At 37.4% G+C, this 49,921-nt stretch carries 45 protein-coding genes and 4 pseudogenes; 16 read left to right on the top strand and 33 right to left on the bottom strand.

The annotated features are described in order from the left end of the window. Positions 1-265 precede the first annotated feature (265 nt). The 7 genes and pseudogenes from IEV52_RS21445 to IEV52_RS21470 all read right to left on the bottom strand — a co-directional run bounded on the left by IEV52_RS21445 (position 266) and on the right by IEV52_RS21470 (position 3,346). The gene (locus tag IEV52_RS21445; RefSeq protein WP_188404600.1) at positions 266-718 is read right to left on the bottom strand and encodes a hypothetical protein; all 453 of its coding nucleotides are present in this window, start codon (positions 716-718) and stop codon (positions 266-268) included. Positions 719-784: 66 nt separating this feature from the next. Beyond that, a pseudogene (locus IEV52_RS21450) lies at positions 785-1,146 on the bottom strand (YunG family protein). A 202-nt stretch (positions 1,147-1,348) separates the two neighbouring features. Continuing rightward, the gene (locus IEV52_RS22450; protein ID WP_229754407.1) at positions 1,349-1,684 is read right to left on the bottom strand and encodes a GNAT family N-acetyltransferase; all 336 of its coding nucleotides are present in this window, start codon (positions 1,682-1,684) and stop codon (positions 1,349-1,351) included. Between the two features lie 188 nt (positions 1,685-1,872). Next, the gene (locus IEV52_RS21460; protein WP_188404601.1) at positions 1,873-2,388 is read right to left on the bottom strand and encodes a hypothetical protein; all 516 of its coding nucleotides are present in this window, start codon (positions 2,386-2,388) and stop codon (positions 1,873-1,875) included. 160 nt (positions 2,389-2,548) lie between these two features. Next, positions 2,549-2,854, bottom strand: coding sequence for a GNAT family N-acetyltransferase (locus tag IEV52_RS22695; protein WP_308464592.1), 306 nt, complete (start codon positions 2,852-2,854; stop codon positions 2,549-2,551). Further along, positions 2,806-3,057, bottom strand: a complete 252-nt coding sequence (locus IEV52_RS22700; RefSeq protein WP_308464590.1) for a GNAT family N-acetyltransferase — start codon at positions 3,055-3,057, stop codon at positions 2,806-2,808. The genes IEV52_RS22695 and IEV52_RS22700 overlap by 49 nt, the downstream gene beginning before the upstream one ends. Before the next feature lie 112 nt (positions 3,058-3,169). Further along, positions 3,170-3,346: a hypothetical protein gene (locus IEV52_RS21470; protein WP_188404602.1), complete on the bottom strand. Its 177-nt coding sequence runs from the start codon at positions 3,344-3,346 to the stop codon at positions 3,170-3,172. Positions 3,347-3,462: 116 nt separating this feature from the next. Between IEV52_RS21470 and IEV52_RS21475 the strand changes: the two genes are divergently transcribed. The 5 genes from IEV52_RS21475 (at position 3,463) to IEV52_RS21495 (ending at position 7,993) form a co-directional block, all read left to right on the top strand. Next, entirely contained in the window at positions 3,463-4,779 is a 1,317-nt protein-coding gene (locus IEV52_RS21475) for a spore germination protein (RefSeq protein WP_188404603.1), read from the top strand. After that, a complete protein-coding gene (locus tag IEV52_RS21480; RefSeq protein ID WP_188404604.1) occupies positions 4,776-5,855 on the top strand; it encodes a GerAB/ArcD/ProY family transporter in 1,080 nt (359 codons plus the stop codon). Before IEV52_RS21475 ends, IEV52_RS21480 begins: the two co-directional genes overlap by 4 nt. Further along, the gene (locus IEV52_RS21485; protein WP_188404605.1) at positions 5,845-6,897 is read left to right on the top strand and encodes a Ger(x)C family spore germination protein; all 1,053 of its coding nucleotides are present in this window, start codon (positions 5,845-5,847) and stop codon (positions 6,895-6,897) included. The genes IEV52_RS21480 and IEV52_RS21485 overlap by 11 nt, the downstream gene beginning before the upstream one ends. A 395-nt stretch (positions 6,898-7,292) precedes the next feature. Further along, positions 7,293-7,517, top strand: a complete 225-nt coding sequence (locus tag IEV52_RS21490; protein WP_188404606.1) for a hypothetical protein — start codon at positions 7,293-7,295, stop codon at positions 7,515-7,517. A gap of 254 nt (positions 7,518-7,771) precedes the next feature. Beyond that, positions 7,772-7,993: a hypothetical protein gene (locus IEV52_RS21495; protein WP_188404607.1), complete on the top strand. Its 222-nt coding sequence runs from the start codon at positions 7,772-7,774 to the stop codon at positions 7,991-7,993. Between the two features lie 459 nt (positions 7,994-8,452). On the opposite strand, the gene IEV52_RS21500 is transcribed toward IEV52_RS21495, so the two are convergent. From IEV52_RS21500 to IEV52_RS21505, 3 genes are all read right to left on the bottom strand, one after another. Beyond that, a complete protein-coding gene (locus tag IEV52_RS21500; RefSeq protein WP_188404608.1) occupies positions 8,453-9,691 on the bottom strand; it encodes a copper amine oxidase in 1,239 nt (412 codons plus the stop codon). Between the two features lie 638 nt (positions 9,692-10,329). Beyond that, positions 10,330-10,443 (bottom strand): monooxygenase family protein, encoded by a 114-nt coding sequence (locus tag IEV52_RS22845; RefSeq protein WP_373869447.1) that lies wholly within the window; start codon positions 10,441-10,443, stop codon positions 10,330-10,332. Then, entirely contained in the window at positions 10,406-10,540 is a 135-nt protein-coding gene (locus IEV52_RS21505) for a monooxygenase family protein (protein ID WP_308464591.1), read from the bottom strand. The genes IEV52_RS22845 and IEV52_RS21505 overlap by 38 nt, the downstream gene beginning before the upstream one ends. 183 nt (positions 10,541-10,723) lie before the next feature. Between IEV52_RS21505 and IEV52_RS21510 the strand changes: the two genes are divergently transcribed. From IEV52_RS21510 to IEV52_RS21530, 5 genes and pseudogenes are all read left to right on the top strand, one after another. Then, entirely contained in the window at positions 10,724-11,224 is a 501-nt protein-coding gene (locus IEV52_RS21510) for a MerR family transcriptional regulator (protein ID WP_188404609.1), read from the top strand. A gap of 15 nt (positions 11,225-11,239) precedes the next feature. After that, positions 11,240-11,701 (top strand): SRPBCC family protein, encoded by a 462-nt coding sequence (locus IEV52_RS21515; RefSeq protein ID WP_188404610.1) that lies wholly within the window; start codon positions 11,240-11,242, stop codon positions 11,699-11,701. Next, positions 11,698-13,293, top strand: a complete 1,596-nt coding sequence (locus tag IEV52_RS21520; protein ID WP_188404611.1) for an MFS transporter — start codon at positions 11,698-11,700, stop codon at positions 13,291-13,293. The genes IEV52_RS21515 and IEV52_RS21520 overlap by 4 nt, the downstream gene beginning before the upstream one ends. Before the next feature lie 61 nt (positions 13,294-13,354). Continuing rightward, positions 13,355-13,537 (top strand): annotated as a pseudogene (locus IEV52_RS22865) (Tn3 family transposase); the annotation flags it as partial. 366 nt (positions 13,538-13,903) lie between these two features. Then, positions 13,904-14,743: a nucleotidyltransferase domain-containing protein gene (locus IEV52_RS21530; protein ID WP_188404612.1), complete on the top strand. Its 840-nt coding sequence runs from the start codon at positions 13,904-13,906 to the stop codon at positions 14,741-14,743. Positions 14,744-14,909: 166 nt separating this feature from the next. On the opposite strand, the gene IEV52_RS21535 is transcribed toward IEV52_RS21530, so the two are convergent. From IEV52_RS21535 to IEV52_RS21570, 8 genes and pseudogenes are all read right to left on the bottom strand, one after another. Beyond that, positions 14,910-16,310 carry a hypothetical protein gene (locus IEV52_RS21535; protein ID WP_229754410.1) on the bottom strand — a complete coding sequence of 467 codons (1,401 nt, stop codon included), beginning with the start codon at positions 16,308-16,310 and terminating at the stop codon, positions 14,910-14,912. Between the two features lie 435 nt (positions 16,311-16,745). Next, positions 16,746-17,012, bottom strand: coding sequence for a hypothetical protein (locus IEV52_RS21540; RefSeq protein ID WP_188404614.1), 267 nt, complete (start codon positions 17,010-17,012; stop codon positions 16,746-16,748). A gap of 221 nt (positions 17,013-17,233) precedes the next feature. After that, positions 17,234-17,968: a class I SAM-dependent methyltransferase gene (locus IEV52_RS21545; RefSeq protein WP_188404615.1), complete on the bottom strand. Its 735-nt coding sequence runs from the start codon at positions 17,966-17,968 to the stop codon at positions 17,234-17,236. A gap of 240 nt (positions 17,969-18,208) precedes the next feature. Next, positions 18,209-18,421 (bottom strand): hypothetical protein, encoded by a 213-nt coding sequence (locus IEV52_RS21550; RefSeq protein WP_188404616.1) that lies wholly within the window; start codon positions 18,419-18,421, stop codon positions 18,209-18,211. A gap of 252 nt (positions 18,422-18,673) precedes the next feature. Then, positions 18,674-19,158 (bottom strand): annotated as a pseudogene (locus IEV52_RS21555) (PaaI family thioesterase). A gap of 125 nt (positions 19,159-19,283) precedes the next feature. Next, positions 19,284-19,823 carry a hypothetical protein gene (locus tag IEV52_RS21560; RefSeq protein WP_188404617.1) on the bottom strand — a complete coding sequence of 180 codons (540 nt, stop codon included), beginning with the start codon at positions 19,821-19,823 and terminating at the stop codon, positions 19,284-19,286. 255 nt (positions 19,824-20,078) lie between these two features. Further along, positions 20,079-20,552, bottom strand: coding sequence for a DinB family protein (locus tag IEV52_RS21565; RefSeq protein WP_188404618.1), 474 nt, complete (start codon positions 20,550-20,552; stop codon positions 20,079-20,081). A 115-nt stretch (positions 20,553-20,667) separates the two neighbouring features. Next, positions 20,668-21,123: a hypothetical protein gene (locus tag IEV52_RS21570; RefSeq protein WP_188404619.1), complete on the bottom strand. Its 456-nt coding sequence runs from the start codon at positions 21,121-21,123 to the stop codon at positions 20,668-20,670. Positions 21,124-21,289: 166 nt separating this feature from the next. On the opposite strand from IEV52_RS21570, the gene IEV52_RS21575 reads away from it, so the two are divergent. Then, entirely contained in the window at positions 21,290-21,619 is a 330-nt protein-coding gene (locus IEV52_RS21575; RefSeq protein WP_188404620.1) for a hypothetical protein, read from the top strand. A 66-nt stretch (positions 21,620-21,685) separates the two neighbouring features. Beyond that, positions 21,686-22,270, top strand: a complete 585-nt coding sequence (locus IEV52_RS21580; RefSeq protein ID WP_188404621.1) for a DUF3888 domain-containing protein — start codon at positions 21,686-21,688, stop codon at positions 22,268-22,270. A 180-nt stretch (positions 22,271-22,450) separates the two neighbouring features. On the opposite strand, the gene IEV52_RS21585 is transcribed toward IEV52_RS21580, so the two are convergent. Further along, the gene (locus tag IEV52_RS21585; protein ID WP_188404622.1) at positions 22,451-22,996 is read right to left on the bottom strand and encodes a hypothetical protein; all 546 of its coding nucleotides are present in this window, start codon (positions 22,994-22,996) and stop codon (positions 22,451-22,453) included. 545 nt (positions 22,997-23,541) lie between these two features. Between IEV52_RS21585 and IEV52_RS21590 the strand changes: the two genes are divergently transcribed. After that, positions 23,542-25,014, top strand: a complete 1,473-nt coding sequence (locus IEV52_RS21590; protein ID WP_188404623.1) for a flavin monoamine oxidase family protein — start codon at positions 23,542-23,544, stop codon at positions 25,012-25,014. Between the two features lie 200 nt (positions 25,015-25,214). On the opposite strand, the gene IEV52_RS21595 is transcribed toward IEV52_RS21590, so the two are convergent. The 6 genes and pseudogenes from IEV52_RS21595 to IEV52_RS21620 all read right to left on the bottom strand — a co-directional run bounded on the left by IEV52_RS21595 (position 25,215) and on the right by IEV52_RS21620 (position 33,421). Next, entirely contained in the window at positions 25,215-25,625 is a 411-nt protein-coding gene (locus IEV52_RS21595; protein ID WP_229754411.1) for a hypothetical protein, read from the bottom strand. Positions 25,626-25,935: 310 nt separating this feature from the next. Beyond that, a pseudogene (cntE, locus tag IEV52_RS21600) lies at positions 25,936-26,769 on the bottom strand (staphylopine family metallophore export MFS transporter CntE); the annotation flags it as partial. Between the two features lie 17 nt (positions 26,770-26,786). Then, entirely contained in the window at positions 26,787-27,671 is an 885-nt protein-coding gene (locus IEV52_RS21605) for an alpha/beta fold hydrolase (protein WP_188404625.1), read from the bottom strand. A 380-nt stretch (positions 27,672-28,051) separates the two neighbouring features. Further along, the gene (locus IEV52_RS21610; RefSeq protein WP_188404626.1) at positions 28,052-31,483 is read right to left on the bottom strand and encodes a glycoside hydrolase domain-containing protein; all 3,432 of its coding nucleotides are present in this window, start codon (positions 31,481-31,483) and stop codon (positions 28,052-28,054) included. A 221-nt stretch (positions 31,484-31,704) separates the two neighbouring features. Next, positions 31,705-31,866 (bottom strand): hypothetical protein, encoded by a 162-nt coding sequence (locus IEV52_RS21615; RefSeq protein WP_188404627.1) that lies wholly within the window; start codon positions 31,864-31,866, stop codon positions 31,705-31,707. Positions 31,867-31,984: 118 nt separating this feature from the next. After that, positions 31,985-33,421, bottom strand: coding sequence for an alkaline phosphatase PhoX (locus tag IEV52_RS21620; protein WP_188404628.1), 1,437 nt, complete (start codon positions 33,419-33,421; stop codon positions 31,985-31,987). 940 nt (positions 33,422-34,361) lie between these two features. Between IEV52_RS21620 and IEV52_RS21625 the strand changes: the two genes are divergently transcribed. From IEV52_RS21625 to IEV52_RS21635, 3 genes are all read left to right on the top strand, one after another. Then, on the top strand, positions 34,362-37,139 hold the full coding sequence (locus IEV52_RS21625; protein WP_205723973.1) for a botulinum neurotoxin N-terminal receptor binding domain-containing protein: 2,778 nt from the start codon (positions 34,362-34,364) through the stop codon (positions 37,137-37,139). An 88-nt stretch (positions 37,140-37,227) separates the two neighbouring features. Then, the gene (locus tag IEV52_RS21630; protein WP_188404629.1) at positions 37,228-37,398 is read left to right on the top strand and encodes a hypothetical protein; all 171 of its coding nucleotides are present in this window, start codon (positions 37,228-37,230) and stop codon (positions 37,396-37,398) included. A gap of 372 nt (positions 37,399-37,770) precedes the next feature. Beyond that, positions 37,771-38,877 (top strand): HupE/UreJ family protein, encoded by a 1,107-nt coding sequence (locus tag IEV52_RS21635; RefSeq protein WP_188404630.1) that lies wholly within the window; start codon positions 37,771-37,773, stop codon positions 38,875-38,877. Between the two features lie 903 nt (positions 38,878-39,780). On the opposite strand, the gene IEV52_RS21640 is transcribed toward IEV52_RS21635, so the two are convergent. From IEV52_RS21640 to IEV52_RS21675, 8 genes are all read right to left on the bottom strand, one after another. After that, positions 39,781-43,578 (bottom strand): S8 family serine peptidase, encoded by a 3,798-nt coding sequence (locus IEV52_RS21640; protein WP_188404631.1) that lies wholly within the window; start codon positions 43,576-43,578, stop codon positions 39,781-39,783. Between the two features lie 791 nt (positions 43,579-44,369). Beyond that, on the bottom strand, positions 44,370-44,837 hold the full coding sequence (locus IEV52_RS21645; protein WP_188404632.1) for an ATP-dependent DNA ligase: 468 nt from the start codon (positions 44,835-44,837) through the stop codon (positions 44,370-44,372). Between the two features lie 367 nt (positions 44,838-45,204). Then, positions 45,205-46,569, bottom strand: a complete 1,365-nt coding sequence (locus IEV52_RS21650; protein ID WP_188404633.1) for a DUF4179 domain-containing protein — start codon at positions 46,567-46,569, stop codon at positions 45,205-45,207. Further along, positions 46,538-47,080, bottom strand: a complete 543-nt coding sequence (locus IEV52_RS21655; RefSeq protein WP_188404634.1) for a sigma-70 family RNA polymerase sigma factor — start codon at positions 47,078-47,080, stop codon at positions 46,538-46,540. Before IEV52_RS21655 ends, IEV52_RS21650 begins: the two co-directional genes overlap by 32 nt. Before the next feature lie 629 nt (positions 47,081-47,709). Continuing rightward, entirely contained in the window at positions 47,710-48,114 is a 405-nt protein-coding gene (locus IEV52_RS21660; protein WP_229754412.1) for a YxiJ-like family protein, read from the bottom strand. 106 nt (positions 48,115-48,220) lie between these two features. Then, positions 48,221-48,676 carry a hypothetical protein gene (locus tag IEV52_RS21665; protein WP_188404635.1) on the bottom strand — a complete coding sequence of 152 codons (456 nt, stop codon included), beginning with the start codon at positions 48,674-48,676 and terminating at the stop codon, positions 48,221-48,223. 127 nt (positions 48,677-48,803) lie between these two features. Then, positions 48,804-49,196: a 3-deoxy-8-phosphooctulonate synthase gene (locus IEV52_RS21670; protein ID WP_229754413.1), complete on the bottom strand. Its 393-nt coding sequence runs from the start codon at positions 49,194-49,196 to the stop codon at positions 48,804-48,806. A 122-nt stretch (positions 49,197-49,318) separates the two neighbouring features. Further along, complete coding sequence (locus IEV52_RS21675; RefSeq protein WP_188404636.1) at positions 49,319-49,759, bottom strand: hypothetical protein; 441 nt, start codon at positions 49,757-49,759, stop codon at positions 49,319-49,321. Positions 49,760-49,921: the final 162 nt, after the last annotated feature.

A 49,921-nucleotide genomic window follows, 5' to 3' on the forward strand; every position in this document is an offset into this window, starting at 1 on the left:
ACAAGAGAATCTATTCAACAATATAATATACCTTATTTTACTGAAGTAATCCTTATTACTTTATTAGTTTACTGCTAACTTTGCATATATCAGTTAGAAACCTAAAAATTAATTAATCATTCTTTTTAGAAGAAAATATCTTAAATTATCCAAGGTTAATATTCCTCCTAATATAAGAGACTTGAACTTTTAATTCAAGAAAAAGTGTTCTTCTACTTCTTGAAGAAATGCACCCGATTGTTAAATAAGAGAAAAGATCACTAAGTCATTTAAGAAACACTTTCAAAGTTTCTTCAATATCTGTAGCTAAATCATTTTTTGATAAATTATATAATGTTCCCGAACCTTTAAAATACCCACCAATGTAATACCATAACTCAAGTGTATCTGCATATAAATCTTCATCACATTTTGGACCCTCAAAATCTATTGCTATCTGAGAGCGATATTCTTTTTCTAAACAACGTTTAGAAGATAAGTCTTCTTCTTCAGTTCCATCAATATCCCTGCACACCCAAATTTTTAGGTTCTGTTTTCCTTGACTTTCAAAAGCCTTTGCATATTTTCTTTGAAGAACTTTACTGAATTCATCTCCTACTTTTTCCAGCTCAATTATTCTTACTTTTAATTCGTCGTTAATCTCACTTTCTGGAACAGAAATGTATTTTTTATCATTTGTTTCTTGCTGCCTAAAGTACTTATGTATTTTGCTAAACAAATGTTTCACCCCTATCGAAAATAGAAGTTCTTCTTGAAGAAATGCACCCGATTGTTGAATAATGTATTAAAAAGATTTTTGTTTATATTTACTTAGCTCAACTAAAACACTATTTTTTAAGTAATTGTACTGATCCAGGTTCGTATCCAAAAGAGCTTCTTCCCTACTAGAAGGAATATCTTCGTAAAATCGACACTTTTACTGAATTGAGATTCTGTAAAGTCATAGCGTCTATTCTGAATGATATTGTAATAATGCCATCCTTCAAACGTAGATGTTTTATGTATTTCTCCACCTAAGATATCTTGTACAACTAATGATGTTACTCCACACTGTCCTTTTGCGGGATTATGTATGGTCCATTTTGAACTCAATTTTAACGACCAAGTTAGTTTAAAGGCATTTAATAATTGTGCTATCGCATTCATATTGGTATTCAGTGGTGTATCATTCAATTTTGTGATAGAGGTTTGCTCAGTATTATTCATCTCCATATAATCTTTTTGCAGGATACCACAGACGGCACAATCTTTGTATTGACGTTTTGCATTTCGAATCATATGTCTTATGATCCCTTCTCGTTCCATTCCAACTTTACTCATAATTCTTCCTGAAGCAGGATTATCAGTGTTATGTGCTGCCGATATTTTGTGTATATTCCATATACTTAAATCCAAATTCCACTACTGCTTTTAATGCCTCTGTTCCATAGCCTCTATTCCACCAATTGTATCCGAGAGAATAACTTACCTGACAATTATCAGTGGAGCTGTCAAAATCATATAAATCAATTTCTCCAATTAGTTCATCGCTATTCTTCAACTCAATACCCCAATAACAGAAATCCAGATCATTATATTTACTAAGGATCTTATCTATCCTATCGTAGGTTTCAGCAACGGACTTGTGTGCTGCATTGACTCGATTATCTGTTACGCGATCGTCTGAAAGCCAATGGTCAAACACATTTTGTGTATCTGTTATTTCAAGTTTTCTAAGGAGCAAGCGGTTTGTTTCTATTTTTAGGTGTTCCTAAATAATTGATCACATATTCACCTTCTTGAGTAAATTAGAACCATCTCTTAGCCAATAGTTCAATAAAAAAGAGCATTTCTCCTTCTTGAAGAAATGCACCCATTGGTTAAGAAAAAACTTTATTTCTCTACCTCGACTACAATATTTCCAAATAATTCATTACCGATATAAACATTTAATCGCCACAACCCAGCTTCTTTTGGAAAAATCATTCCCGAAGGCACATGCGCATCTGCCCCATTATTCCGACCACCAACACTCGGATAATGCCATACAAATTCATATGTTTTTTTACTATTTATAATTAAAACTTTTTGTCTTTCTCCTTTTTGATTCACAGCTTCAACTTTAAATTTTCCTTTTAATTCTTCTGGTTTCCCCCAAAGATGCCACATGAATTTACTGCCTTTTCCTGCGATAAAAGGTTGTTTATCAAGAAGTTCACCTTTTTTGCTCTGAAACGGACCAACAATAAAACCTAATCGCCCTTCTTCTCCAACCATAACATAATTATTCACTTTAAAAGTGGGACTAACTTGCCAATCCTTGCTTACAGAGGTCATATGAGTGGAACATCCTGTAAAAGTAAAAGAGAACACCAAGCAAACGATTAAAAATTGACTATATTTTTTCATTATTCACCTCCAATACTCGTTCTTCTTCTGTAATTTTATTGCTAATAGTCACACTTTCACTGAAACTTATTCAAGTATCCTGCCCGTTTGTTGAATAAGTTCAATAAAAAAGTGCATCTCTCCTTCTTCAAGAAATGCACCCGTTTGTTGAATAATAGAATTAGAATATTGTTCTTATGTCATCCCATCCATAAACAATTTCATTTAGCTGTTTCCCTAAGATTTCTATTTTTATTTTGTCAATTTCTTTTGCTCCAAGCGTCTTATAAAACTGTTTAGATCTATTCGCTTCTAAAACTAAAACAATCATTGAAAAAATATCCTGTTTAGTTAACTCTTTAATAATAGGTTCCAACAATAACTTGCCTATCCCATTCCTTTGGTATTCCTTTAATATATAGATCGCATATAATTCGCCTATATAAGTTGGATAGTTCCGGTCCGTTCTATTCCACCATTTGAGAATCCAACGATTTTACCCTCACCGTTTTCAGCAACGAAAAAACTTGATTTCAAGATTATCTCTCTCCATTTTTGCTCTCTGCTTTCATATGTCATCTGATTTAAATATGCATCCGGAACGATATCTTTATATGTCGTTTTCCAGCAATCAACCTGTACTATAGATATACCTTTAGCATCATTTGATACAGCTTTCCTTATTCTCATAGTTCACCCCATTTGCTAACCTGTACTTTAGTTCAATAAAAAAGAGCACATCTCCTTCTTAAAGAAAAGCACCCGATTATGGAATAACTCATTACTGGAACGCTGCACTATCCTACCCTTTTTCGACTGAATTACAAGAAGCAAATATCCCAGCTAACAAGGTAATCAAATCGATTATTAGAAAGCTAGATAATAACAGCATTATCATACCTGCGGCAGCAAATCCATCCCCCTCTGCTAAACCAACTGTAATGGAAATCAGGAAAGATAGAAACGGCTTTTGGACCATTACCCTAGCTTCCCATACCATCCTTCCTCTTTGGTTAGTTATTCATGATTTATCGTATAAAAACTCTCTTTATTGGAAATAATTTACTAGATTTCTGTTTGTTAAGGGGTAAATTAATGAAGAATATAGTAAAAGAAATTAAATCCAAGTTTTCTAATCACCACGATTTTTTCATCGAAGAAGAACTAGTAGATAAAACAGCAATCTATCTTATTGGATTTAATACGCTAATTGATTTACCTAAGTCGAAATTATATGTTCAACAAATAGCTGCTTCGTCTTCTTCAGTAAAAGCACTCTTCATAAACCTTAGTGACCAGATTGAAGTTGATACAGAACAATTACTAAAAGCCATATTAGAGGGCAAATTAGTCATCGTTTCAAAAGATAACGAAGAGAATGTCATAGTAGATCCTATCGCCCAAAATCTGAGTAGGAGCATTGAAGAGCCTAAAAATGAAAGTGCTATTCAAGCCTCAATGGATGCCTTTGGTGAGGATATTAATATTAATATTGGAATGATCAGAAAAAGATTGAACACTGAACGTCTTTGCCATTCTTCCTATCAAGTCGGAGACCTGGATAAAAGAAGGCTTTCCATGCTCTACATTAAAGGAAGAACCCCCAATATACTTATTGAAAAGGTCAACCAGCAGTTAATGCAAATTAATTCAGACATTGAAACCATTGATGATCTTAATAGACAATTTGGGAAACGTAGGTTGAGTCCTGTCAGCCATTTATCCACTACTGAACTACCGATTCAAGCCATTCATTCCTTAAAAAAGAACAGAATCGTTCTTTTTATGGATAACTACCCCTTCGCCCTAGTTTTTCCAAATCTAATTTGGGATATGTTTAGTATTGAAAATGATCGCAATTTCCCTTTTGTTCTGACATTTATGCTTCGAATTTTTAGAGTAATAGGCGCGATGGCCACAGTGGTACTTCCTGCCTTATATGTTGCCTTAGTGTCAGTTAACCCTGGGATATTTAGAGCTGATCTTGCTCTGTTTGTCGCAAAAAGTAGGGAGGGTATTCCTTTATCGGCATTTCTCGAAACCATTTTAATGGTCGTTATAGTTGATTTAATACTTGAAGCGATTGTGAGACTTCCTAAGAGCGTAGGCCCTTCTATTACAATGGTAGGAGGTATAATCCTGGGTCAGGCAATGGTAGAAGCCAAATTAGTCAGTAATTTGTTAGTAATAGTGATCACCGCGGTTGTAATTGCAAGTTCGGCAGTAGTCGGAATGCAGAATTCTTTGTACATTCGTCTTCTCAAATATCCTATTTTAGTTTTAGCATCACTTTTCGGTATTTTAGGTGTATGGACTGGTTTCATCTTTACGGTAATATATCTGGCAAGTTTAACATCCGATGATATTCCTTATCTAACGTTTAAGATTGAACAAGAAGGTGACACAAAGTGACGCAGCGGATACAAATCGTAATTGTTTTTATACTCATTCAATTAAGTATTGGCTATTTGGTCTATCCTAATCTCATTTATGCGTTAACGAAAACAGCTCATTGGGAAGTGGTTATGTTTCAAGGTTTTCTGCAATGGATTTTAATTTGGATTTACATAAAAGGTTTAAATTATTTTCCCGAAAATGACGTCATTGATATTTATTTAAAAATGGGGAGATGGGCTACGATTATTATTCTTACCCCATTTGTAATCAATCTGATTGCGTTAGTTGCGTTCAATATTCGGCTGCACACCGAAGTCATAATTTCGGTATTTTTGCCTAGGACCCCTTATTGGTCGATTTTGATATTGTTATATTTCATTTCGGTATATACAGCTATAAAAGGTTTAGGCACCATTTTCCGCTCCTCGATTTTTATTTTCTTGATCGTTATTCCTTTAGTGTTATTTAACATTTTCTCTTCTGTTATAAATTTTGATATACATAACGTTACTCCAGCTTGGAATTCACCTGCGAGGTTCTTATTCAACATTAAATTTTTCTATCTTTTGGGATTTTCATCGTTTTTATTTTTGGGATTTATGGCTTCCAAAACAAAATTGTCCTTCCGTCAACTTTTTATAGCATGCGCTAGTGTAACGCTATTTTTTCTATCTGTAGTGTATATCCCGCTATTTATATTTGGACAAGATACGGTAGTGACACTGACTAACCCTTTTTTGGAAGCAATGGATTCAGTAGAAATTAGCTGGTTTTCGTTCAACCGACAAACGATGTTCTTCGGTTTATCGTTGGTTGGTTTAGTAATAGTGGCTAATTCAGTTATGCTTTGGATGATCAGCCAAGTAATGCGAAAAATAGTTACAAGTCGGAGAGTGAAATCCTCATATTGGATTATTGCTTTTTCTGTTATCTCATTTGTTTTTGCGTTCTTTGTTCCAAACCAATCTTTGGTTGAAAAATTCTTTCTGTGGAGTACAGGTGCCCAAGCTTATTCTATGATTGTTATTCCATTTACCATTTTTATCTATGGTTTCTTATCGAAAAGAGGCGTGATACGGTATGAGAAATAATAACTTCTATAAATTTTTAATCGTATTCATGTCAACAATCTCGCTATGCGGGTGCTGGGATATTAAAGACATAAATAAGCGATCCATTCCTTTAGTCATGGGAATTTCCAAGGAAGATGATGAAGAGTATAGATTAACCTTGCAGATCCCCATACCGAAAAGTAACAACCAAATCTCGAGAATTGTAACTGAGAAAGGCGAATCCGTCGCAAGTGTACTCGGGAAAATTCGAACAAACTCTGAAAATGCCGTTGATTTCTCTCAAATACAATTAATAGTCATCCAAAAAAACTTGGCAAATAACCAACGAGAATTAAGGAGCCTTATAAAGTTCTTAATGGGTTCAGAAGAAATTCCGTCAAGAGCATTGGTAGCCATTACAGATGATAACGTCGATAAAGTGTTATCAAACATAAACGATAAATTAGGTGTCAATGCCTCAGCTATATATGATTATTTTAATAAAGGCGTTGGCTGGGCACCCGAACTCCTTAATACCCCTATTTGGGAAGTGTATCGAAGTCCGTTTTTATCTACAAAAGATATTGCCGTTCCGGCAGTCCGCGCTGGAAAAGATACAGTATTAGTTTTTGAGGGCTCCGAAATTTTACGGAAAGGAAAGTTAATTGATAGAATCAGCCCAGAGGAAAGTCAGTTTATTAATATGTTCCAAAACAAAAATGTAAAAGGAAAAATAGAGAACCTGGGTGTTGCCACTGTTATGATTACAAACAGTTCAGTACAAAATAAAACTTCCATGAAAAATAAAAAACCGCAGGTATTAAGTGACTTGAATTTAAAAATAAATATTTTGGAAAGAAAAGAAGGAACCACAAATAATAGGATTAGGAAAGAACTTGAAAGGGTTACTGAAAAGCGGTTTTACGATTTACTTAAGCAAACACAAAGTAGCCATACAGATATTTTTGGGTTTGGCCAACAATTTCATCATCTGATTTCCTACCATGAATTAAAAGACTGGAGGAATGATTATTATCCCAATCTGAGAGTGAATTTTGAGGTCCATGCTAATATGGAGTAATAATACAAAATTCGGATGCTCTCCAAAAAATTAGTTCCTATTTATAAAAATACTTCCTTGAACTTACCCCGTTATCTAGTAGCTTACTCTACTTTATTGGAAAAAAAAACTCACCTTTCAGTAAGATCAAAGAAACTAAAATTAATTCTAATTAATTATGAAATATATTCTAATACATTTTTGAAAAATTAAGTTCCTCTCCGAAGAGAAGGGCTTTTCATACTAATCAGTAAAGCGAAAGTCCCGATAATATTTAAAGTGTACTAGTCTCTTTGTATTAAGAGAATATAATAAAAGATAAAAAAATCCATAAATTTGTTTGATTTATTTATAATTGGGGTATTAATAATAGTTTTATATACTAATTAAACTGATGAAAGGGAGGAAAAAAGTCATTGAGCTCAAAACTTCACAGGAAAACTGAGTTAGGACTGTGGCTGGAGTTAAATGGATTAGAAAAAGATTGGTTACTTCAAAAAACGGGTTTGCCATTATCTATTATCATGAGGGTTTTGTACGATGAATCTTTCAAACCAAGTGGTTCAATAAAAAGAAAAGTATATAGCGTTGTTAAAAATAAGGATTCTACCGTTAAATTAAGTGACTTTTGGGTTGAATAAACTTGGAGCCCTTCTCCTCAGAGAAGGGCTCCAAGTTTATTCAGATCATTTTAGGTTTAGCGTAAACTATATTACTGATTCGAGCACAACAACCTTTAATCTCTCACTAAATGGAAACTTTTTTCCCCTTGGGGTTCTTTTTTAATATCATAATTTGTTATTTTTTACATTAATTTAAATAATCGACAAGAATCACCTTTGTAAAACGAAAACTATAAATAGATCTTCATTATGGTCTTATAGGAGGAAATTAGATGGTATCCGTACATAGAACAACAAAATTAGGGGATTGGCTTAAACAACATAGTCTTGATTTGGAATGGCTGTGTAATAAGACAAATTTACCTAAAGCTAGATTATTACCCCTACTGAACGATCCAGAATATAAACCCGATGGTACCATTATGAGGATAATACTTGGCAGACTAAAAGAAATAGATTCAAACACAAAGTTAAGTGATTTCTGGGATGTTTAATGAATAAAAAATAGAACTATGATCCTGGGATCTTGGTTCTTTTCGTTGCCCTTAAAATGGTGCTTCCCCTTCTTGAAGAAATGCACCCGTTTGTGAAATAACTCGAAACAATTGTCCTATTCACTAGTTTATAATTCTTTATTTTTTATGTACTTTAACAAATACTGAACCCAAATATTTTTCATTAACAATATGCATTTAACTTCCACATACCTGGTATTAGTAAAGCTATACGTGACTGCGTGACTGCATCTGCACCATAGTATGGGAGTTCCACTTAATATAGTCTCAATTCAATGTGTGGGTTCCGAGGTATTTTCATACACTGCTTTAACCTTTAAACTTTTATTAGTAACATCTGCACCCCAATGCGCCACATATATTTATTTTCTTTATTAGGCTAAAATCGATCAACTACAGAATTATCGTAAATAAAACCAATCTTATCTTTCTCCCTAATCATCGTGTAACTTCCAGACTCAAATGATGAACTTTCTTTCCAAATGTCTTTATTACAAGCAGTTGATCTACACCGAACATGTGTGCATACGCTTCAGAGATGTTCTTGTAAGCTGCTGCATAGTCTTTTCCAGTGTAGCTGTTGAACGCTGCAAGCAGTTGATCAACGTGTACTTTTAAACCTTCCTCTAAGTCAGCTGCTTTTAGACGTCCTTCTGTTGCTGTATCTAGGAATGCTGCTTGTTCTGCTCGGTACTCATCTAGTTCCTTAATGGCCTTCTGTTTGCCTTCTTCGTCCTTTTCAGCTGTTGCTGTTACATAATCTACGAAATAGCCAATGTGGCTGCTCCAGATTTCTTTAAATTGAGCTGCACCTTCTGCACCATATACAGATTTTACTGCTGCAGTGATATCATCTGTGTTTTCGTTCAGTTCAGCTGCTGCTGCTTCAAAGTCTTTCGCACCATCAATACCTTTTTGCATCGTTAAAGCTGCTAGTGCTGCATGCGTAGAGAATACGTTGTTCAAGTCAGCTCGAAGGTCAGCTGCAGGGGTATCTACTGATTTATTTTCAAACTTCTCTGGGAACTGATCTGTGATTGCCCAAGATAAACCTTTTCCTGTCATGAACATGTGGTGCATAGCTTCTGTAATGTTGTCGTACGCTTTGTCATAGTCACCAGTTCGGTAGCTTTCAAACGCCCAAATCAGTTGATCCACGTGAACTTTTAATCCTTCTTCAAGGTCTTTTGCTTTTAAACGGCCTTCAGTAGCTTTATCAAGGAAATCAGCTTGTGTCACACGGTATTCATCTAACTCAACAAGTGCTTGCTTTCTTCCTTCTTCGTTATTTTTAGCCGTCGCGGTTACGTAATCTACGAAATAGCCGATATGGCTGCTCCAGATTTCTTTAAATTGAGCACCAGCTTCTTCACCATAAACAGATGCTACAGCTTTAGATAGTGCTTCTGTGTTTTGGTTAAGTTGACCGGCAGCTGCCTCAAAATCTTCTTTTCCGTCAATTCCTTTTTGCATCACTACTACTGCTAGGAACGCATGCTCTGATAAAAGAGTGTCCAACGATGCACGAAGATCGATTGCAGGGTTCGTTACCTCAGCTGACATATAACCTTTTCTGTGACTTTCGTGGCCATGCGCATCTACTACATTAAAAGTAGGGATTAATAAAGATACACTTAACGGGACCGCAATTAATGCTTTTTTTATTTTCTTATTCATGTTTAACTCTCTCCTTATTTAATCTATTTTTTGATAGTTTCATAAAGCTAACGAAGAGAGTTTTGATTTGGATCACAATAATAAAAAAGTTTTTAAAATTTATTTTTTTGCCGACTACTTGCTAATAACTTTATTTCATAAACAAATGTTAGTTCTTTATTCTTTTCTTTATTTCTACTATCTTGCTCAATATAATGAAGGGTACATTCTTATTACAGAAATGCACCCGATTGTTGATAAGACTGCGGCTCCTAAATTATTTGCAAACCCATACATATATAAATTTTTTCTTTTCTCCTCGTTGATACATAACATTGTTTTCTGGGACATCAACGATTTCTAAAAGATTACCTCCTCCAACTTACATGTTTTTCTTGAAGCCATGTTCTCTAGATTACATGTAATAATCAGTTTTTCCATACTGTGAGCATGTGCTACTTTCTTTATTAGGTACCATCAGCATTTTAGAAAAATCGTACGCTAAGGACTCAATATGATTAAAAAAGCCGATTTCCCGTACAGTAAGGAAAAGGAAACCGACTTTTTTAGGAGCCTTTCAATTAAGTGGTCGAAGATTGTTAAAACTAGTTACTTGTTTCAAATTAAACTTGTATTCACCTAAAAAGTTTATCATGGCTTCAGTTTAGAAGTGAGATGTGAGTCAAGAAATACTCATGATAAATACCAACGGTTCCATCGTTTCCTATTTTATTATTAAATTCTTTCCAGGCAACCAAATGTGTTTTTACCATGTGCGTAGGCTTCGAGCTGTTCAAAACTTCTCCAATATTGAATCAGGGTTATCCTTTTCCAACTAAAATGAAACTCCGCAAAATTCCCAAATATCAAAGGAATTTGTTATATAAAGACTTTTTCTCACTATATCCTCAATATTCTATGTTTAATGAGTCGATTAGTAATTATCCAGACTTTCACTCTTTAAAATAAATTTTATATATTAACTTGACCCTTACGTCACGTAATGGTTTATATTAAAGCCACCGGTAATTAATATTCGCGCGAAATGAGGGGATGATCATTGCAGGTAAGAAATATTGGAAAGTTGGGGAACTTGCCAAATTAACAGGGTTAACCGTTCGAACATTGCGGTATTATGATCAAATTGGCTTGTATTCTCCATCTGGATATTCTAACTCAGGATACAGGTTGTATAACGAATCTGACCTTTCACGCCTTCAACAAATACTCGCATTAAAGGAACTAGGTTTATCACTCGATGAAGTTAAATCGATTCTAGCTGATGACAATTACAATCCATTCAAAATTGTATCGCTTCAAATCGATCGACTTAGAGAACATATCAGAATTCAACAGAAGCTTTTAAAAGAATTACAAAATGTAACGAGTCTGATGGAAATGGAAGAGCCGTTGGCGGTTGAGGATTTCACAAAATTATTAAGCATGATGAAAAAGAGCCATGAAAAGTTTTTTACTGAACGACGATCAAGTATGGAGCACCACTTCGACAAGCTAGGCGACTTTCTCGACAAGCATTCAAATGATCCAACCTAAAGGGAGGAATAAATGATGAACAAACGCTTTGCAACACACGACACTTTTGTTATTGAAAAGACCTATAATACTCCACCTGAACGAGTGTTCGCCGCCTGGGCAGATCCCGCAGCCAAGGCAAAGTGGTTTCCGAAGGCTGACGAATTCGACTTTCGAGTTGGCGGGCGTGAGTACAATCAAGGTGGTCCCAAAGGAGGACCAGTCTTTACCTTTGATGCTTGCTACCAGGAGATTGTTCCGGATCAGCGTATCGTCTATTCCTATACGATGGATCTTGATGAAATACGTATATCGGTATCCGTGACCACGGTGGAGTTCAAGCATACAGAAGCTGGCACTCAGCTCATCTACACCGAACAAGGAGTCTTCCTCGATGGCCATGATACGGCAGCTCAGCGTGAACACGGCACGAAGATTATGCTAGACAAACTGGGCGAGTATCTACAGAAAGAGTCAACAGTGGAGAAAAATCGATGACGAATGATATGACCGGGTCTAACCAGCAGGCGGGCATTCGGGAGTGGATCGGGCTAGCGGTATTGGTTCTGGCATCCTTGCTTGTTGCAATTGATCTCTTCGTTCTGGTTTTGGCCCTACCATATTTGAGTGCAGATCTGGGTGCCAGTAGTGTTGAACAGTTGTGGATTATGGACATATACGTGTTCATGGTAGCAGGGTTTTTGATTACGATGGGAACTCTGGGAGATCGTATCGGTCGTCGTAAACTACTTTTGATTGGTGCCGCTACATTCGGAATTAGTTCACTGGTTGCTGCATTCTCCACAAGTCCTGAAATGTTGATAGGAGCCCGTGCTTTGCTAGGGGTTGCGGGAGCTACTCTAGCCCCCTCCACCCTGGCATTGATCAGTAACATGTTTGTCAATCCCAGCCAACGTGGTGTAGCCATCAGTATTTGGATGGTCGGTGCCATGGTTGGAGCTGCCATCGGTCCATTAGTTGGTGGAGTAATGCTGGAAAATTTCTGGTGGGGATCAGTATTCTTACTGGGTGTACCGGCGATGGTGCTGTTACTTCTACTTGGACCATTACTATTACCAGAGTATCGTGACACTAATGCCGGCCGTATCGACCTGGCAAGTGTTTTCCTGTCTCTTGCTGCTATCCTTCCAATCATATATGGAATTAAAGAACTGTCAAAGGACGGCTGGCAAACGTTGAGTATCGTAGCGATTATATTCGGCTTAATTGTTAGTGTGATATTCCTACGTCGACAGCGAGCACTGAATGATCCATTGTTGGACCTGCGCCTGTTTTCCAGCCGTTCGATAAGTACTGCTTTAGGAGGCCAGTTGTTCGTTCCCATGCTGATGGGTGTGATTATGTTGCTGGTCACTCAATATCTCCAGCTGGTTGAGGGACTGACACCATTGAGAACAGCCATCTGGATGCTGCCCACAGTAGCAGCACAAATTATTAGTTTCATGATGTCCCCACTCCTAGCACGTCGAATACGACCTGCATACTTAATTGGGGCAGGATTAGCGTTCTCGGTGACAGGTCTCTTTTTACTTACCCAGGTTAATGAAGCCTCAGGGTTTGCAATATTAGTGACAGGTTATGCTCTTACCAACTTCGGGGGTGGACCAATAATGACACTGTCTACTAATATGATAATTGGAGCAGTTCCACCTGAGAAAGCGGGATTAGCAGGTGGGATGTCTCAGACAAGCGCCGAATTTGGCTTCGCACTGGGACTTGCTGTACTGGGAAGCGTCGGAACAGCTGTGTACCGTAACCAGATTGCTGACAACATTCCAGTTGATACTCCACCTAAGGCGGCCGAGGCTGCTCGTGACACCCTGGTAGGCGCTACGGAAGCAGCCCAAAAACTCTCTGATCCACTGGGTACGGAACTTCTCGCCGTCGCTAGGGAAGCTTTCACCAGTGGGATGAATACAGTCGCGACAGTAAGTGCAATCATGTTGATTGGTGTAGCAATTTTCACTGTGTCACTACTGCGGCATATTCCACCCAGTGAAGCAACTCAGTCGGAACAGGACGATAGCATTTCAGCAACCGTACCCAGAACCGAACATCAACCAAGCTAGTTTCGGCTTTCTATGCATAAAGATGTTTCGCCAACTTCCCCATTAGTGGGTCTGCCTTAGATCCCTTCAACTGCTTCAGAACTGTTTGGTGTATATCAACACGTTGAAAATCCAAAAGACGATGAAGGAACATGGATGGCTTGAGAAGATGACACAAGAGGATTTATGCGCACTTTCTCCTTTAATTTATAACCATATTACTCCTTATGGTAGATTTGACGTTGATCTTGATCAGCATTTGCCTTGTAAAAAGCCCATCAATGATGGGCTTAATTCCATTTATTGGACAGATGGCCCAAAATCAATGGATGCTACCTTTACCCATTTAAGTCCTTATTTCAATAAAAAATAGCATTTCTCCTTCTTAAAGAAATGCACCCGATTGTTGAATAACTAAAATTACTTTTTTCATTCCTTTTCTACAAAGCTATAAAGAATCTCGCTAACAATCTTTTAATAACAAATTTTCCCGAAGTCTACCCTTCTCTGGTTTATTCCCCAGTTATTAAATTTTTTATATTTGATGTCTTTTAAAAATATCTTACGTCCAGCTTGTAGGAATGATAAAATTAGCAATATTCAAAATTCGATAATAAAAGGAGTTCTATTAATGACCAAAGTCTGTGAAATTATCACAAAAATTTCTTCGTCTTTTTCGGAATTAGATGAAGTTGGAGGCGTATTACTTTCAGGCTCTTTATCTACTAATACTCAAGATGAAAATTCCGATATTGACCTTTACATCTACTCTGATAAAGAAATTTCTCCTGGTAAAAGAAAGTCGATATTGGATGCCTATTCTGACTACATGGAAATTAACAATCAATATTGGGAGACGGAAGACGATGGCGAACTTAGAAGTCCTCAAATCGGGATTGAAATCATTTACCGAAATTTCGCTTGGATTGAAAGAGAATTAAATAAAACGTTGGTGGATTATGAAGCAAAGGTTGGCTATTCAACTTGTTTTTGGAGCAACTATTTACATTCAGAAATATTATATGACCGAGATGAACGGTTAAAAAAGTTACAGAAAAAAGTTACTATGACGTTTCCATTCCAGCTCAAAAAGAATATCATCGCCAAAAACTATCCTCTCTTAAGGGATAGTATTACGTCCTACTATTACCAAATTGAGAAGGCTCTTAAGAGAAATGACTACATAAGTATCAATCATAGAGTGACGGAGTTCCTTGCGAGTTATTTTGACGTGTTATTCGCAATCAATGAGTTACCACATCCAGGCGAGAAAAAATTAATATCGATTGTTCAGAAACAATGTAATTTTATTCCGTACAATATGGAGGATAACATCAAACGCATATTAACCAATAACACTCATTCATTGTTAGAAGACATCCATACTTTAATTGATAATTTAGATACACTTTTAAAACAACAACAATTGTTACCTTTAGGGAATAAATTTTTTGTTACGAATAATAAGTAAGTTGAAAATAAAACCAAAACCCACCTCTTTGGAGATGGGTTTATTTATGATTTACATTCTACAATAATTACAGCAGAATCTTCAACTAACGCACCCGTTTGTTGAACAAGGACTTAATTTGTTTATGGAATACATTAATAGGGTGGTAACTCCGCTACTCTTTTATTTACGGCAAAAACTTGAGACTTGAAGTTATTTTCTTAATATGCCGCTCGTCTGCCCATAAGATAAAGTAATTGTAATCTGTTTCTTGGATTTGAATCGGCTTTGGATACCTTACGATCAAAGCGGCCTGTCTCAACATTTCTGCCGGTTGATCGGCAGAAGGAAAAATGAGGCATGCCTCTTGGTTTTGAATTTGTGTTTTAAAAATGCTGGGCCGTGAACCGTATGGCATTAATGGGTGGGAAGCTTCCCCGCGGCACACCTCATTAATGCTACCACCTGATGAAATAGCTGAAATTTGAAAAAAGCCGTCAACACCTTCGTATCTTTCATCATTTACTTTTTGCCAATGCGACGGATATAGAAATTTTACCTTGTAGACTGGGTTGGTATATGTCTTTCTGGATACATCAATAATAGGAGTAGGTGACCATTGCAGAGCCATAATTCTAACTCCTTCAATCAGCCGAATAGGGACAGGGTGTTTAAAATCAAAAACCCACATTTCATGGGCAAATTCCTGTTCAGTACAACCAGAAAGATAAGCAATTTTCCTTCCATCCGGTGACCATGTAATAGGTGTAGCAAAACAATTGGAGACTGCCCATATCCTGTCATTTTCTGCTTGACGCCCGACGGTTCTGACCTGCGAAAAATATCCCGTATCGTTAGAAGCAGTAGCACTGTATGCAATTTTCAAAGAATCAGGAGACCATTTCGGGAAGTAGTTTTTTGCGAGTGGTCCCCCTTTCACTTCAAACACATTACTTGTTGAAAGCTCCACGGTGTGAATGATCGAGATACTGACGCCAGGCGTTGTATAAAGCGCAAAAGTTCCGTCAGGAGATAGCTGGGCATTATGAAGAGGGCCCTCCGTGTTACTGGTAATTTTCTGTTTCTCGGATCCATCTGTTCGAATCCGGAAAAGCTGACTGATTCCGGATGCATCTGGTGCTTGAAACAGCAGTTCCACACCGTTTGGAAACCACTGTACATCAGATGAGCCAGGCAGTATAATGCTTCCTACCTCGTGTGACGTGACGTTATACAAGATAATGTGGTTCTGCTTCGTATATGCCAATCTTTCGCTATCGGGCGACCAATCCAATGCGAAATCCGCCTCTTCCTCCAGCTGGTCTATATTGCTAATTAAGCCGGTCGTAAGATGTATAATATAGAGGATTCTGTTCCTCCCTACAAAAGCGATTTTACTACTATCCGGCGACCATACTGGATTCGAAAACGAATCCCCCAATTCATTTGTCAGCTGTACATTCACGCCATTTCGAGTGTTAAATAACCAAATATCAAAATCCCCTCCACGGTCGGATGTATAAGCAATCAGCCCATAGCCGCCAGACAAGACCTTATCAACAGAGCGTACGGTATTAAAAAAATACAACGTTACCACTTCCTATACATAAATTAATTCCAGTTTTGTCAACCTAACATCTGTCTGCCATATCGTATTCTTATATGTAATATGAGGTTCAAAATAGGTTGAAGAAACTCATAAAGGATAATATGTAATTCCAACAGCTGAAACATATCGTTTTTATGATATAGCTAACAAAATTAAATAAAATAAAGCCTTATCGATTTTCGATAAGGTCTAACAGTAGTAAGTCTAAAAATCAACCTGATATATTGGCTAACTGATTAATTCAAACGTTTAAGTCCTTCAACCGTGGTTGAACTTAAAGCTTTTTTTGTATGGTGTTTTTCTTCGTAAAAAGGCTTGAACCTGACTTTCTTCTTTCGCTACATCCAGACCAATGACTGGATCCATTGACGTCCTTCTTGAAGAAACGCATCCGTTTGTTGAATAAACTCCTTTTCATTTATTTAATACATCAGATTCTTTCCTATTCGGAAACTCTGTTTTTTCTACGTAACTTCCTGTAGAATGGATTGTTCCATGAATACCATTAACTTTGCTTTTCTCAAGTTTATTACTGTAAAGATTAAACCAAAATTCAGCATCATTCTCTAAGTGTGGAAAGTCATCTATAAATGATACATTACGTCCGTTTGGAAAAGATATTTCAAAGACATCAAATGTACTATTAATGGCTCCGTCAATAACTTGAATATTTCTTTTCATTGTTAGTCCCCTTTATAGTAATGAAATATCCTTTATCTCTTCTTCAACAATTCTGCTACGCTTGTTAAATAAGTTCATTAAAAAGGAGCGTTAATCCTTCTTGGATAATCGGACCCGATTGTTGAATAATTATTTACCTTTTATTAGTCATATACTTTGTTGAAAGTTCCCATCTAATAAAAAACGTTCCTACTTTTGTAGGAACGAAAAATTAAATAATATTAAAGCTTCTCAGCAAGAATTATTAAAAACATAGGTCTTCGGGTTTCATGGAGCATTTCCGGAATTTCCTTTAACATTTGATCCGAAGGTACTGGTTCATTGACTGCTTTTATATTGAAACCAGCATCAAGTAGGTTATTTATATATGTTGAGATCGTACGATGATATTTAATTACATTTTCCGTTAAAAATGTTGTTTCTCGTATTCCTTCTGTTTGATAATTATCTACAGGCCAGTGTAATAGGTTACCTTGTTCATCGTAATACCAATCTTGTTCTTTTCTCGATGTAAAGATTGGGTGTTCAACTGAAAAAAGGAAAGTCCCCTCTGGCTTAAGGGAATCATAAACCTTTTTGCAAACTTCTTCAAAAGACTTTAAATAATGAAATGCCAAAGAACTAAAAACTACATCAAATGAAGAGTCTGGAAAATCTATATCTTCAATGGATGAGTTTATATATGAAATGTATGGACCGTCTGTTTGTTCACGTGCTTTGCTAAGCATTTTTTCTGAAATATCAACACCTGTTACTGCCCTTGCTTGTTGTTCACGTGCATATAAACAATGCCATCCAAATCCACAACCCAAATCCAATAGAGTCTTATCTTTTAACTGTGGCATAAGCTCTTTTAAAACATGCCATTCTCCTGCTCCTTCAAGCCCTTTTACCGATCTTGGCATTTTTTCATAAGCAGAAAAGAATTTTGCATCATCATATTTATTTTGTTTCATCAAAAGGTCATCTCCTATAATTAAAATAGCCTCCTAAAACAGGAACTTCTTCTTATTTCGATTTCAGGAGGCTATCTATATTCTTCTGACCATTACTTTCACCTCTAATTATTAATTTAACTACAATATCACTAAACATTATTAACCGCAATTTTTGATTTTATAGACAAGTTGTTCTTATCTATTAAAAAGCATTTTTCCTTCTTGGAGAAACGTACCCGTTTGTTTAAGATTAAATAATTAATCTCTGAGCTTTTTCTTTTCTATAATTGTCCATATAACAGAACATAGTATAGACACAATTATAATAATAGTTCCAGTGTATGAGATCGTAACCCAGTCCCATTCAGTTACAGTTTTATCTGTCCCATAGTAATTCTTAATTTCATAGCTCTGGTCTTGGTAATCGAGTAATAAATATGATATTAATCCACCAATAACAATACCAATCATTGAAAAATAAAGAAATTTTTTCAGAAAGCTCCCTCCCTTTACCCATTAACTTATTGAATAATGCTGCTTTATATTTCTTTTCTCTTTACTTAGTTGATAAAAAAGAGCACTCCTTCTTCTTGAAGAAATGCACCGTTTGTTGAATAACTTATATCTGTATATGAATATGTCTATGCTATATAATGATTCCTTCGCTTCCTGAAAAGAATTCCATAACATTTCTATACGATTATACCGAAGTTTAAAATAATTCTATTTTTGCTTAAACGTTGCGGGCATAATAACCGTAACGACTTCTCCCTTTGCGCAAAGAGTTTCTTCAGCAAATACTTCTGTATAGACTTTCCACTTCTTAGGATGACCTCTTCTACCACACCAATTGCTTTTAACGGAACACCATGTGGAGTCGGCTTTAAAAAATCTACCTTTAAAGATGCAGTCACAAATCGTGGTGGCTCTGAGTTTCCACCCTCCTGTTCTACATTTTTCTGTTGCAATGCCAATGACGCTAATCCTGTACCATGACAATCTATTAACGATGCAATCAGTCCGCCATAAACAAAGCCAGGTAGTGCTGTATGTTCGGGAAGTGGTTTATAAATCGTTATCGTGGTATCCCCTTGCCAACCTGTTCTAAAATGATGGCCATTCTCATTTAGTCTTCCACATCCATAACACCATGCAAAATCATCTGAGTATTCATGAGACCTTTTCTTCCAACGTCTTCCCTCCCCTATATAATACAAAATGCAATAATTACAACGATGAGGAAATCCTCTTTTCGCACTTCTCCTTCTTGAAGAAATGCACCCGATTGTTGAATAACTCATTAAAAATTCTACTTAGTTTTAAAGTGAGTAGTTTACTTCATTTTGATTGATAAACCACCATCTGAAAGGAGTTCAAATTTGCTTATTTTATCATCTTCTGAAAAATGAACATTCCCCTTAATAGTGGTCGATTTTTCACTGCTCCCTTTACTCTGATAGTTAACGTTTGCAGTAAAGTAATAATTTTTATCATTATCTTTATTTTGTTTAATCTCAATTTGGTTAATTTTAATTTCATACCCCTTCCATTCCGCAAGACCCTGATATGTTAAAGCATATTCCCCAATAAATTGACTGTACATTTCTTCTGTAAAAGACGGTTTATACATTTCTTCTAAATATAAGTCTAACTGGGTAGGATTACCATCAGAGGTTTCTTTATCTCCCCCAATAATTGTAGCATTTTCGGGGTCGTTCAATAACTTGACTAAATTTTTATCAGGTCCAGTAAATTGATGTTTTAATACTTTATTAATAATAGTTATATTTTCATCTGGAGGAATAGATTTTGAGGTACTATTTGAGGAACAACTGCTAATTATTAAAAGGATTCCAATGAGTAGAAAAGACAAAAAACTTTTTAAACCTTTGATCTGAAAAATAGCAATCCCTCCCCTTCATTTTCTATAATGATATTAATTATACGACATTTAATTAAATATAGTTTCAAATAATTGGAAAAAGCCAATTTTATAATTGTATCTCATCAAATAACCGTTGTTTACTCAATAAAAAAGTACACTTCCCTTTTTGAAGAAATGCACCCGTTTGTTGAATAACTAATACTTGGTTTTTCACCAGTATTTCCTGATGCTGTGTTTTACTAATCATGGTTCAATGAGATCCGTATCTGGTGGTATATATCCTAGTTGTCTACCGATTTTTACAATTTGCCCTTTATGATGAAATTCGTGGGTGGCTGTATGAGTGAAAAGCCATAATGTGGTAAACGTATTCCTACCTCCCCTTGCAAAGGTTACTTGAATAGTCTTATCCCATTTTCCTTCAAACTCATTTAGAAATTCATTAACCAATATATCCGTTTTTCTAAAAACCTCTCGCATTTCCTTTACGTTATTTATATACTCTGAATTTATTTCTGGAAGTGTTTTTCCCAAAGCCCTATTCCCTAACCATACTCTATAACAATTGGCTACATGAGCATGAAGATTGCGTATTGAATCACCTCCAAATGCTTCACGTTCTTTTATATAATCTAAAGTTGATAAAGTTTCACAATAATTAAATAGTGATTCTCTTGTGCGTTTGATCCAGTCATATTGTTTTGCGAACACATCCATCTTCCTCACTCTCCCTTTATACTTTAAGATCAATCTTAAGCGCCTTACGATACTTCAATAAAAAAGAGCACATCTCCTTCTTAAAGAAACGCACCCGTTAGTTTAATAAATTGTATTAGGTTTCAAACAATTCCTTTTTTTCTTCTTTTGATAGTCCCGTAAAGTACTTTTTATGTACCCTCAGTTCTTTCTCTTTTTTAGGGAATAATTTTTCTAACCAAGTTACTGCCATTGGAGTATGTTCAGGTTGGGCATTAACTTTTTCTAAAAACCATTCATATTCTTTAATAGTTTCATCGGTTAGAAGCTTTAAGTCTTTTTTTCTGCTTATATAGTCGAGTTCTGCTAGTTCTTTTGCATTTATTTGACCATTTATCTTCTTTACTACTCCGATCTCAGAAGGCATACGCTGCTCATTTATTGATACAAAGAAATGGATATAGTTAGGTAATCTAAAAAGTCCTTTTTTTGTATCTTTTTTATTCGCAATGTAAAGCCAATCTCCTTTGTTTGAATAACAATTAAAATCAATTTCATTAATTGCAATTAACATTTTTTCATACTTTTTCATAATACACCTCAATTATATATCAAAAATTTTTATCTTTCTTCTTGAAGAAATGCACCCGATTGTTGAATAAGTGACGTAAGACATAATTTAGGCTTTACTTAGAATCAAGAGGGTTCAATCAATTTTATTTAGGGAATTAAATACAAGGCAATCAACTGTTAGGGTGATGAACTCAAAAATAACCGACCCAGTAATGGGCCAGTTTTACAATGGTTTTTTTGTTTTGCAAATTAGGGTTCACACTCCAGATGCTATCATTGCAAAATACATAAATATTCCCCCAATTATAAGAAGAACGGTAAGAGTAATATTTATCATACCCCATAAAATTAACTTCTTTGTGAATATTAAATACATTGAAAACAGAAATCCAGCTAATAACAAGCATATGATTGTCTGTATTGTGTATTTACCTGCTATGCCCTTTAAAAAACAGATAACTGCTAAAATAGGAAAAATACATTGTGAAAGATTAGAAATTGTTTTTGTCATCTAATCACTTACTTAAGAAATTTGTTATCAAAATTAATTGTTCGACAATCAAAATTTTTACTCCTTCACAATGATTATAATTAGAACTTTCAACCTAACTACTCTTCTTACAGAAATGCATCTGTTTGTTGAACAATTAAGCCTTGGTATGTATTTATTCCCTTGTATGGATTGTTTGGTAATAGGAAAACTAATAATAAAAAACTCAAAAGATGGGATCCCTATGCTAAAAATGTTACTTCTTCCTTCTTTAATTCTTTCGTTATTTCTGGTGAATCAAATACCTTCAAAAGCAGCATTTGTTGATACTACACAAGAGTCAAGAGAGCTTATATATCAAGATACAATAATGCTTTTATTACCTATCGATGAATCAATCAAAAATTACTACTTAAAAATATTAACAATTCAACCAACAGTTTATCCATATGATGTTAAAATGGCAAAGGTTCAGAGATTAGGGGAATTTCGTTCATTCCGTTTTTTATATACATTGGAAGTAGAACCAGCAGTAGGTCCCCACGTTTATGTTGGCAAGGACCGTTTAGTATTTGAGATTGCTTCTACAATACCCAACTTAGTAAAACTTAATAAATTTGAGCACTTAAGAACCTATGATTTGCCTCCTAACTGGAAACACATTTTAAGGCAATAAAAAGTATATTATGATACTGCTTCTTATTCCACAATCCTGTTACTTTAGCTGAAAAAGGAAAAGAGCTTCCCAGAATTAGCGGCTATATCACCCGATTGTGGAATAAGCAAAACCAGAAACTATATTCATTAGACAAGCAGCTATCTGTACGGAAGTTATTCTGGTAGAACAACAAATTCACTAAAGCATTTGATTAGCGATTTTAATTATGTCTTTCTTGTGTTGTTCTGACGAAATATTCTTATTATCGTAGCTTATATCATAGTAAATGCCGTCTTTCACAAAAGTGACAGTATTACCGTTATAGTTGCCCACTACTCCGTCAGATAGTTTAATATCTTTCCAAGCACCACTATGTTCAACTTTAAAATTATGGATGGTGATCATCAATAAAATAATTTCAGATTTGTTCTTTCCAGTTGTAGTAAAGTTGACTCTTAGATTTTTTCCATCGTGTTTAAAATCCTCGATTGTTGAAATCTGAAGTGGCTTTGCATCAAACGGAATGTCTTTTGGAATTTTTATGTCAAATGGGAGAGCATCTAAGCCTTCATCTAGTGAAGATGCTTCATAGCTTACTGGAATGCTTTTTAACTGTTCTTCTGTAACATTCCCCACTGGTTCAACCTTTTCTAATTTAGAGGTATCTAGTGTACCGTTTTTACCCTCATTACAACCTATAAGTATAGAAATCAATAATACAGGAACTACCCACCGTTTTTTCATAGAACCTCCTCAACCATTTGGCCAATATATTTTACCAATAAATGTATTCTTTAAATATAGTTTTAAATCCTTTATTTAGTAAAAAGCCAAAAAATAAAAAAGATGCAAATCTCCTTCCTGAAGAAATGCACCCATTAGTTCAATTGATTGTTCATTAAAGCTTAAACTTTATTCTACGGAACGAATGTTGGAGAAAGTATTCAAAAAATTAAAGGATGATGATTCACCTCTTCTTCATTCTGATCAATATAAATTGTTTGATTTATAGATTTCTTGTTCTAGCCTCCTCTTATTTTTCAGTACTTCGCAGGGTTTTATATAAAAAACAAGGTTCACTTCTGTTTCACTTACAATCCGACACAAAAGTAACTTCTTGAAGAAATGCACTCTATTGTTTAAACAAGGCTTTGTAATTTTAAATATTTTATACAAAATTCACTCCATAAATCAAATTATTTTACATTATTTACCATAAACAGTAAACACATAAGCTCTTCTAAAAGTGAATACAATGTATTAAATTTTATTCACTAGGGGCGAAGCAGATGCCTAACAACCTACATTATCAATTAACGACTCAACAAATGATCGGCATCATTAGAAATGGGCTTAAAAAGTCGCAAGTACCCAAACATATTACTATTGTCGGCGCAGGGCTGGCAGGGCTGGTTTCTGCTTCTTTACTAAAAGAAGCAGGACACAAAGTCACAATTCTTGAAGCGAACAACAGAATGGGTGGACGTGCCTATACCATTCGATCTCCCTTTACCAATGGTCTTTATTTTAACGCTGGCCCCATGCGTATTCCGGATAATCATTATTTGACCTTAGAGTATATTAAAAAATTTGGGCTATCGGTAAATCCGTTCATTAACCGAACTCCCATGGATATTTTATACCTGAACGGAATCAAAACACGTCTTAACATTTTTGAACGTTACCCTGGTATTCTAAACTTCCCTGTTGCTCCGAATGAAAAAGGGAAAAGTGCAGAAGAGCTGCTGAATTTAGCCATAAATCCTATTCTTGATTTTATAGCCCAAAACCCAACTAATAATTGGTCTCTCGTGGAAAAAGAGTTTAAAAACTACTCGCTCGGTTCTTTCTTGAACTCTTACCATTATCAATATGGAACGACATTTTCAGATGGAGCAATTGATATGATTGGTGTACTCCTTGACTTAGAAGCATATATGGGGATGTCTTTTGTTGAAGTTTTACGAGAAGTGCCGTCTTTTAGAGCAAATCGTTTTTATGAGATAACCGGTGGTATGGATCTACTGCCAAAGGCCTTTCTTCCACAATTAAAAGAAGTTATTATGCTCAATCAAAAGGTGATGAAAATTGTCCAAAATAACAACAGTGTAACTATCCATTCTACCCATCAGCATTCTTCAAATCACTTCACTATAAATGGTGATCTCGCCATTATTACCATTCCATTTTCAGTGTTACGATTTGTGAATATTGAACCATACCATTCTTTTTCCTATTATAAACGAAGAGCGATACGCGAACTGAACTATATAGGCGCAACAAAAATTGGAATCGAGTTTAAAAGCAGATTTTGGGAAAAAAATAATCAGTTTGGGGGTAGAAGCATAACTGATTTGCCAATCCGATTCACACATTATCCAAGTCATGGGATTGGTACAGATGGACCTGCAGTGATTTTGGCCAGTTATACATGGGCAGATGAAGCTTTAACATGGAACGGTCTATCAAATGAGGAACGTATTCACTATGCTTTAATAAATTTAGCAGAAATATATGGAAACCAAGTTTATTCTGAGTTTGTAACAGGAACTTCCTTTAGTTGGGTCGATAATCCATTTTCTTCAGGAGGGTTTACGGCTTTTGAACCGAGTCAAGAAACCGAACTGTATCCTTATATCCCTATACCTGCAGGAAGAGTGCACTTTGCCGGTGAACATACTACACTTACCCATGGTTGGATGCAAGGGGCTATTGAATCTGGAATAAGGGTTGCATATGAAGTGAATGACTTGCCAAAATAAAACGGGAATAATAGTAAAATAGGAAACTTTAGCCTTAAATAAGCACTTATTTTTGTCCTGAGTACCATCAATAATTTACGGGTGCATTGCTTCATCTTGAAGAAACGCACCCGTTTTGTGGAAAAACTCATTACAGGAATGCTCTTTTCTTGGAGAAATGTACCCGATATTGTGTTGAAGATTAAGTTGGAAATGAAACACTATTTTTGATTTATTAATTTTCCGCCTTTTGACTGGTAAAGTTCCAATGATTTTCCTTGTTCAGTTCGTGGGTAATATTCCACTTCACAGTAGTAGTTACCTTCTTCTATACCCTGATAATCTTGAGGAAACATAACGCTATTCTTTCCAAAATTAACCTCCGTATGCCCTCCTCTTGTGATATCGAATATGATGATCTCACAATCCCCTTTGTATTGTTTCGTCTTATTAGCTAAAACGTTAGGCAAGTCTAACAAAGAATAGACAAACAAGAATCCTGAAAGGAGAAATAAAAAGGCGACTCCAAGAATATCCTTTATCGGTATCTTATACGTAACTCCATTCTTCTTTTTCAATTTATATAAATGCCAAATATAAGCGGACATCCCCACCAGCATTACAAATGACAATGACAGTAAATAGAAATACTGTGACAATTGCTTCAATTCCTTTTTTAGAGTTTCTTTTTAATACGTTTCCCAACCCAATGGTGTTTCACATCATTGTTGTAATTGGATCTATCAATAAGGATTATATCTTATAAGCTATCCTTAAAGTTTAAAAAGAAATGCACTTCTCCTTCTTGAAGAAATGCACCCGATTGTGGAATAACTTATTATAAGAACTGCAGCTTAATTTAATAGAAGTACACTTTAAAAGCTATGCTCTTTGTATATTTTAATTGGTAAAATACAGCTTTATTTTATCTCATACTACTTTTTATCCGACAACTACTTTTTGCCGATTAAAAGCAAAAATAATCGTTAACAATCCCAAAATAGCACAAATCTTAAACATAAATGAGTATGAGGTAAAATCAGCAATCGGTCCCATAATGACACCACCTAGCGAAACACCTAAATCGGCCATAGCAATAAATAAACCAAGTAAAACATTCCGATTTATCTTAGGCAATACAAAGGTTAAATACGTTGTTAACGTCGGATAAATGATTGCCTGTGCAATCCCCATTAAAATAGCACCAACATAGAAAAAGAGAGCTCCACCTGTTGTAGAAAAGCTTACACATTGTGCGGCTGTTGCTAAAAGAAACATAGTTAACATTATAAATGGTGAATGCCATTTGCCATTAGAAGGAATTTTTTTTCTTAAAGCGAAACGTGCAAAGACGACGGTACCTGCTTGAAGCATGAGATAAATTCCAGCATTTCCACTTTCTAATTGCATAGCATACAGTGGTATAAAGGTTGTAATCGCTCCAAAAACAATAGAAGCAACTAACATTATTACGCTGCATCTAAATAAATCTGGATTTGTTACTAGCTGACTAAAAGATTTACTCATACCTACTCTCTGTTCAGTATTATTTGTATCAGACTTAGACTTTTCTCTTTCCATTTTGGCGCTATAGCCAACCAATCCAGTAAAGAGAGCAATTGCTACCATCACTACTGTAAAGTAATCCATTCCTCCTTGCCAAATGCCTAATGCTAGTAAAGGGCCAATAATACCTGGTATATACGAAAATAAAGAATAAAGTGAAATGCCCTGAGAACGATCCTTCTCTGGCAATGCATCAATAATCCCGATCTGTCAATGTAGGATTCAAATTATGTGTCAAAAAATTGCAAGAGAGCTTTTGAAAGTTGATCCGGGGCTTCTTCGGCCATATGATGACCGCTTTCAATCCCATACCCTCGCACGTTTGGAGCCCAATTTTTCCATATGCTAAGAACATCTCCATACAGACTTTCTAAATCATCATAAATTGACCATAAACATAAAACCGGACATTGAATTTTCCTACCTTGTCGCCAGTCTTCATCATCATGGGCGCGATCAATTCCCAATCCTGCACGGTAGTCCTCTACCATACCATGAACTGTTTCCGGATTGTGGATAGCCGAATAATAATCTTTGTAATTCATGGCACCCATTTTCTCCCGAGTGCCTTCGTACCATGAATCTGGATCGGCAAGAATTGCTCTTTCTGGTTTATCAGCTTGACCAAAAAAGAACCAATGCCACCAAGCTTTAGCAAAATTTTCATCACATCGTTTCAGCGCCTCTAAAATTGGGACACCGTCTAAAACTGCCAAATGAGTAATAACATCAGGATGATCCATAGCAGTACGAAATGCTGTATAAGCTCCTCGGTCATGCCCAGCTATGGCAAATTTTGAAAAACCAAGACTTTTCATAAGTTGAATGCAATCCTTTGCTTTTTCTCGCTTTGACGAATTTTTATGGTCTGGTGTGTCTTTCGGAATAGATGATTGTCCAAATCCCCTCAGATCAGGACAAATGACTGTATACTTTTCTGCAAGTCGTGGGGCTACCTTATACCAAGTAGTATGAGTACGTGGATGACCATGAAGTAAAACTATCGGAGAGCCAGTCCCTCCATAGCGAAAACGTATTGTCGCCTCATCAAGCTTAACTTTTTCAAGCTTGAAGCCTTCAAATCCTTCATTTGTTGCAAATGACTCGTCCATTTTTTAGAATCCTTTCTTTAAAAAAGTTATTTTATAAATTTAATATCTTATACCCTTTTGATGTCATCGTAACCCTTCTCTTATTCAACAATCTGGCCCGTTTGTAGAATAAAAAGGAGAAGAATTTTCATCAAAATAAGGCTGGTTTTAAGTATATAAATTCAAATATTACACATAATGAAAAAAAACCTGGAATATATATTCCAAGGTAGTAAAGCACTTTATTATTCAGTAAAGAACTTTCTTATCAAAACACACTAGCATTCCTTTATACACAAAAAACCCTAACTAATATTAGTTAGGGGATTTTTTACTTCATTCAATAAACAAATCTCATTATTTGTTCCTTTATAAGCAATTTGTTATTCCTATGAGGCTCTTTACAGTTTCTGTTTCACAAGGACGCTAATCTCCGCAGCCGATGCCCAGCCGTTAACACCCGCCGTTGCTTCGAGCTTGACATATGATGCATCCGTCGGATCAAAAGTTGCTACTTTCTCCGCATTGTTGTCTGCCCAAGTTCCGCTTGCAACTTTAGTAAAGGTCACTCCATCTGTACTTACATAAACGTTATATCCTGTAATATTTCCGTTGCTGCCTGATGACCTTGGTAAATACGCAACCTTATCGATTGGGTAAGTTCCTCTAAGATTTAAGTTGATCGATTGGGGGAGAACATCAGATTTATCCCACTTTGTATGCCAAATCGTTTGTGAATTTCCGTCAATCGCCATGGATGCTGAATTATTTTCACCAATCGTTTCCTGACTTGTCGCCGTTGCCGTCATTTGAGACTGTGGGATCTTATTAACCGTTACTTTAATGCTTGTTGTCAAAGGGACGTTATTGAGATTTTCCACTCCATTTGGCAAAGTTACAGTTCCATTTACAGTAAAGGTCTGTACAGCCTTTACCGTAGGATCATAGTCTGAAGCATCTACATTCCATGTCACCTTGGCCACCCCATTTAAGCTGCCTGAATCGGTAACCAAGTCTACTGTCGTTGGCAATCCAAGGGCGTCCGCTGTCTTCGCCGTTCCGATTGCCACCCCTGTTTTGTCAGCAGGTGCAGTGATGCTGTTTAATTTTACAACGACCTCTTTTGTGAAATCCGTAGCAGGAGGAGTTTTACTTGGATCAGCTCCCCATTCTTTGTTCGGGGTTGAGCCCATTTGGAATTCTAGTTTTCCACCTTTCATAATATCCTCGTAGCTGATCCATGCCTGATCAAAGCTTTTTCCGTTCAGCTTCGCCTTTTGAATATAGCGATTTTTACTAGATACATCGTTTGCCTTAATCGTAAATGACTTCCCTTTTTCAAGATGCAATGTCATTTCAGAGAAGATAGGCGAACCGATCATATAGTAAGGGTCTCCTGGATTTCCAGGGAACAATCCCATTGCGCTATACACAAACCAGGAAGACATTGCCCCGGCATCATCATCCATGGAAGGCAAATACCCCTCCGGATCAGCACGGTATACACGTGATTTTATCGGCAAAGCATACAATCCGTGGTTATGGTACTTTTGTGTAACTACTTCCGTCGTGTATTCTCTAACATATTTCTGGGTCAAATAAGGCTTGCCCAAATAATTAAACATATACGGTGCTTGAATATCCGGTTCGTTGATTGCCATATATTCATCAATTTCAAAGAAATACTCTAGATCATCAGCTAACTTTTCAGAGCTCCCCCTTAGTTTGGCCAGACCTTGGACATCATGCGGAACGAACCATCGGTAATGCCACAGATTTCCTTGATAAGCAAATTCATTGATCCTTGAAACACTTGCAGCAGTTTCTGCATTCGGAGTAAAAAATCCTCGTTCATTTTGTTGGTCATCCCTCTGTATTGGGTTCCAAAGATCTTGATAGGACAACGCAATTTCCCGGTATTTTAAATATGTTGCCTTGTCTCCAAGAAGAGAAGCTAGCTTCATCGGATAATAAGCACTGTATGCTTTCTCTAGTGCTCCGGATACTTTATTAGGAGCATAATGATCTGTATCGACAGCCATCCCACGAAGAGCCGTATACACGTCAAAATCATCAAATCCTTTTGTATAAGCATCAAGGATTACCGCACCGTTAAATTCATTCCGTACAGTCGGACTTGGCCAGTACCCTTGCCCCCACTGGACATATGAACCCCTAGTCTTATATACATCCACCATAGATTTCACAATATTATCAAACTCCTGAGGAGCGAGTATTGAATACAAGGAGTATTTCCTAAAATCATCCCATGTCGTCCAGCCTGAGTAATATTCAAAGTCCTTGCCCATCTCAGAGGTGTTGCGAATCGTATTCTCATCCCTTGCCGCTCGGAACTCGCCTTTGGAGCTTGTTACATTATTTGGATGAAGGAAGGAGTGATACAACTGCGTATAGAAAATCGTTTTGTTTTCCTCATCGTTGTCGGTGATTTTCACCTTGTTTAGAAGCTTACTCCAAATTTTTCTTGTTTTGCTCCGTTGCTGGTCAAAATTCCAATTCGGAATATCATGATCTCTTTCATATTTTGCCTCTTCCACACTAATTGGAGAAAGACCAACTTTTGCTTTTATCTCCTGATTTTTGTTTGTATCAAATTTTGCAAATACCCCAATCTTTGTGCCGCTGCGACTCTCATCGTCTCCGACAGCATCGCCTGACCAAGACTTATAGGAGTCGAAATCTTGATCAAACTGAATGGAATAATACATTTTATAATAGCCATGACCACATACATTTTTTCCCTTAATATAGCCTGATATTTCATTGTTATTTTCAACCTTAAGACTAGCATCTAGCATTCCTGCATATGAGTTTGCTAGATCAATTAACACATACCCATCTTGTGATTTAGGAAACATATATTTATGGAATCCTACACGCTTTGAAGCAGTCAGTTCCACTTCAATGTCAGATTCAAGTTTCACTTTATAATAGCCAGGTGATGCTTCCTCACTGTTTTTGTCGTACTTCTCTTTATATTTTTTGCTGTCATTCGTAAACGAACCGATCCCAGGCTTCATCAAGATATTTCCACCTGCACCGCTGCAGCCGACACCGCTGAATCGAAGGTGTGAAAACCCTTTCAGATATTTATCTTGATAATAATATCCACTAAATGCCCCACCATCGGAATCCGGTCCCAATGATACTAGACCGAACGGCGTTGTTGGACCAGGATTCGTCTGGCCATTATCGCCCAATGTGTTGATAAATGGATCGACATAATCTACAGGTTTTTTGTTAATCTCCGGATAAGCAGGCGTTTGTTCTACATCTGTGCCATACAATTCTAACTCGTAAATCCTAGCGTTTGAGTCTTGAGTGGAAGGTTTATCTAAATAAAGCCTAATATAACGAGCTTTAAACGTAGGGACGTATCTGTCAACGATTGTCTGGTAGTTATCCTTTACAACATCGATATCTTCCCAGGTCTTTCCGTCTTCACTCATCTGCAAACGAAATGAATTGGTATTCCAGTAAGGACAATTTTTTGATTCACCAATACAAGCATTTTGTACAACCCATTGGTTAATGTTGTATTCTTTGCCCAAATCCAACTCTAGCCATTTCTGAGCAGTACCGGAATTGTCACACCACTTCGTATCGGTTCTGCCATCAACGGCAAAACTAGGCTTTTCATTTTCATTACATTGACCGCTGGCTGTCGCCTTCGCATTCAAAGCCACATTCGTGGTCTTTGATTCCAGCGGATGGGATTCGGATACCGCCATAACAGAGTCCGACGATAATGGTTCCATCATAGTCAATAGAATTAATACGATCATAAACATGGATAAAAGCTTTTTTCCCATTTTAATCTGTCCTCCCAATTTCATTAATTATGAATCTTTTATTCACCTATAGTTCAATCTTTTACTTAAGCAGCTATATGTATTAAATCCATCGTCAACCGTAGGATTGGTTGGTGCCATAGGTTTAATAGACTCTGTGTTTACGAAGCTAGGAGTTGAATTGTCGCGCTCATCAACCGCTTTGACTACAAAATCATTGGCTTGACCTGCTTTGACATCCTTCACAGTATATTGAAGTTGTTCTTCTCTGCTGAAGAAAGTGCAATATCTCCATTACCATTTTTGTTTGCCACTAATTCTTCAACCGCATTAGGTTTGCTATCATTTCTGGATAATAGTGTAAGTGTTAAACGCTGCATCTTCTCCGGATCTGTATGTATCAATCGTTAAGCTGTTTTCCGTCATCCGGATCCCCGATAAATCGGCTATACGTGGCTGCTCATACTTCGCTGCGACGTATAGCCGGCTTATACCTTTTATGGATGAATCCTGTAAAACAGTTTAAATCATCTTTACTCCGTGGCGCTCAAATGCTGCAGCTTCTAGAATGGACATCCCTTGACTCTCGGCAACTTGAGCCAGTTTGTCCGAAACTTGCGGTGCAAAATGCTTCGAAGGAACAGCATAGGACATTTCCCTTGCGCGCGCAGAGTTTCTGCGTTGGAACGGTCCCCAAATGGCAAAGGTTTGACCTGGGGTTTGAATATTGACAAAAAGCGTGTTTCCATCAGGCGAGAAGACAGGTCCTGCCAATTCAGATCCACTTTGACGATTGGCGGCAAAAGGATAGACTTTGCCTTCTGGGGTAATTCCCATAAGTCGATCTTGTCCTGAACCATCTTCTGCATACCAAAGGTCTCCCCAAGGAGTCATACAGATATTATCTGGATATTCCATGTCATGTGCATCCGTTCCCTCATAGAAAAGCTCCAAGGTATTGGTTGCAGGGAAATAGCGGTAAATACGCCCAAGATTTTTTTCGCCGGCAGAGGTATCATCGAACCAGAAGACACCCGCTTGGAAGAACGCTCCCTCTAGTCTACTGAACTTAATGCAGTTATGTTTAGCGGCATCCTCACGGCAGAGATGAGGATCTAGTTCCTTCCAAACAATCTGAAATTTTTGTCCTGTTTTAAATGTGCTTGCTGATGGATCAGTTACCGCTTCAATCGCCGCCGCATAAAGCTTACCGCCTTTTTGTAACGCGCCGGGTTTTTGGCTTAAGTCATTTGGGATAAAACGGTAAAGGTAACTTGGGCTTGAATCCTCTGTTAAGTATACATATCCTGTCGCTGGGTCAATTGCACAGGCTTCGTGTGAAAAACGTCCCATATCCTTAATTGGAGTTCTGGACATTTCGTTCTCCGGCTGTGTCGGATCCACTTCAAACACATATCCATGTGTCGCAGAACGTGTTTCTTCACAAGTCAGCCAAGTGCCCCAAGGAGTCGCTCCACCAGCACAATTTCTAATTGTACCTGAAGAGGTGACATATTCTTCGATAACTTCTCGATTTGGGCCTACAACTACAGCCGTTGTACCACCTTGAGCAGCGGCATCATAAGGATTGCTTCCAAATGCTGCGCCTCCCCCCAATTCATGATTACGAACAAGGATGGTCGTATTGTTAGGACCTTCAAAAGCTGCCATTCCATCAAAGGCTCCAGGGATTTTTCGCCCATCAGTCATTAGACCGCCTTCTTTAGAAATAATTTTGTAATGAAAGCCTTCTGGAAGATCAAGAATGCCATTTGGATCAGGCAATAATGGACCATATCCGCCAAAGCCGCTGGTTGGATTATTAGTTGTATCCGCTAATGCTTTGGAACCAAGTGCTAATACTCCAGTTGATCCTAGGGTAAGAGCAAGTGTGCTCATTCCTCCCGCTTTTAAGAAATCTCTCCTGTTCAAGCCCTTTTTAGATGTTTGATTTTCCATAATAAATAATTCCTCCCTATCAATATTTTTCTATCTATTGGTAGTTTAGTTAGGGAACTTTAAGAATTAATAGGCTTTTTGTAATGATTAGTTAAATAAATTTAAAGAAATGTAAAAATACTTCGGAAAGACCGACTAAACGGATTTCAAAATTATGTGTCCTAATGTTCAATCGTCTTATGTGAAGATCTAGATAGTAACATTACATGATCCCAAAGAGTACTTTCTCCCACACCCAAATTTATCTCCTTTTAATACATTTCCACCTTGTCTAAACCATAAATTGAAAACTCATTCTCCGTCCTTCAGACAAACATAAATAGAGTGGATTATAGGTATCTGCTTCTACAGCAACTCCTACAATCCACTCGTACTCATCGTTTATTGAATAAAAATGGTTTATAAACCTCATTTACTTATGGTATGGTTCCCTACGATTAATCCGAAACGGCTACTTTAGACAACTCATATGCTATTTGTACAGCCGAGTTCCCCTATCACTCCCTACATCAAAATTATTTGAAGCAATTTCATTTATCCTTTATTTACTAATTTACAACCAATAAATCAAAAAAATTGATATTTTTTTAAAAAGAAGAAAATGATCAATATTGCAAAAATTTACGTTAGATCTAAACTCTATTAATATTTGTCCCTTACCATTAAGCAGATTGGTAGATTTGATTCTGGAGGGGGCGGTTTTAGAATAATGTCCGGCCAATAGAATGTATCAGTGAGTTGATATGCTAAATTGGGTGGAAATCTTGTAGAAAGAGTTGTATAGGATCAATGCTTGCGAATTTAGCTCAAAAACTTTACGACGAGGGAGGTACAACAAGATTCGACGTTAACCATTTCCTAATCTATAAATGTATTGAACGGTGTAGAAGATACGGTCGCGGTAATCGTAGAAAATTAGAATTCCTGGAGGTTTTCTGTAGTGAAAAGAATTATATCCATTTCCCTCGTAATAATGATGTTATTCGGTATGGTATCGGTCACCACATACGCAGAAAAAGATAATGCCAGCAAAGATGCCAATCCCCTTATTTCATCGATTAAATTTGATAATAATTTGAAGGACGATGCAAATCAACAAGATTTGATAGCAAAAGGGAATTATAGTTTTGTAGACGGTGTATTACCCGGAACCAAAGCTCTGCACTTAGAAAGCGGAAATGGCAATTATGTCAGTACGCCGCAGAGCTTGAAATTTGGAGAAGAGAGTTTTACCGTATCCTTCTGGTATAAGGGCGACACTAAAAATAATAATGTCATATTATCGAACAAGGATTTTAGTAACGGCTCTAACGCAGGCTGGGCGATTTACACATCAGCCAATTCGATCAACATGAATTTTGGATTCCCGACTGCAAAAGTAAAGAACATTTCCTTTGGGCGCAACACGTTTGATGCTTCCGATTGGCGTTACGTGACATTTGTTGTAGACAGAGATAAAATGCTCGCATCGCTTTATATTGATGCTTACAAAATGGCTGAAACTTCGCTGAGGCACGGATCTTTAGATACGTCCAATCCTTTAAATATAGGTAGCGACGGATTGGGCAACCTCGGCGGCAATTCATTCGGTATCGCTGATCTGATGATTCAGAAAGGCGTATTAAGCACTGATGTAGTTCAAGCTAATTATAATAGTTACGCTGGACATGAAGTAGATATGAACGCACTTAACGACACCATATCAGAAGCAAGTGCAATCGTAGAAGGCGGTCGTGACAACGGCTTCAGCAAAACCGATTTTAAATATTTGAAAAAGGCCTTGAATTATTCAAAAACGGTTACAAGAACGCAAAAAGTAAAATTCTATACACAGGAAACCATCAATTATTACGAACGTGAACTAAACAATGCCATATTTATCTATCAAAAAAGCAATAAAACATTAACTCCCCCCGGTTTAAATGTAACTATAAACAGTGACACGGAAATCAGCAGTAATCCCGCTGCAATCGCGCGTGTGGAAGACGATATGAGAAAAGCCATGAGCGTGTTCCCGCATTCCGATGTCATGTTGATTCCCGGCGACGTTACCGGCGGTAACAAAGCCAGTGAATATGTTTGGATGGGTGAGCTTACAAAAGTATACAATAAACTTCAAAGTGAGGGTTTATTTGACAGTACGGAGTTGTTAATGGTTAGAGGCAACCATGATATGGGCGGCGCCGAAAACCTAATACCTATCGGTTCGGCGGGCGCATGGAACGAAGCAACGCAATCGTACGATAACAATTTCTTTAACAGTGCTTATCGGGTCAAGGTAAAAGGATACAATATTGTCGGTTTTGACGCAAATTACAATAACCAAAATACGGTGGGAAAAACCCAAAATTACCTCAAAACTATCACAGAAGAAGAGGATTATGATCCAACAAAGCCCATATTTGTAATGTCTCACTTCCCTGTAAGCGGAACCGTGTGGGGATCGAGATGGAGCAGCTCGGGAAGTAATGCTGTAGGTAAATATATTGCCGACAATAATTTGTCGCAGGTGTTTTATATGTCAGGCCATACGCAATACGACCCCACCGACGAACGCTCTCTCCATCAAGGTTCGGCTACGTTCCTCGATTCCGGTGCGTCGTCATATTCCAGTTATATTGATGACGGTCCGTACGGCGGATATATAGAAGGCGCGTATATCAAGTATAAAACCACACCTCGCATCGTGAATTTCTTAGAGGTTTACGGTCCGAAAATTATCATCAAACAGTATAATTTAAGTACGAATGAATTTGTAGGCATACCTCGTGTAGTAAACGTTGGCGAAGGCAAAAATGCCTTTACGTACAGCAGGAACGATATAAGAGAACTTATACCTCCGCAGTTTGATGAGGGTATTACAGTCGATTCCATCAAGAGCAACGAAGTTAATTTTACGATGAAGCAAGCAAATGATAATGTACGCGTTTTGGAATACAATGTTGAGCTTATCAACAAGCTCACCGGGGATGTGGACAAATCGTTCAACAGCCTTTCGCTGCCGCTAGACAAACCATTCGATGTATACAGGCAATATAAGATAACAGGGTTATTGCCGAAAACGCCATATCTGCTCAGGGTATTCGCCGCGGATTCCATGTATAACCGTTCCTCCCAGGCCATTGACATTATAACGAAGGGTGTTAACTTAAACAGCATCACTGCGCCTGCATCGGTATCTGCGAACAACGGAACGGCCAAGACAGCGGAAGCTCTGGGATTGCCCACAGAAGTAATTCTTGCAACCGATGGAGGAAATGTGGACGCAAGTGTGACTTGGGATTTAAGCGGCGTTAGCTACGATCCGGCTATCAAGACGGTGCAGACCTTCTCGGTGCCAGGGACCGTAACCCTGCCTTCCGGAGTTGAAAACCCGAACAGCGTTCCATTGACAACAAGCATTAACGTAACTGTTCAAGCAGTTGGAGTAGCTGCAGGCCAAATAACACTAGACAAATCCCAGTACATCCAAGGGGAAGCTATTAACCTATCCTATACTGGCGCAGCGTTAAACGGGAAAGATTGGGTCGGCATCTACAGAACCGGAGCTGTTCCTCCAGGTGCCGGTGCATCTTTGCGATGGAGTTATTTAAAGTCTGGATCTGGAAGAGTTAGTTTAAACAATGGACTGGCCCCTGGCACTTATGATGCACTCTTTTTGCTCAATGACGGTTATACGGTAGTGGATCGCAAGACATTCCAAGTCGTTCAACCTTGACGTTAAAGAGCATAACAGTGTCCGCATCCATCCAGGGATTGCCCAACGGAACAGCAAAGACGACAGCAGCCCTTGGCTTGCCTTCCACATGGAACTGGTTACCGATGCAGGAAGTAAGAATGCTAATGTGACATGGAATGTAGATGCTGCAAACTATGATCCAGCTCTAAAGATAGAACAGACCTTCACGGTAAATGGAACTGTAACCTTGCCTGCAGGTGTGGTAAATCCGAACAACGTAACATTACACAAGCATTAGCGTAAGTGTAAATAATGTTCCGGATCACGAACTACTAGTTACGACAGTTAACGCTCCTGCTGGATGGGTCAATCAGGATACAACGAAGCAGCAAACTATTTGTTGCGAGAAGCTCAATATGTATTGAAACAAAAGTAAAGCAATTCAAAGCTTGACCCAAGAGAATAAACACAGATGCCACACATTTACGAATTTTAGGATGGATCGGTAATGTAACGGGGGAGATTCATTTTCTCCCCCTATTATTATTGATGGATTCAGGATTTTCCACGTTAGGAACTATAATTACGCAAGCCTGTGACATTCCTGTTGAGACTTGCATAGCAATTCCTTCTCTACTTGGTCCATTTTATGAAAAGAGGTCCAGAAGCAATGAATCTAAGAACTTTCCTCTCCTTGTTCATCATCGTATTAATTTTGGGGACTGCCACAACTTCATTTGCGCATTCCTCAAGCATGGGTTACTCGAAGTTAAACGTTATAGGGAACCAGATTGACTATGAACTTTTTCTTGATCAACGAGACTTGCTTGTGCAATTTGATACCAACAAGAATGATAATCTGGAAAACGAGGAATTGCCCTCGCAAAAGGACGGAATCGAATCGTTTTTACAGAAAGATCTTCGAATAGATGTGGATTCGAAACCCTTAACGATGGAATTGCTTTCGATGGACGTGACAACAAAGGATTCCACAAGAGGCGTAGTGTTTCAAATAAGGTTAACCGCTGATGAAGCGATCGAACAATTAAATATTCATTACAATCTGGTGTTTGAAGATGCGCCTGCTCATACGAGTGTACTCTTGGTCCATTCAGGGGAATTTCTCTATGAGGATATTCTTGATATTAATAGAAAAGATATTCAGATCACCTTTCCCGCGGCGGAAACTACCGGAAGCTGCAACGATTGCGGCCATAGAGCTCAGTCCGAGAAGATTGGCTCCGTCCTGTGGAAATACTTTATACTTGGAATCGAACACATTTTGATCGGGTACGATCATTTGCTGTTTTTGTTATCCTTAGTATTAATCGCATCTAGATTCAAGGATGCGTTGAAAATTGTTACTGCTTTTACAATCGCCCACAGCATTACCCTTTTCTTGGTGGCGTCGGGTCGCATCCATGTCATCTCGTCTTGGGTTGAAGCGTTGATTGCAGTAACGATCTGTTACGTGGCCGTGGAAAATATGTTTGTTCAAAAGGCGAAATGGCGGTGGGTTATGACAGTCATATTTGGCCTAATTCACGGTATGGGCTTCGCCGGGGCTTTGGCTGAAACAGGACTTCCAAAGGACAATCTGATTGGCACACTCCTGATGTTCAATTTAGGTGTAGAAACGGGCCAACTAATGGTCTTATGCCTATTACTGCCCCTCTTGATTTGGCTCCGAAGGTTCCCTTGGTATCGTAAAATGATGATTTCAACGTCTTGCCTTATTTTTGTTCTGGCATTTTATTGGTTGATTCAAAGATTGTAATTAGGCCATGATTTGAATAATACGAGAGTTATCGGTATTTTGATAACTCTTTTTAATACCGCGTGGCTGTGTACGTAGTGACGGGTGACAAGAATAGCGATGAAACCGCGTAAGGAATGGGAGTTTCATCAATAGCACAAATCATTGCGTATCCTTTTAAGTACAGTATACTCACTTTCAAGTTTTGCTTTAGAATAAGGAATTTTTTTATATATACGGTACGATGATATTAGTTTGATTTTATTTACAGTTGAACTAAAAGACTGAGGAACGTTCTCGACTGCTAATACATTAAACTTAAATTTATTTTGAAGCTACAATGTTGGACGTATCTGATTGCCGGTTTGATTTAGGCGACTATGGAAAACAATGTAAAACCCACGCTAAGACATTTTATGGAAATAAAATAGTGCTTTTTCTTACTTTAAGGCTTTCCCTTAAGGTAAATACCCTTGTGAAAAGGTAATTTGATTTAGGGATGGATTGAGGGAACAGAAATAGAACAGAAATATTTCTATGTTAGATTGTCAGAGGGTTCTTATTACGAACTCCCTAAAACGACCATTTTAGGGAATCGCCTTATTTATCAAGTTTTTCAATATAAGCCTTAGAAATGTAATAAAAAGTTGGCACTACCCCTTTTATAAATGTATACGGTGCAATTTTCGTGCAATCCCCAAAAAAAAATGATAAATGAGATAGAATGTAGGGTTTATTTTATATTAATTATTTTAAAAAAATAACCCTTTATTCCAAATGGAATAAAGGGTTATTTACTTGGTAGCTTTAACATAAAGCTACTACAGGTTATGCAACTTTAAGTTTTTGATGTCTAAAGTTCCATTGTCTGCCACATTTAAGCTAAAGCCCCAGTTAGCCAACCCTTAGCATCTGCCACGAGTGTTAGCGCACAGCGTAAGTCTTAATTATAGTTTGTTCGATTTGACTGCCGTTTGCGTCCCATGCCTTGATGCGAAGCGAAACGTAGCCAGTGTCTGGGTTTTTCACCCACACTTTGTAGTGGCCATCTTGCCTGTTATCCACTTTTGTTTTGCTCCAGGTTTCTCCGTCGTCAGTGGATACTTCGACCTCGACCCCTTTAATGTCTGGGGTAGCACCTGATTGAAGTTCGAATGATAGATCAAAGTGGTCAGTAATGCCACCATTTGCCTTGTTCTCCTCATCAAGTTTAATGTCATACTTCGGCCACAGAAGCGCTAGGGTTTCCTGCCCACTTGCTGGTCGCTCAGACTTGAACGTCCACGCAGTGCTGGTCTTTGTAGACATTATGAACCCCGTCGGGTGCGCAGTGTCCATCGTGATTCGGTAGGTCGCTGGGTTAGGGCTGACCGTTTGCGGCGTACTCAACGAGAACCATTTCCTCTGTGTGAGGAGCTTATCGTCCTGGTACACCCGAACCATCGTCGTGTCTTCAGGGTATCCAAAATTGCCCCAGTGCCCCGGTTGGCTGTCACTATGTGCTTGCATGTTGAGGTTGAATTTGTCTCCCTCACGGAACGCCTGTGTGTTCTCTGATTCAGCAGGACCGTTCGCCGCGCCCAGCCATGTCTCTTCGTGCTTCTCACCCGGCAGGTAGTTGCGGAATATGTCCTTCATGCTACGGCTTATACGATTGTCGTCATAAACCGCGTGGGACCATTGCATATCCTTCATAGTCGGCGACATGCTACCGGTTGAGTACCACTCCTCACGGTCAAGTGGCCCGTCGACAAATTCCACAACCGAGAAGGTCCCAACCTCTCCTGGGCGGATCGCAGTAAGGGTCTCGCCGAGTACTCTTCCTTTTGTACTGCGGTAGTGTGCATTCACCACTGCAGAGTTTTCTGCAGTCACTTCGTCGACTGGGTTAGCCGGGATCACATCCGGAATCATCATCGCCATGTTGTACACGTACGGGCTGTTGGCGATACCCTTCAAGTTGATACTAGTAGCACCGCTTTCGATTCGATCGAAGAGCACCGCTCCGTCGTCTTGTTGAAGGGTCCAGGCCGGAATGGTAATACCAGCCGTTTTAAACACGCTAGTCCAGAAAATACCTGGCCCGTCGTAAACAATAAAGACACCTACTGCACCGGCAGCCGTGACAGCTTTGATCTGGTCCGTAATCGTCGATTTCGCATCTCGAGTGATGACTGCCAGTTTGCCAGAGACGTCCTTGCCGCTGAGGTCTTCAGGTCGTGCAAAGCCGAGGTTGACTGCTTCCAGTGTCTTTTCGCCGTCCAACTTAGGAGTAAACATGACATGCTCGAGCGGGATCGAACCACCATTTCCGTCATAAGATGCACGGATCAAAGGTGCGTACCTGCGCTGCTGGAAGTCGAACTCGAACTTGCCGGTAGTCAACGGCTCCTCCATTGGTACCACGTACGGGTGATCCCAGTACGGTGCCGTATAGCCCTTCATGAAGTCTATCGTAAACGGGATGCCATTATTTTGCTGTTGCTGGCGGTATCCTAATTTGTAGCCCATCCCTTCGGACTCCTTTGGAGTAGCAATCTTGACCTCTTTGCCCAACTGGGCATCTAACGTGATCGTCTTGTTCGCGTTAATCTCCACATCAGGATCACCTACGAGGGTATGGTTCTCCACTCGCCAATTAGCCTCATCGTATGTGTTCACGGTACCCATTACTGAGTAACGCCCCTGCGGCACTTCGATGATCTTGATCCCCGTGTCTCTATTTGGGACGATCGTTCTGTTGAATCCCGTATCAAGGTTAACCACAAAGACATCACCACTTGATGGGTTTCCGTTACGGTCGATCATTTGAACAGTTAAATCCACTGATGGTACCTTCTTCGTAGCACCAATGGTCGTGTTTAATGTTTTACCGTCACTTGAAGTAGCCGTAACCACCGCTTTGTAATCGCTTACATTTCCGAATGACGGATCAAACGTCACTTTCACCGCACTGCTGCTATGGGCAGGAACCATTACTTCTGTCTGGTTTAGTTTAAACATACCATCCGGAGCCAGGGCTCCAGTCTCATTTTTAGATACCATATTAAGCGTTAATTTCATCTCACTATCGGATGGGTTGACGTAATTAAATGTCTTCTCGATCGGCTTACTAGTTTCCTCAGCACTTCCAAGACTGACGACTGCAGGACTGCTATAGATGTTCGCATCCAGAGCTTTATCAATGCTTACACGTCCGCCTCCCTGCTGATATGCCGTATCGTTGGCAGTTGGCTTAGCCGTTCCAACCAACACCTGCTTAACTCGGTCAGCTGACCAGTCTGGATGCCTTTGTTTAAGAATGGCTGCAGCACCAGCAACATGTGGTGTAGCCATCGATGTACCACTAGCAGTAGTGTAATTAGCGTCAAAGACAGTACCCATAGAGGTTCCTGCAGCACGAGCAGCTACGATTCCTACTCCTGGTGCCGTAATTTCTGGTTTGACTCGGTAATTCTCAATAATGGGACCACGGCTTGAGAAGTTAGCCAAGACGTCGGTTTTGCTAACTGCCCCAACGGTCAATGCTTTTTCGGCTGCACCTGGTGATCCAATGGTTTTCTTATCTGGTCCTGCATTACCTGCAGCAATAACAAACAATGTGTTGCTGGTTTGACTCAAGTTGTTGACCGCTTGACTGATTGGATCTGCGCCGTCACTAGGACTAGCATTACCAAGACTCATGCTGACGACATCGGCCTTTTCCTTGACTGCCCATTCCATTCCAGCGATGACTTCAGAATCAGAACCTGAACCAGCATTGTTAAGCACCTTCCCAATTAGAAGTTCTGCACCTGGAGCTACGCCCTTTAATTTACCGCCGGAAGCGGCGCCAGATCCCGCGATAGTCGAAGCAACATGCGTACCGTGTCCGTGGTGATCGATAGAATCAGGATCTCCGGTGAAGTTATTCGTTTTTATAATCGATCCTTTAACATCAGGATGATTCGAATCGATTCCAGTGTCCAAGACAGCTACTTTCACGCCTTTTCCATTATATCCAGCCGCCCATGCAGTTGGCGCACCAATCTGAGGTACACTCTGTTCCAGGGTCACCTGTACCTTTTTGTCAAGCCACAGCTTCTTCATGCCTCCAGCAAGCTCCGGTTCGGTACCCTCGGAGATGCTGTCGTCGTCGACCGCTTCCCAGAACGTCTTCGCCTTCGATTTGCTCGCCTTTAGCGCAACACCGTTGACGATATCTAATACCTTGTCCTTTTTTGAACCTGTCGGAGCGGCCTGATCTAACGCTTTGTCCGTCATACTCTCTGTTCCTGTGTAAGTCGCGATCAACGGTATATCAGAGCCATGAGCGTCGTCGTATCCGTACTCAACCAACTTGGTGATGTTGAACAGTTCGCGGTCAAGTTCATCCGCATCGATGTACGGCTGCGCCTTAGCCGGGATGATGTAGACTTCTTTACCCACCTGTATCTTAGTTATTTCCGTTGGACTGCCATCAGACAACGGTGCGACAGTAGCCGCCTGCATACCGTCGGCGTATTTCTCAAGTGTTACAACCTCGCCCGTGACGAGAGTAACCGTGTGCGTCGAGACGATTGTGTTGTTCTGCTTTTGCTCGAACGCCTGAGTGACCGGCGTTTCTCCAGTGGTTTCATCATTAGCAAATGAATTACCAGTACTTGTTGCCAAAAGTACTACAGAAGCCAAGCCTGCGGCGGTCAATACATTAATAATTTTTTTGTTTCTCCTCTTCCTCATTTAAACTCTCCTTTTCCTAACTAAATAGTAGATTCATATATTTGTAAAAATGTGAAGGTTTGTGCTGATGACTTAACTTCGTATTTAATATACGGATCTGTCTTTAGTATCAATTGGAATTCAATATTTATTAAATATTCAGAAATATTTCTTAATTCAGATTATAGGACAGGCTTCAATTCAAGTAAATTGGGGGATTATTCTATGATTTTTATTAATTTTTTTTAAATGAATCAATAAGAAAATAAATGTTTATGTCGTTTTTTGTAAAATAAACTAGAAAAAATAAGTAATATGATTTAATTTATTGAAGAAACTCGAAAGATACTGGAGTTGAAAAATGGGGGATTTTTAGAATTTCACTAGAAAATAGTCTTTTAATTGTATGGATCTCTATTTTTTCCACTACTATTTATCATGATTCTCTTGAGTTAATCACACCTTTTTATAAAATTAAGACATTTAATATCTAAAGGGGTTTTATTAAAGTCACAATAACTGAGATGAAATCCTCAACAGGTTCAGAGACGTATCCTTTGTCAAAAGGGCACATAATACACCCCATTATTTATTTACCGTTAATATTGCTAATGACGGGCCAAAAGGATGGCATATGGTTAATTACAAGGTAAAAAAATTGGATTCCATTGAAGGAATCCAGTGTAAACACCCTGTATAATAGTTTTAGTAAGTGTTATAACTTCGTTTTTGTACTTCAAAGTCTAAAGCACGATCGTAGTTATCAACGACACCGCCAGCTGCACAATCCACCGCATTAAACCCCCACTCTTCTAATGAGTGGGGGTTACAAAATTTAGTTCACACCCGAGCCCATTACTTTCTATAAACTTTACTGCTGTACATAAATGACTGTCGGCTGGAATAATTTCAGCAAGAAGTTCCTTACGGGCAAGTAATGGCAGCCCTTTTACTGACTTACCTTTATACATTAGGATATCAAAAGCTACGTATGTAACTTGTTCATTATTTTTACTGCTCATAAATCTCGCCATTATAGCTTCAAAGTCTGGTTTCCCGCTATCATCCGTTATAATTATTTCCCCATCGATTACAGTTCCAGGAGGAAATCCTAAATTTAGCAGCTCTTTAAATCTAAAGGTAACTTCATTGTGGTGACGAGTATATAATTTTACGTTACCGTCAAGATCCACTGTATAAAGTAACCGAATTCCATCTAATTTTAATTCGGTGATATAATCCTGATCATCAAATGGATGATCAGATTTTTGTAATAACATCGGTTATGAAGAATATGCAAGTGTGTAATTTTAAAAAAAGCCTTTAAAATTGAGGTAAATAACATTAACTAGATTTTATTTGTGTATTTAATACCATACGAGGTTCCTCTTTATTCTTTGAATGCGTAGGTAGGGTAGTACCAGCGAAGCTGTCACCACCCGCAATAAAAAAATGTCAAGATTACAATAAGATATTTAATTTTGATACTTTAAACACGTATACCCTCGTCCTGATTTTAGGACGAAGATAAAATAAAGTTGTTAAAATTTTTAATAAATATTTCACCGAACTTAAAATCTAAGTTTTAATTCCATAATAGCACCCGTTTGTTGAAGAACTCATTTTAAAATAAACTCATTAAGAGCTTTAGTCTAAATTTACTTTTACTCTATTTAATTCGACTGGATTGTTCATACTTAAAGAATTCATATTAATTCTTAATACATAATCATTAAGTTTAAAGTTCTTCGCATCTGATAAATCAAATGTGTTTCTGAATCTTAATTCTTCCTTATTTAATATTTCTAATGAATGCTTCATAGACTTTTGATAAATTTCTTTTTCTGACTTCTTTACCAGAGTTACATCATTGAATGCAAAATTTTTATAGAACGAGTAATTCTGATCCTTTGTATCCTTATTTTGAATTTGAAAATCAACGATTATACGGTCTTGTCTAGTTGTAATTCTCTCGATCATTACTGCAAGGTCCTGCCTAGCAGCCTTAATCGTGACAGGTGTTTTTTCTTTTAGATTCACGAATTGATTTGGGGCATAAATGGCTACTTTTGGAACGATCACCAGATGACTGGTTCTTCCCTTTAAAGACTCTGGAATTATACTTCTATTCTTAACTACAAAGCTATCATTACTTTCTAAGGTTTCAAGATCTATCCCATCAGATGAAATTTCAATTTGCTTGCTTTTATCATCATAAATTTCTAATCTAACCTGATCCTTTTTTCCGCCAACAGGAAGTGTTGTCGTATAGTTTATTGCTGTTGAGGCTTTACCTTTTACAATTGAATCAAAATTTACATTTACATCGGCCTGATTATCATAACTTTCTTTATCAACTTCTATAGTTTCAAATGGTAATTGTTTAATGGGTACATCGAATCTCCAGTTTCCTTCTATTTCACCTATTCTTTTAAATTCAAGTGGAAAAGTTGTATCTGACGGCAGCTGTGTTTTCGGATAATTTAATCGGATATGGCCAACGAATTGATTTTGGGAAGGCTCCATATAAACTAGTTCTTTACTGTCTGATATTCCGCCGCTTCCGTCGAACACCTCGTAAAACCCTTGAACGGTACCATCCTCTTCTTTTTGGATGTCCCCATTAACAGAAAAGGTTACTCCAACCACTGCTCCATCATAATAAGCATTTGTTATTGAAACATCTATACCGTTCTGACTGTACACTTCATTTAGTTCTGTAATTAAATTTTCTGTTTGGAGATTCCGTCCCACCGCATCGTTGAAAACAACATAAACGTTCCCCAATAGAGGGACTTTTGCCATTACCTTTGATAATGAAGGAGAAATGAAACTAGATGTAATCATAACAGTTGCAGCTGCAACAATTGACCAACCTACTCTTTTAAATGACCTTTTCTTATTAGATCCTTCAAAGACTGCTCGTTCTTTCCCGATCTTTATTGCATTCAAAACATCATTTTTTGGCACGTCAATCCTTTCATAAGCTTGTTGAAGTAACTTTTTCTCCATTATCGTTCATTCCTCCTAACCCTTTCTTTAATTGGGTTTTCCCTCTACTTAAATAGGTCTTCACGGTATTTGTAGGGATGTTCATTAATTTAGCAACTTCCTTTATGGGTAAATCATGAATGTAAAAGAGAATTATCGTATTTTTATATTTTTCATCTAGCTGATCAATAGCTTCTAATAAATCTATACTCTCTTCAATATCACTGTTCTTAGTCTTCAATTTAGTAACGTTTTCAAGAGGAAGTTCTTTCTTTTTCTTATTTAATAAACTGTAAGAACAATTAATTAGAATTTTTGTGAGCCAGGTCAGAAAATACTCTTCATTTTTTAATTGTTCAATGGATTTGAAGGCTTTATAAGAAGTTTCCTGCACGATATCTAGAGCGTCTTCTCGATTTTTCACATATATATAAGCCGTTCGATACAATTGCTCGCTATGTAAAATCAAAAGCTCCTCTAATGCCTTTTTATTGCCCTTCATAGCCTTTTTAACTAGTTTAAGTTCAAGCATTTTCAACCTCCTTTCTGTACATTAGAGCAAAATGGTAATGAAAAAGTTTCAACCCTTATTATTAATTATAAAATGTCTTTGAAAGCATCTAATTTATCATCGCCATAAAAAAGATCACCATAAAGGTGATTTTTTGAGTAGTTTTTAATTTAAGTGCATTTTTCCTTCTTTAAGAAATGCACCCGTTAGTTGAAGAAGTATGGTTTAGTACCTTTCTTATTTCGATATTAGAAACACCTGCAACAGTATGCTTATCAATAACGCCAAAACTCTAATCAGATAATAATATTTTTTAGATAAAACGGATTGAGACCTTTCAATATATCCAATGACTAAAATCAATCCCAATACACCAATATAATCTTGAAAACTAACTAACTTTTTATTAGTCCAATTACTATCAATAAAGCTATAAAAGAACAAAAAAAGAAAAGTGTACGTTCCCATAGCAAATAAAGTTTCTTTAAGCTTTTCCATTTTCATAACGTACCTACTCTTGTTGTTTTATTATTCTATTTTATACCTTTAAGAATTTCATTCCTTGTTTAAACTAACCAGCCCTTTTCTCGAGTAACTGCAGCTGCCTTATGTGGAATAACTTATCAAAGAATCCTGTTCTAAAAAAAAGGTTAACGGGTTTCAATAATGTGTAGTATTAATTTTCGAGTGTTTTCTAAGCAATTTAGTTCTTTGTGAAAACATTGATAAATATAAATACTTAGTGACTCTTTTAATATAGAATTTTGAGGATATAGTGAGAAAAAGTCTTCATATAACAAATTCCTTTGATATTTAGGAATTTTCTTATTGCTGAAAACATATGAACAACTACCGGCTATCAACATCGTAAATTCTTCAAAATCAGCATATAGATCATTCTCTTGAATCCCTAAATCTTTCTCAATTTTTTCGTAATCATCGTGTGGAATTGAATGTAATATTTCATTATTGTAATACTTTTGAAGTTCATTTAATTTATCTAGCTTTTGTTTATCATTCATTTCAGAGGAAAATATCTTAAATTTATTAAACAAGGTTATTATTAATCCTCCTAATATAAGCTGATTTAATTAACTACGCCTTTAATTCAATAAAAATTGCATTCCCTTCTTGAAGAAATGCACCCGATTGCTGACTAAATTATTTAACTTTCTTATTAATGTAATTATCAAGTCTTTGATATTCATTCATGGGAAAATCGTGGTTCACCCAATTATCACGATATCCCTCTATACCATGCTTCTTTAATAATTTGCTTATTGAATTTACAACAACCTTTATAAGATCACTTAATAAACATTGTTCTTTAAATAAAATACTTCTTTCAATTCCACTTACTTTTATTATTGTTATCAATACATCTCGGTCATTTTGCTTCTCAAATTTCCAAACTAATCTTTCAGGTTCTTCCTCCATAATAAAAGTACTTTCATTTATAGGGTAAGGTACACAACCAGGAGTAATTGTTATTAATGACCTTAGAAGATCACTTAATGAATCTGTAAGATAACTTGCTATAAAATTGAATTCTTTATTATTGATTTTAATACTACCGCTTGCCCAACCTCTTCCCGACAACTGATATTTAAATTCCATAACTCACCCAGATCATAAATTATTTATAGCTTCTTTCTGGTGCCTTACTTTTACAACAATTCTCCCTTTATTCAATAAAAAAGTACATTTCTCCTTCTTAAAGAAATGCACCCGATTGTTGAACATTCTACCTTCCACGTTCTGCTCTGTCATATGCTTCTTTAATCAATGGAAGCACTGATTTAAAATTAAATATTAGATCTTTCATTGTTTTTATTGGTTTCACAAACCCAACATTGTAAACTCCCCATCTATCATCTTCTGGTTCAATACAAGTATATAAATATGGTTTTTCACTTCCATCCCAAATTAAACCGGCTCTTGAGCCATTCGGTGCCTGTACAAAGCCATCTCCAAAGGTACAACCTTCCTCTTCATCAAAATCAAAGTGATCAGTTATTTCACCATATATAAACCCATCTGTTTCTGTCTCGAAACGAAGGGGGTTCCTATGATAAACTCGATTTCCAAACATTCGTTTCATTAGGTTCCAGATTCGGTTCCAGATACTTGTATTCATCATATTCCCACCGTTCGAGATACTATTTTAGGTTTGATTTCGTACTATAACTGCTAACAAGCCTTAAAAAGGAGGGTCACACTCTGCTGCAATCGCACCCGTTTGTTGAATAAGAAAATAATTCAATACTGAACTACATTTAGCCACTGACAATCAGGACCAATGGTTATATGAGGGATTTTGTTTGATTCGAATATTTTGTAAATATCAATGTTCTTTTTGTTGATGTTGTTTAAATATTGAGATGCATCTGTATCTGAAAACACTAAAAAATCAATTGTAGAATGCAGCAAATAAAACTCATATACATATTGCTTGTTACTATCCTTTATATACCCTACATAACCCATTGTTCTTGGAAAGATGCGTGTTAACGGGAATGGAATTTTATTAAATACTACAAAATCATTTGAAAGTTCGGCAAGTAATTCTTCTTCCCATTCAGGAATAATCGCATAAATATAACATTCTTGCTTGTAAATGCTATTGATTGTATCAGCAAACTCCTGGTCATTAATTTCTTCATCGAGCCATATCTCTCTTATCTTCGGAACGCTTTCCAACCCAATCACCCTTTTATAAAGATTATACATTAAAGGTTTGAACAGTTAGTTCAATAAAAAATAGCTACAATACAGCTCTATCAATCTTCCATTAAAGCACCCGATTGCAGAAGATATTGAAATAAAACTTTGCATAAGAAAAACATAGGGAGAATTTAATCT

The organism is Fictibacillus barbaricus (genome assembly GCF_014635025.1).
Taxonomy (GTDB): domain Bacteria; phylum Bacillota; class Bacilli; order Bacillales; family Fictibacillaceae; genus Fictibacillus; species Fictibacillus barbaricus.

Bases quoted from the DNA above. Each gene is read 5' to 3' on its own strand.
- IEV52_RS21460 (WP_188404601.1), bottom strand. From the start codon at position 2,388: ATGAAAAAATATAGTCAATTTTTAATCGTTTGCTTGGTGTTCTCTTTT.
- IEV52_RS22700 (WP_308464590.1), bottom strand. From the start codon at position 3,057: ATGAGAATAAGGAAAGCTGTATCAAATGATGCTAAAGGTATATCTATA.
- IEV52_RS21470 (WP_188404602.1), bottom strand. From the start codon at position 3,346: ATGGTCCAAAAGCCGTTTCTATCTTTCCTGATTTCCATTACAGTTGGT.
- IEV52_RS21475 (WP_188404603.1), top strand. From the start codon at position 3,463: ATGAAGAATATAGTAAAAGAAATTAAATCCAAGTTTTCTAATCACCAC.
- IEV52_RS21485 (WP_188404605.1), top strand. From the start codon at position 5,845: ATGAGAAATAATAACTTCTATAAATTTTTAATCGTATTCATGTCAACA.
- IEV52_RS21495 (WP_188404607.1), top strand. From the start codon at position 7,772: ATGGTATCCGTACATAGAACAACAAAATTAGGGGATTGGCTTAAACAA.
- IEV52_RS21500 (WP_188404608.1), bottom strand. From the start codon at position 9,691: ATGAATAAGAAAATAAAAAAAGCATTAATTGCGGTCCCGTTAAGTGTA.
- IEV52_RS22845 (WP_373869447.1), bottom strand. From the start codon at position 10,443: ATGGTAAAAACACATTTGGTTGCCTGGAAAGAATTTAATAATAAAATA.
- IEV52_RS21510 (WP_188404609.1), top strand. From the start codon at position 10,724: ATGATCATTGCAGGTAAGAAATATTGGAAAGTTGGGGAACTTGCCAAA.
- IEV52_RS21515 (WP_188404610.1), top strand. From the start codon at position 11,240: ATGAACAAACGCTTTGCAACACACGACACTTTTGTTATTGAAAAGACC.
- IEV52_RS21520 (WP_188404611.1), top strand. From the start codon at position 11,698: ATGACGAATGATATGACCGGGTCTAACCAGCAGGCGGGCATTCGGGAG.
- IEV52_RS21530 (WP_188404612.1), top strand. From the start codon at position 13,904: ATGACCAAAGTCTGTGAAATTATCACAAAAATTTCTTCGTCTTTTTCG.
- IEV52_RS21540 (WP_188404614.1), bottom strand. From the start codon at position 17,012: ATGAAAAGAAATATTCAAGTTATTGACGGAGCCATTAATAGTACATTT.
- IEV52_RS21545 (WP_188404615.1), bottom strand. From the start codon at position 17,968: ATGAAACAAAATAAATATGATGATGCAAAATTCTTTTCTGCTTATGAA.
- IEV52_RS21550 (WP_188404616.1), bottom strand. From the start codon at position 18,421: ATGATTGGTATTGTTATTGGTGGATTAATATCATATTTATTACTCGAT.
- IEV52_RS21565 (WP_188404618.1), bottom strand. From the start codon at position 20,552: ATGGATGTGTTCGCAAAACAATATGACTGGATCAAACGCACAAGAGAA.
- IEV52_RS21570 (WP_188404619.1), bottom strand. From the start codon at position 21,123: ATGAAAAAGTATGAAAAAATGTTAATTGCAATTAATGAAATTGATTTT.
- IEV52_RS21575 (WP_188404620.1), top strand. From the start codon at position 21,290: ATGAACTCAAAAATAACCGACCCAGTAATGGGCCAGTTTTACAATGGT.
- IEV52_RS21580 (WP_188404621.1), top strand. From the start codon at position 21,686: ATGATTATAATTAGAACTTTCAACCTAACTACTCTTCTTACAGAAATG.
- IEV52_RS21585 (WP_188404622.1), bottom strand. From the start codon at position 22,996: ATGAAAAAACGGTGGGTAGTTCCTGTATTATTGATTTCTATACTTATA.
- IEV52_RS21590 (WP_188404623.1), top strand. From the start codon at position 23,542: ATGCCTAACAACCTACATTATCAATTAACGACTCAACAAATGATCGGC.
- IEV52_RS21605 (WP_188404625.1), bottom strand. From the start codon at position 27,671: ATGGACGAGTCATTTGCAACAAATGAAGGATTTGAAGGCTTCAAGCTT.
- IEV52_RS21610 (WP_188404626.1), bottom strand. From the start codon at position 31,483: ATGGGAAAAAAGCTTTTATCCATGTTTATGATCGTATTAATTCTATTG.
- IEV52_RS21620 (WP_188404628.1), bottom strand. From the start codon at position 33,421: ATGGAAAATCAAACATCTAAAAAGGGCTTGAACAGGAGAGATTTCTTA.
- IEV52_RS21630 (WP_188404629.1), top strand. From the start codon at position 37,228: ATGGAACTGGTTACCGATGCAGGAAGTAAGAATGCTAATGTGACATGG.
- IEV52_RS21635 (WP_188404630.1), top strand. From the start codon at position 37,771: ATGAATCTAAGAACTTTCCTCTCCTTGTTCATCATCGTATTAATTTTG.
- IEV52_RS21640 (WP_188404631.1), bottom strand. From the start codon at position 43,578: ATGAGGAAGAGGAGAAACAAAAAAATTATTAATGTATTGACCGCCGCA.
- IEV52_RS21645 (WP_188404632.1), bottom strand. From the start codon at position 44,837: ATGTTATTACAAAAATCTGATCATCCATTTGATGATCAGGATTATATC.
- IEV52_RS21650 (WP_188404633.1), bottom strand. From the start codon at position 46,569: ATGGAGAAAAAGTTACTTCAACAAGCTTATGAAAGGATTGACGTGCCA.
- IEV52_RS21655 (WP_188404634.1), bottom strand. From the start codon at position 47,080: ATGCTTGAACTTAAACTAGTTAAAAAGGCTATGAAGGGCAATAAAAAG.
- IEV52_RS21665 (WP_188404635.1), bottom strand. From the start codon at position 48,676: ATGGAATTTAAATATCAGTTGTCGGGAAGAGGTTGGGCAAGCGGTAGT.
- IEV52_RS21670 (WP_229754413.1), bottom strand. From the start codon at position 49,196: ATGAATACAAGTATCTGGAACCGAATCTGGAACCTAATGAAACGAATG.